The organism is Pseudomonas sp. GL-RE-26, from assembly GCF_019956275.1.
In the GTDB taxonomy this organism is placed as follows: domain Bacteria; phylum Pseudomonadota; class Gammaproteobacteria; order Pseudomonadales; family Pseudomonadaceae; genus Aquipseudomonas; species Aquipseudomonas grandcourensis.
Map to the genome: position 1 here is coordinate 57,672 of NZ_JAHBDI010000014.1, position 40,718 is coordinate 98,389.

General features: G+C 60.0%; 37 protein-coding genes and 2 pseudogenes (1 of these 39 only partly in view). 24 read left to right on the forward strand and 15 right to left on the reverse strand.

Annotated features, from left to right (window positions below; all coding sequences use genetic code 11):
* The 7 genes from KGB07_RS12030 to gap all read right to left on the reverse strand — a co-directional run.
* On the reverse strand, positions 1–25 hold the 5' end (the start) of the coding sequence (locus KGB07_RS12030) for a YbaN family protein (RefSeq protein WP_046042240.1). It extends 365 nt beyond the left edge of the window; only the first 25 of its 390 coding nucleotides appear in the window; it begins with the start codon at positions 23–25; the stop codon falls past the left edge of the window.
* A 161-nt stretch (positions 26–186) separates the two neighbouring features.
* On the reverse strand, positions 187–795 hold the full coding sequence (locus KGB07_RS12035) for a biliverdin-producing heme oxygenase (protein WP_046042241.1): 609 nt from the start codon (positions 793–795) through the stop codon (positions 187–189).
* 114 nt (positions 796–909) lie between these two features.
* Positions 910–3,477 (reverse strand): TonB-dependent receptor, encoded by a 2,568-nt coding sequence (locus KGB07_RS12040; protein ID WP_223465483.1) that lies wholly within the window; start codon positions 3,475–3,477, stop codon positions 910–912.
* Positions 3,478–3,599: 122 nt separating this feature from the next.
* Positions 3,600–4,565: a FecR family protein gene (locus KGB07_RS12045; RefSeq protein ID WP_223465484.1), complete on the reverse strand. Its 966-nt coding sequence runs from the start codon at positions 4,563–4,565 to the stop codon at positions 3,600–3,602.
* A 120-nt stretch (positions 4,566–4,685) separates the two neighbouring features.
* The gene (locus KGB07_RS12050; protein ID WP_223465485.1) at positions 4,686–5,204 is read right to left on the reverse strand and encodes an RNA polymerase sigma factor; all 519 of its coding nucleotides are present in this window, start codon (positions 5,202–5,204) and stop codon (positions 4,686–4,688) included.
* A 77-nt stretch (positions 5,205–5,281) separates the two neighbouring features.
* Positions 5,282–5,746 (reverse strand): methylglyoxal synthase, encoded by a 465-nt coding sequence (locus KGB07_RS12055; protein WP_046042245.1) that lies wholly within the window; start codon positions 5,744–5,746, stop codon positions 5,282–5,284.
* A gap of 17 nt (positions 5,747–5,763) precedes the next feature.
* On the reverse strand, positions 5,764–6,765 hold the full coding sequence (gene gap / locus KGB07_RS12060) for a type I glyceraldehyde-3-phosphate dehydrogenase (protein WP_046042246.1): 1,002 nt from the start codon (positions 6,763–6,765) through the stop codon (positions 5,764–5,766).
* Between the two features lie 220 nt (positions 6,766–6,985).
* Here gap and edd point away from each other — a divergent pair, with 220 nt between their 5' ends.
* From edd to KGB07_RS12115, 11 genes are all read left to right on the forward strand, one after another.
* Complete coding sequence (gene edd / locus KGB07_RS12065; protein WP_046042247.1) at positions 6,986–8,812, forward strand: phosphogluconate dehydratase; 1,827 nt, start codon at positions 6,986–6,988, stop codon at positions 8,810–8,812.
* The gene (locus KGB07_RS12070) at positions 8,809–9,768 is read left to right on the forward strand and encodes a glucokinase (RefSeq protein ID WP_223465486.1); all 960 of its coding nucleotides are present in this window, start codon (positions 8,809–8,811) and stop codon (positions 9,766–9,768) included. Before edd ends, KGB07_RS12070 begins: the two co-directional genes overlap by 4 nt.
* Before the next feature lie 177 nt (positions 9,769–9,945).
* Entirely contained in the window at positions 9,946–10,677 is a 732-nt protein-coding gene (locus KGB07_RS12075) for a response regulator (RefSeq protein WP_008050538.1), read from the forward strand.
* A gap of 31 nt (positions 10,678–10,708) precedes the next feature.
* Complete coding sequence (locus KGB07_RS12080) at positions 10,709–12,136, forward strand: ATP-binding protein (protein ID WP_221174494.1); 1,428 nt, start codon at positions 10,709–10,711, stop codon at positions 12,134–12,136.
* A 268-nt stretch (positions 12,137–12,404) separates the two neighbouring features.
* Positions 12,405–13,709 (forward strand): AGE family epimerase/isomerase, encoded by a 1,305-nt coding sequence (locus KGB07_RS12085; RefSeq protein WP_223465487.1) that lies wholly within the window; start codon positions 12,405–12,407, stop codon positions 13,707–13,709.
* A gap of 117 nt (positions 13,710–13,826) precedes the next feature.
* On the forward strand, positions 13,827–15,125 hold the full coding sequence (locus KGB07_RS12090; RefSeq protein WP_223465488.1) for an ABC transporter substrate-binding protein: 1,299 nt from the start codon (positions 13,827–13,829) through the stop codon (positions 15,123–15,125).
* Between the two features lie 104 nt (positions 15,126–15,229).
* Positions 15,230–16,138 (forward strand): carbohydrate ABC transporter permease, encoded by a 909-nt coding sequence (locus KGB07_RS12095; RefSeq protein WP_008032969.1) that lies wholly within the window; start codon positions 15,230–15,232, stop codon positions 16,136–16,138.
* A complete protein-coding gene (locus tag KGB07_RS12100) occupies positions 16,131–16,976 on the forward strand; it encodes a carbohydrate ABC transporter permease (RefSeq protein WP_007995997.1) in 846 nt (281 codons plus the stop codon). Before KGB07_RS12095 ends, KGB07_RS12100 begins: the two co-directional genes overlap by 8 nt.
* 4 nt (positions 16,977–16,980) lie before the next feature.
* Positions 16,981–18,141 carry an ABC transporter ATP-binding protein gene (locus KGB07_RS12105; protein ID WP_046042253.1) on the forward strand — a complete coding sequence of 387 codons (1,161 nt, stop codon included), beginning with the start codon at positions 16,981–16,983 and terminating at the stop codon, positions 18,139–18,141.
* Between the two features lie 264 nt (positions 18,142–18,405).
* Positions 18,406–19,752 carry a carbohydrate porin gene (locus tag KGB07_RS12110; RefSeq protein ID WP_046042254.1) on the forward strand — a complete coding sequence of 449 codons (1,347 nt, stop codon included), beginning with the start codon at positions 18,406–18,408 and terminating at the stop codon, positions 19,750–19,752.
* A gap of 113 nt (positions 19,753–19,865) precedes the next feature.
* Positions 19,866–20,720 (forward strand): D-hexose-6-phosphate mutarotase, encoded by an 855-nt coding sequence (locus KGB07_RS12115; protein WP_223465489.1) that lies wholly within the window; start codon positions 19,866–19,868, stop codon positions 20,718–20,720.
* 80 nt (positions 20,721–20,800) lie between these two features.
* Here the strand turns inward: KGB07_RS12115 and KGB07_RS12120 are convergent, their stop codons facing one another.
* A complete protein-coding gene (locus tag KGB07_RS12120) occupies positions 20,801–21,661 on the reverse strand; it encodes a MurR/RpiR family transcriptional regulator (protein ID WP_177408821.1) in 861 nt (286 codons plus the stop codon).
* 228 nt (positions 21,662–21,889) lie between these two features.
* Here KGB07_RS12120 and zwf point away from each other — a divergent pair, with 228 nt between their 5' ends.
* The 4 genes from zwf to KGB07_RS12140 all read left to right on the forward strand — a co-directional run bounded on the left by zwf (position 21,890) and on the right by KGB07_RS12140 (position 25,663).
* Positions 21,890–23,359 carry a glucose-6-phosphate dehydrogenase gene (gene zwf / locus KGB07_RS12125; protein ID WP_223465491.1) on the forward strand — a complete coding sequence of 490 codons (1,470 nt, stop codon included), beginning with the start codon at positions 21,890–21,892 and terminating at the stop codon, positions 23,357–23,359.
* On the forward strand, positions 23,346–24,059 hold the full coding sequence (pgl, locus tag KGB07_RS12130) for a 6-phosphogluconolactonase (RefSeq protein ID WP_046042258.1): 714 nt from the start codon (positions 23,346–23,348) through the stop codon (positions 24,057–24,059). The genes zwf and pgl overlap by 14 nt, the downstream gene beginning before the upstream one ends.
* A gap of 17 nt (positions 24,060–24,076) precedes the next feature.
* Positions 24,077–24,742, forward strand: coding sequence for a bifunctional 4-hydroxy-2-oxoglutarate aldolase/2-dehydro-3-deoxy-phosphogluconate aldolase (locus tag KGB07_RS12135; RefSeq protein WP_008050561.1), 666 nt, complete (start codon positions 24,077–24,079; stop codon positions 24,740–24,742).
* Between the two features lie 195 nt (positions 24,743–24,937).
* The gene (locus tag KGB07_RS12140; protein ID WP_046042260.1) at positions 24,938–25,663 is read left to right on the forward strand and encodes an intradiol ring-cleavage dioxygenase; all 726 of its coding nucleotides are present in this window, start codon (positions 24,938–24,940) and stop codon (positions 25,661–25,663) included.
* Between the two features lie 2 nt (positions 25,664–25,665).
* Here KGB07_RS12140 and KGB07_RS12145 read toward each other — a convergent pair whose 3' ends face one another.
* Together KGB07_RS12145 and KGB07_RS12150 are read right to left on the reverse strand one after the other, a co-directional pair.
* Positions 25,666–26,847 carry an aminotransferase class V-fold PLP-dependent enzyme gene (locus tag KGB07_RS12145; RefSeq protein ID WP_223465493.1) on the reverse strand — a complete coding sequence of 394 codons (1,182 nt, stop codon included), beginning with the start codon at positions 26,845–26,847 and terminating at the stop codon, positions 25,666–25,668.
* 19 nt (positions 26,848–26,866) lie between these two features.
* On the reverse strand, positions 26,867–27,103 hold the full coding sequence (locus KGB07_RS12150; RefSeq protein WP_003227425.1) for a DUF3820 family protein: 237 nt from the start codon (positions 27,101–27,103) through the stop codon (positions 26,867–26,869).
* 203 nt (positions 27,104–27,306) lie between these two features.
* Between KGB07_RS12150 and KGB07_RS12155 the strand changes: the two genes are divergently transcribed.
* Positions 27,307–27,774 (forward strand): ferritin-like domain-containing protein, encoded by a 468-nt coding sequence (locus tag KGB07_RS12155; protein WP_046042262.1) that lies wholly within the window; start codon positions 27,307–27,309, stop codon positions 27,772–27,774.
* 67 nt (positions 27,775–27,841) lie between these two features.
* On the opposite strand, the gene KGB07_RS12160 is transcribed toward KGB07_RS12155, so the two are convergent.
* Both KGB07_RS12160 and KGB07_RS12165 read right to left on the reverse strand, forming a co-directional pair.
* Positions 27,842–28,312, reverse strand: a complete 471-nt coding sequence (locus KGB07_RS12160; RefSeq protein WP_223465495.1) for a MaoC family dehydratase — start codon at positions 28,310–28,312, stop codon at positions 27,842–27,844.
* Positions 28,313–28,354: 42 nt separating this feature from the next.
* Positions 28,355–29,299: an alpha/beta hydrolase gene (locus KGB07_RS12165; protein ID WP_223465497.1), complete on the reverse strand. Its 945-nt coding sequence runs from the start codon at positions 29,297–29,299 to the stop codon at positions 28,355–28,357.
* 245 nt (positions 29,300–29,544) lie between these two features.
* On the opposite strand from KGB07_RS12165, the gene fadD2 reads away from it, so the two are divergent.
* Together fadD2 and fadD1 are read left to right on the forward strand one after the other, a co-directional pair.
* Complete coding sequence (gene fadD2, locus KGB07_RS12170) at positions 29,545–31,233, forward strand: long-chain-fatty-acid--CoA ligase FadD2 (protein WP_046042264.1); 1,689 nt, start codon at positions 29,545–29,547, stop codon at positions 31,231–31,233.
* 384 nt (positions 31,234–31,617) lie between these two features.
* Entirely contained in the window at positions 31,618–33,318 is a 1,701-nt protein-coding gene (gene fadD1 / locus KGB07_RS12175) for a long-chain-fatty-acid--CoA ligase FadD1 (RefSeq protein WP_046042265.1), read from the forward strand.
* A 133-nt stretch (positions 33,319–33,451) separates the two neighbouring features.
* Here the strand turns inward: fadD1 and KGB07_RS12180 are convergent, their stop codons facing one another.
* Positions 33,452–33,829 carry a hypothetical protein gene (locus KGB07_RS12180; RefSeq protein WP_046042266.1) on the reverse strand — a complete coding sequence of 126 codons (378 nt, stop codon included), beginning with the start codon at positions 33,827–33,829 and terminating at the stop codon, positions 33,452–33,454.
* Between the two features lie 353 nt (positions 33,830–34,182).
* On the opposite strand from KGB07_RS12180, the gene KGB07_RS12185 reads away from it, so the two are divergent.
* Positions 34,183–35,139, forward strand: coding sequence for a YihY/virulence factor BrkB family protein (locus KGB07_RS12185; RefSeq protein WP_046042267.1), 957 nt, complete (start codon positions 34,183–34,185; stop codon positions 35,137–35,139).
* 2 nt (positions 35,140–35,141) lie between these two features.
* Positions 35,142–35,681, forward strand: a complete 540-nt coding sequence (gene def / locus KGB07_RS12190; RefSeq protein WP_046042268.1) for a peptide deformylase — start codon at positions 35,142–35,144, stop codon at positions 35,679–35,681.
* 47 nt (positions 35,682–35,728) lie between these two features.
* Here def and KGB07_RS12195 read toward each other — a convergent pair whose 3' ends face one another.
* A complete protein-coding gene (locus KGB07_RS12195; RefSeq protein WP_223465499.1) occupies positions 35,729–36,145 on the reverse strand; it encodes a GNAT family N-acetyltransferase in 417 nt (138 codons plus the stop codon).
* A 236-nt stretch (positions 36,146–36,381) separates the two neighbouring features.
* On the opposite strand from KGB07_RS12195, the gene KGB07_RS12200 reads away from it, so the two are divergent.
* Positions 36,382–37,041, forward strand: coding sequence for a fatty acid desaturase (locus KGB07_RS12200; RefSeq protein ID WP_411741532.1), 660 nt, complete (start codon positions 36,382–36,384; stop codon positions 37,039–37,041).
* A gap of 129 nt (positions 37,042–37,170) precedes the next feature.
* Here KGB07_RS12200 and gstA read toward each other — a convergent pair whose 3' ends face one another.
* On the reverse strand, positions 37,171–37,773 hold the full coding sequence (gene gstA, locus KGB07_RS12205; RefSeq protein WP_046042270.1) for a glutathione transferase GstA: 603 nt from the start codon (positions 37,771–37,773) through the stop codon (positions 37,171–37,173).
* A gap of 99 nt (positions 37,774–37,872) precedes the next feature.
* Here gstA and KGB07_RS12210 point away from each other — a divergent pair, with 99 nt between their 5' ends.
* The 3 genes and pseudogenes from KGB07_RS12210 to KGB07_RS29685 form a co-directional block, all read left to right on the forward strand.
* Positions 37,873–38,763, forward strand: a complete 891-nt coding sequence (locus tag KGB07_RS12210; RefSeq protein ID WP_223465507.1) for a LysR family transcriptional regulator — start codon at positions 37,873–37,875, stop codon at positions 38,761–38,763.
* 501 nt (positions 38,764–39,264) lie between these two features.
* Positions 39,265–39,933 (forward strand): annotated as a pseudogene (locus tag KGB07_RS29680) (PAS domain-containing protein); the annotation flags it as partial.
* Positions 39,934–40,071: 138 nt separating this feature from the next.
* A pseudogene (locus tag KGB07_RS29685) lies at positions 40,072–40,479 on the forward strand (methyl-accepting chemotaxis protein); the annotation flags it as partial.
* Positions 40,480–40,718 lie beyond the last annotated feature (239 nt).

The following is a 40,718-nucleotide window of genomic DNA, read 5'->3' on the forward strand; positions in this document are numbered from 1 at the left end:
GGGAGAGTTTGGAAGAGGTGGGCATGGGCTCTGGGGTGGCGTGTGACGCTGAATGGAGATCTTACAGATTCACCCGGCCCTTTGTAGGAGTGAGCCTGCTCGCGATAGCGGAGTATCAGTCGACAATAATGCTGTCTGGAATACCGTCATCGCGAGCAGACTCGCTCCCACAGGGTCGGTGTTGTGTCAGGCGACTTCCGGTGTGCTGGCGTAAGCCTGCTCCAGCAACACGGTAAACCGGTTGAACGCGTCGATGGCGCCTTTTTCCACGTCGGCTTCTTCCTGGGCGCTGAATGCCAGGCCGTCCAGGGTCTTGACGAAGCTCTTCCAGCCTTCAGCGCGGCCACCGGCCGGTTCGCCGAGGTGGCGGGCGCCGAAGGTTTCGCTCAGGCCAAGGCCCACGGCACGCTTGATCAGGAACGCCGCGCCGAGCTTCGAGCCTTCCGAAACAAAGATCCAGCCCAGGGCTTCGGCCTTGGTCGGGTTCTTCAGTGCACCGGCGACAGGTACCGGCACGTCGGTGTCCAGGTCCGCGAGGTCGGCCTTGGCGGCATCGGCACGGCAGCGGGCCGGCAGGTCCGGGACGATGGCGGTCAGTTCGGTATCGTTGTACAGCGACATCAGCTCCGACTGGAACAGGTACTGCGCCACCACGAAGCGGGCGAAATTGGCCGGGGTTTCAAACGGAGCATGGGCCTTGACCAGGGCATCGAGCTTGCTGTGCGGCTCGTTGGTGATCTGGTTCAAACGCTGCGAACGCAGGTTGGAGCGTTGTTCGGTGGCCTGGGTAGTCATGGCAATTCCTTGGAGAAAGAGGAGGCGCTTGGTAACGAGACGAAGAGCAAGGCGCCTGACAGTAAAAAATCCTCACCGGACGGCTTGATGTAACCGCCCGACGAGATGAGCGGATCAGATATCCCAGATCAGGTTGACCGCAAAATTGCGACCCGGCTGGGTCAGGCGATCGAGGTTGGCCGGTTGGGTCACGGAGGCTTCGCCGACGCTGTCGTAGCCGCGCACGTCATCCCACAGCCAGTACTTCTTGTCGGTGAGGTTGTAGACGCCGCCGCTGACGGTCACGTCGTCGGTCACCTTGTAGAACGCGCTCAGGTCCAGAATGCCGAAACCGGGCGTCTTGAACTGGGTGCTGGTGCCGTCCGGGGTTTTGAAACTGGTGCTGTCGACGCGGTCCTTCTTCTTCACCAGGGTCCAGCTGAGCAAGCCACTGTAGGTGTCCTGGTCGTAGCCGAGGCCGAATACGCCGGTCAGCGGGTTGACGCTGTTGAGCGGCTCGCCGTTGTCGTCGTTGCGACCGTAGGCATAGGCCACCGAGCCCTGGGTGTAGAGACCTTGCGGCGCGCCGAAGGCATCGAGGTTCAGGCGGCCCTTGACCTCGGCACCCTTGATGGTGGCGTGCTTGATGTTGTTGCTCTTGAAAATGGTCTCGCTATAGCCGGGCGTGATGGCGTTCTCGTTGATGAAGTCGCGGTACTTGTTGTAGAACACCGCCACGTCAAGCGAGCCCTGCTCGAAGTTGCCGCGCAAACCCGTCTCGTAACTTTTGCTTTTTTCCGGTTCCAGGTCCGGATTAGGCGCGACCCGATAGCCGCCGGCGATGTTTTCGAAACGGCCATACAACGCCTTGGCGGTCGGGGTGCGGAAGCCTTCGGCGTATTGGCCGAACCAGGTGTAGTGGTCGTTGAAGCTGTAGGTGGTGCCGAACTTCGGCGACAGGCGATGCCAGGTCTTGGTCTCGTCGCTCACCACGCCGTTGCCGCTCTGGTCGGCGGTGGCCAGGAACTCTTCGGTGATGTGCGGCTTGAGTTCGGTGTAGTCGTAGCGTGCACCGGGCAGGAAGGTCCAGTTGCCCCAACTGATCTGATCCTGGGCGAACAGGCTGTAGCTATTGATGGTCGGGTCCGGGAAGTCACTGGCGGGTTTCAGCGTGTCGAGGGCGCTCGGGGCGCCAATGACACGGCAGGCACCGGCCACGGTCAGGCAAGTGCCGGTACCGGTACGCAGGCCGGTAACTTTGTCCTGCTTGATGGTGGTGCCATAGGTGACGAAGTGATCGGTATCGGCGATGGCAAACGACTTGTCAGCCTGGGCGTCGAATACCCATTGGCGATCCTTGAAGTTGGTATCACGGTTACGCAACACGGTCCGTGACGGCGGCGCGTAGATCTCTTCGGTGCTCTGGTCAGTCTTGGCGATCTGGTAGTTCAGCGTCCACTTGATGTTGTCAGCCAGTGCGCTGTCCAGACCGAAGCTGTGTTCCAGGCCAAAGCGTTCGCGAGTGATCGTGTCGTTACCGGTACGGGACTTGTAGAAGCCCATACCGCGTCCGGCATTGAACGGGCCGCCCACCGCGCTCAGTTGATTGGTGTCGCGGTCGTCCTTGTAATGCTCGTAGGTCAGGCCCAGGCGCGCGTCGTCAGCGTAATCCCAGCCCAGTTTAGCCAGCACGCTGGTGGTGCGCACGTCCTGGGGGTTGGCTTCAGTGCGGTTCAGGCCAGTGCCGCCGGTTTCGCCAAAGGACTCTGTTTCATGACCGTTGCGTTGACTGAGATGCAGCAGGCCGTCGAACTCGCCGGTACGGCCGGCGACGGTGCCGGACGTCAGCCAGCTGTCGTCGGCGGAGCTGTAGCCGGTTTTCAGACGTGCGCCGACATCCTTGCCCGGTTTGATGATGTCGTCCGGGTCCAGCGTGTAGTAACTGACCGCACCGCCAATGGCGCTGCTGCCATACAGCACCGACGCCGGGCCCCGGAGGATTTCCACACGTTTGACGATTTCCGGGTCGACATAGTTGCGGTTGGTCTGGGCATACGGGCCGTTGAAGAAACCGTCGGGTACCTGCACCCCGTCGACCTGGGTCAGTACACGGTCGCCATCGATACCGCGAATGTTGTAGCCCGTGATGCCGGCGCGTTGGCCTGAACCGCCTACCGATACACCGGGTTCGTAGCGCACCAGCTCCTTGATGGTATTGACGTTGTTGCGGTCCAGATCTTCGCGGGTGTAGACAGAGACCGTGCTCGGTACGCTGTTCACATCCTGCTCGTTACGGGTGGCGCTGATGGTGACCTGATCCAGATTGAGGGCACTGCTACCACTGCGCTTTTCCAGAACGATGCTGTTGTTGCCCAGCTTGCGATAGCCCAGGTTGGTCCCCACCAACAGGCGATCCAGGGCTTTCTCCGGCGACAGCGAACCACGGACTCCCGGCGAGGCCACACCCTGCGCCAGCTCCGACGACACGCCGACCTGCCAGCCCGTCACGGCGGTAAAGGCATTGAGTGCCGACACCAGTGATTGCTGGGGAATGGCGAACGCGTAGTCGCCCATTTTGCGGGTCGATTGCTCGGTGGCGGTGGCGGCCATGAGCGGTGCGGTACCGGCCATCAGGACGGCAGCGGTCAGCAGCGACAGCACGCGGGAAGGTGTAGGGGCTTGGCGGGTAAGGCGAGGGGACATCGATAGCGCTCCGTGTCGCACGAATCTTTATAGGTGCTGATTGGCATGGTGAGATGCGAATCAATTGCATTGGCTATAACGAGACGTACGGGGTTTGGCTATCGAGTAAAAATAATTCTCATTCAGTTCAAGATGACCAGCGCCGGGAATTCCTGGAGCCGGGCCGAGGTGATGTGGGCCAGGGAGCGAACCACGTCCAGCGGCTGATCGAGGCGGTAGTTACCCGTTACGGTGACATCGGCCAACTGTTCGTTGTTGTTGATGATCCAGCCCGGGTAGTAGCGGCGAAGTTCTGCCAGCACCTGGTTCAACGGGCAGTTTTCGAACACCAGCCGTCCCTGGACCCACGCCAGGTCGGTGGCGGCATCCAGCTTGGCCGGCTGGTCGAAGCCGTTGGGGCCGATGCGAATGCTTTCCCCTGCGGACAAGCGCACCCGCGCGTCATCCCGGGTGGCGCGCAAGTCGACATCCCCGCGTTGCACCCGCACCTGCGCCACGCCGTCTAGGTAACGCACGGCAAATGCGGTATCGCGAACGCTGGCGGTGACCGGGCCGGCGTCGATTTCCAGTGGTTGGCCGCGATTGGCCTGCACTTCGAAAAACGCTTCGCCCTGATACAGGCGGGCAACACGTTGCTGGTCGTTGATGGTGCTTGAGAACGCCGAATTGGTATTGAGCAAAACCCTGGAGCCGTCCTCCAGTTGCAGGCGCTGGCGCTCGCCGACCACGGTCAGGTGATCGGCCTGCAGGCGCATTGGCAAACTGCTGAAACTGAACAGCCCGAGCAGCAGCACGGCGGCGGTGGCCAGTGGTTTCCAGTGCGGACGCAGACGGGCGAGGACAGTGACTTCCGCCGGACGGGTGGCCAGGCTTTGCGCGCATTGCGCCACTTGCGGGCCTTCCCAGATCGCCTGGGCCTTGGCGAACGCCTGGGCATTCAGCGGATCGGCGTCGAGCCATGCATGGAATTGGCGGGCCTGCTCCTCGTCGGGACTGCCGAGCACGATCAGCCAGTCCAGGGCCTGGTCCATCGCGCTTGCGTGGTCCTGCGCCGATGAAGGCTCTGGGGAGCGGTGGTTGTCCGTCACGGTGTTTCCTCGGCAGTGTCTGTGCACGGCTGTTTTTTTAGTGAAGCGTAAAAGTGGGCCAAGGGTAGCAAAGCCCGATGATCAGCGCAGTCGGTCCAGGTGTGCGCAGGGCCTTGGTGCTCAGTTGGCGCTCAAGCGATCGGCAACCCCGATGCAGATCGACATGATCAACTTGAGTTCTTTCTGCACGGTGCTGAGGGACACGTTCAACTCCTCGGCGATTTCCTGGTAGCTGTGCCCGTGCAGGCGGCTGAGGATGAAAATCCGCTGTTGGCGGGCGCTGAGTTGACTGAGGCTCACGTTCAGGCGCTCCAGCAATTGTTCGGCGTGTGCGGCATCTTCGGCGCTGCTGGTGGGGGCGGCGATGCTGTGCATCACCTCCTGCGGCACGTCGTCGACCATGGTGCGCGAATGGATGCGCCGCGCGCGCAAATGGTCCAGCGCCAGGTTGCGCGCCGTCTGGAAGACGAAGGGCTCAAGATGATCGATGGCCCGTTCGCTCAATGCACGGGTCACCCGCAGGTAGGTTTCCTGCAGGAGGTCTTCAGCGGTGCTGTGATTGTTGACCATCCGTTCCAGCGTGCGCAGCAGGGAGGTGCGCTGGGTGAGGAAAACGTGGTTGAAGCGTGACTGACTCACGGGAGAACCTGATCCATTTCGAGTAGATGATAATGCTTATCATCTACTCGAGTGGTCAAGTACTGATTTGTGAAGCTTTACGCGCGACCCTGCAAATAGGTGGCGTAATCGGGAATCCGATGGAGGTGCGCCTGATCCATCAGCGGACTGCTGAGCAGGTAGTCGGCGCTGCATTCGTTGCACGCCACCGGGATGTTCCACACCGCCGCGACCCGCAGCAACGCCTTGATGTCCGGGTCGTGGGGCTGGGGTTCGAACGGGTCCCAGAAAAACACCAGCATGTCGACCCGCTGCTCGGCGATTTGCGCGCCGAGCTGTTGGTCGCCGCCCAGTGGCCCGCTGATCATGCTTTGCACCGGCAGGTCGAGGCGTTGTTGCAACAACAACCCCGTGGTGCCGGTGGCGACCAGATCATGCCGGGCCAGTCTGTCTTTTTGCCGTTCGGCCCAGTCCAGCAAGAACACCTTGCAGTGGTCATGGGCGACCAGGGCGATACGCTTGCGCGCCGCCATGGTCTTTTGCGTAAAGCTGATGCCGATCATCGATGGTTGCTCCGGGCTTATTCGGCGTTGCACAGCGCCAGGCAGTTATCGAGCATGCGGTTGGAGAAGCCCCATTCGTTGTCATACCACGCCAGCACCTTGAGCAGCTTTCCGCTGGACTTGGTGTGGTTGGCATCGAAAATCGACGACAGCGGGTTGTGGTTGAAGTCGCTGGAGACCAGAGGCAGGGTGTTGTAGCCAAGTATCTTCGAGTGCTGGCTGGCTTCTTTCATCAGCGCATTGACTTCCTCTGCGCTGGCTTCTTTTTTCAGATGCACCGTCAGGTCCACCAGCGACACGTTGATCACCGGTACGCGCACCGACATGCCGGTCAATTTGCCCGCCAGTTCCGGCAGCACCAGGCCGACGGCTTCGGCAGCACCGGTCTTGCTCGGGATCATGTTCTGGGTGGCCGAACGGGCGCGGTACGGATCGACGTGATAGACGTCGGTCAGGTGCTGATCGTTGGTGTAGGCGTGGATGGTGGTCATCAGGCCGCTTTCGATGCCCAGTTCGCGATGCAGCACCTGGGCCACCGGGGCCAAGCAGTTGGTGGTGCACGACGCATTGGAAATGATCTGATGCGACTGGCGCAGAATGTCGTGGTTCACCCCGTAAACGACGGTGGCGTCGGCGCCTTTGGCCGGAGCGGAGATAATCACTTTGCGCGCGCCCGCCGTAATATGCGCGGCGGCCTTGGCCCGGTCGGTGAACAGACCGGTGCATTCGAACACCACATCAATTTTTTCCGCGGCCCAGGGCAGGTCGGCCGGGTTGCGGATGGCGCTGACCGAAATGCGGTCGCCGTTGACCGTCAGGCTCTCCTGGTCGTGCTGGACATCGGCATCGAACGTGCCGTGAACGGTGTCGTACTTGAGCAGATGAGCATTGATCGCGCTGTCGCCAAGGTCGTTGATGGCGACGATCTGCAGATCCTGACGGTAGCCCTGGGTATAGAGTGCTCGCAGGACATTACGGCCGATGCGGCCAAAACCATTGATTGCGATTCGAAGAGTCATAGTGCGGCGCTACCGTCGTTTTGTTGTTGGAATTACAAGATTATTCGCAAAAAAATAGAAAACAAGCCTTTTTAATGGCAATATTTTGTTCAATCTACAACGAGTGACCTGAATCAACTGGTCCAACCGATCAAGAAAACCGTCTGTCATCCCATCGACACCGGCCTTTGATCAGCATAGACAATCAGGTCGCCACATCCGTTAGCCTGGAGTTCTACACATGCATCCCCGCGTCCTTGAGGTCACCGAACGGCTTATCGCCCGCAGCCGCGCCACGCGTGAGGCTTACCTTGCATTGATTCGCGGTGCAGCCAGCGACGGTCCGATGCGCGGCAAGCTGCAATGCGCCAACTTCGCCCATGGCGTGGCCGGTTGCGGCAGCGACGACAAGCACAGCCTGCGGATGATGAACTCCGCCAACATCGCGATAGTTTCGTCATATAACGACATGCTCTCGGCGCACCAGCCGTACGAAGTCTTTCCGGAGATGATCAAAAAGGCCCTGCGCGAGATCGGCTCCGTCGGCCAGTTCGCCGGTGGCACCCCGGCCATGTGCGATGGCGTGACCCAGGGCGAGCCGGGTATGGAGCTGAGCCTGCCGAGCCGCGAAGTGATCGCTTTGTCCACGGCCGTGGCGCTGTCCCACAACATGTTCGACGGCGCACTGATGCTCGGCATCTGCGACAAGATCGTGCCGGGCCTGATGATGGGCGCGCTGCGCTTCGGCCATTTGCCGATGATCTTCGTGCCGGGCGGGCCGATGGTGTCGGGCATTTCCAACAAGCAGAAAGCCGACGTACGCCAGAAGTACGCCGAAGGCAAGGCGACCCGCGAAGAGCTGCTGGAATCGGAAATGAAGTCCTACCACAGCCCTGGCACCTGCACCTTCTATGGCACCGCCAACACCAACCAGTTGCTGATGGAAGTCATGGGCCTGCACCTGCCGGGCGCGTCCTTTGTCAACCCGAACACGCCGTTGCGCGATGCCTTGACCCGCGAAGCCGCGCACCAGGTCACACGTTTGACCAAGCAGAACGGCAACTACATCCCGATCGGCGAAATCGTCGACGAGCGTTCGCTGGTCAACTCGATTGTCGCGCTGCACGCCACGGGCGGCTCGACCAACCACACTCTGCACATGCCGGCCATCGCCATGGCGGCGGGCATTCAATTGACCTGGCAGGACATGGCCGACCTCTCCGAAGTCGTGCCGACCCTGAGCCACGTCTACCCGAACGGCAAGGCCGACATCAACCATTTCCAGGCCGCGGGCGGTATGTCGTTCCTGATTCGTGAACTGCTGGAAGCCGGGTTGCTCCACGAAAACGTCAACACCGTGATGGGCCACGGCCTGAGCCGCTACACCCAGGAGCCGTTCCTCGACAATGGCCAGTTGGTCTGGCGCGAAGGCGTGACCGACAGCCTCGATGAAAGCATCCTGCGTCCGGTCGCCCGCGCGTTCTCGGCGGAAGGTGGCCTGCGGGTGATGGAAGGCAACCTCGGTCGTGGCGTGATGAAAGTCTCCGCCGTTGCCGTGGAAAACCAGATCGTCGAAGCGCCGGCCATGGTGTTCCAGGATCAGCAGGACCTGGCCGATGCGTTCAAGGCCGGTTTGCTGGAAAAGGATTTTGTCGCGGTGATGCGCTTCCAGGGCCCACGCTCCAACGGCATGCCGGAGTTGCACAAGATGACGCCGTTCCTGGGCGTGCTGCAGGATCGCGGCTTCAAGGTGGCATTGGTCACTGACGGACGCATGTCCGGCGCGTCGGGGAAAATCCCGGCGGCCATTCATGTCAGTCCCGAAGCATATGTCGGCGGCGCTTTGGCGCGGGTCCAAGAGGGCGATATCATCCGCGTCGATGGCGTCAAAGGCACCCTGGAGCTTAAGGTGGACGCCGAAGAATTCGCAGCGCGCACTCCGGCCAAAGGCCTGTTGGGCAACAACATCGGCACCGGTCGCGAGCTGTTCGGTTTCATGCGCATGGCCTTCAGCTCGGCGGAGCAGGGCGCCAGCGCCTTCACTTCTGCCCTGGAGACGCTTAATTGAAACTGGCTTTGGTCGGTGACATCGGTGGGACCAACGCACGTTTCGCGTTGTGGAAAAACCAGCAACTGGAATCGGTCCAGGTGCTGGCAACGGCAGATTTCCCCAGCCCTATCGATGCGATCAGCCTCTACTTGAGCGGCCTGGGGTTGGCGCCGGGGGCAATCGGTTCGGTGTGCCTGTCGGTGGCAGGCCCGGTGAGTGGTGATGAATTCAAGTTCACCAACAATCACTGGCGCCTGAGCCGCAAGGGCTTTTGCCAGACCTTGCAGGTGGATCAGCTGTTGCTGGTCAACGACTTCTCGGCCATGGCCCTGGGCATGACCCGTTTGCAGCCCGGCGAATTCCGCGTGGTTTGCGAGGGCACGCCGGAGGCGCTGCGCCCGGCCGTGGTGATTGGCCCGGGCACCGGCCTGGGCGTCGGCACCTTGCTCAATCTGGGCGAGGGCCGTTTCGCCGCGTTGCCGGGGGAGGGCGGTCACGTCGACCTGCCATTGAGCAGTCCGCGTGAAACCCAACTCTGGCAGCACATCTTCAACGAAATTGGTCATGTCAGTGCAGAAACAGCCCTGAGCGGCGGCGGTTTGCCCCGCGTCTATCGGGCGATCTGTGCGGTGGACGGGCACACGCCGGTGCTCGACACACCGGAAGCGATTACCGCTGCCGGGCTGGCGGGCGACCCGATTGCTGTGGAAGTGCTTGAGCAGTTCTGCTGCTGGCTCGGTCGCGTGGCCGGCAATAACGTGCTGACCACCGGTGGACGCGGTGGCGTGTACATCGTTGGTGGGGTGATTCCGCGGTTTGCCGATTTCTTCCTCGAAAGCGGTTTCGCCAGGTGTTTCGCCGACAAGGGCTGCATGAGCGATTACTTCAAAGGGATTCCGGTGTGGCTGGTGACGGCGCCGTATTCGGGATTGATGGGTGCGGGTGTGGCGCTGGAGCAATCAATCCCCGCTTGAAATGCAATCAAAATGTAGGAGTGAGCCTGCTCGCGATGACGGTGTGTCAGTCGACAGAAATGTTGAATGTGAAATCGTCATCGCGAGCAGGCTCACTCCTACAGTGGTTTTGTGGTGTTTGTAAAATCGGTGCATAAGGCATAATCCGCCCAATTCAAACAACAAGGACGCCGCCCCGTGAGCTCAGTCAACAAGTCGATTTTGTTGGTCGATGACGATCAAGAGATACGCGAGTTGCTGGATACCTACCTGACCCGCGCCGGTTTCCAGGTACGTACCACGCCCGACGGTGCCGGCTTTCGCCAGGCGCTGAACGAGGCGCCGAGCGATCTGGTGATCCTTGATGTGATGCTGCCCGACGAAGACGGCTTCAGCCTGTGCCGCTGGATTCGCCAGCATCCGCGCCAGGCGCAGGTGCCGATCATCATGCTCACAGCTAGTTCCGACGAAGCCGACCGCGTCATCGGCCTGGAACTGGGCGCCGACGATTACCTCGGCAAGCCCTTCAGCCCACGGGAATTGCAGGCGCGGATCAAGGCGTTGCTGCGCCGCGCGCAGTTTGGTCAGGAGCGAAGTGGCGGTGAGGTGCTGGCCTTCGATGACTGGCGGCTGGACATGGTCAGCCATCGGCTGTTTCACATCGATGGCGAAGAGGTGATTCTCTCGGGCGCCGACTTTGCGCTGCTGAAGCTGTTCCTCGATCACCCGCAGGAAATCCTCGACCGCGACACCATCGGCAACGCCACCCGCGGCCGTGAACTGATGCCCCTGGATCGCATCGTCGACATGGCGGTCAGCCGGTTGCGCCAGCGCCTGCGTGACACCGAAAAACCGCCTCGGCTGATCCGCACCGTGCGCGGCAGCGGCTACCAACTGGCAGCCAACGTGGTTGCCAGCAATGGTCACTGAGACTTTGCGCAAGCTCGCCGCCAAGGTGCCGATGCCGCGTTCGCTGCTCGGGCGGATGTTGTTGCTGACCTTGCTGGCGGTGTTGTTCGCCCAGACGTTGTCGAGCGTGATCTGGGTGTCGCAACTGCGCGCCACGCAGCTCGAGGGCCTGGTCACCAGCGCCCGCAGCCTGGCCCATTCAATGACCGCCAGCGTCAGCTATTTCCGTTCGTTGCCGGTGGCGTTTCGGCCCTTGGTGCTCGACCAGTTGCGCAGCATGGGCGGCACCCGGTTCGTGGTGACGTTAAACGACAAACCCCTGGGCATGGAAGTATTGCCCATCACCCCGCGCAAAGAGGCGGTGCTCAAGGCGGTGGACGAAGTGCTGCGCCAGTCCCTCGGCCAGGACACGGACATCTCGGTGACCTTCGTCAGCCCGGAAGACCTGCGCATCTTCAATGGCGGCCTGAAGCTTGATGAGTTGCCACGCTCCTGGGCGCACTACGCGCTGACCCTGGAGCCGGTGAATCCGCCGGTGCTGGTCACGCAGATCCAGATGGCGCCGGGCGAATGGCTGTACATCGCCTCGCTGTTGCCCGAGCCCTACACCAGTCTTGAGGAGCAGGGCCTGCCGGCGCAGCAGGTGTGGTTCATCGTCCTCACCAGCAGCTTTTTGCTGTTGTTCATCGGCCTGCTGGTGCACTGGCAGAGTCGTCCGCTCAAGCGCCTGGCGCGGGCGGCGCGGGATCTGTCGCTGGGGGCTGACGTGGAGCCGGTCGCCGAAGGCGGGGGCAGCGAAGTGGTCGAGGTCGGCCGCGCCTTCAACACCATGCGCGAGCGCATCAGCCGTTACCTGACCGAGCGCAGCCAGTTGTTCAGCGCCATTTCCCACGACCTGCGCACGCCGATCACCCGCCTGCGCCTGCGGGTTGAATTGCTCGAAGACGAAACACTGCAAGCCAAGTTCGGGCGCGATCTGGACGAGCTCGAATTGCTGGTCAAGGGCGCGCTGCAATGCGTCAAAGACACCGACATCCACGAGAACATCGAGCCAGTGGACCTCAACCATGTGCTCGACTGTCTGGTGGAACCCTATCTCGCGCCGAACGGCAACGGTCGCGTAACCCAGCAGGGGCGGGCGCTGGCGGCGTACCCGGGCAAACCGCTGGCGCTCAAGCGCTGCATCGGCAACCTTATCGACAATGCGCTGAAGTACGGGCAGAACGCGCACCTGCACATCGATGACGACGAAAGCGCGTTCATCCTGCATGTCGATGATGAAGGGCCGGGCGTGCCGGAGCAGCGTCTGGAGCAGGTGTTCGAACCGCACTTCCGCCTGGCCGGGCAACAGCAGGGCTATGGCTTGGGGCTGGGGATTGCCCGCAACATTGCCCATAGCCATGGTGGTGAGGTCAGCTTGCAGAATTTGCGTGAGGGCGGGTTGCGGGTGACCCTGCAGTTGCCCCGCTCAATGGATTGACACCGACCCTGTGGCGAGGGGGCTTGCCCCCGTTCGGCTGCGAAGCAGTCGTAAAATCAGCAACCTCATATTTACAGGTAATTCGAGGGAGGTCGTTTTGGGAGCGCTTCGCACTCCAGCGGGGGCAAGCCCCCTCGCCACAAGTATCTCACTCAATGTCTGTGTCCATTGTCACAAGTCAGTGACACAACCCACCCCCTTCGTTACATGCCTACCTTCCCCCGTTGTTTATGCTGCCCCACAGTCATAACAACAAAAAAGGTACGCCATGGACACCTTCCAACCGGCCTTCAGCAGTTGGCTGAACGCACCTGCCCATCAGCAATGGCTCGCCACCGAAGGCTTGCGCCTGCTGGCTTTTGCCAAGGCTTCGAAACTGCCTGAAGGCTTCGGCAACCTCGATGAAACAGGCCGCCTCGCATCTGATGCGCAAGCACACACCATGAACACCGCGCGCATGACCCACAGCTTCGCCATGGCCCACATTCAGGGCTTGCCGGGTTTTGCCGAACTGGTCGATCACGGCGTTGCCGCCCTGCGCGGGCCGTTGCGCGACGCGCTGCATGGCGGCTGGTTCGCGGCCGCCGAACATCGCGACGGCAATACCGGCAATACCGGCAATACCGGCAATACCGGCAATACCGGCAATACCGGCAAGAACGCCTATCTGCATGCCTTCGTTGCGCTGGCTGCGAGCTCCGCGGTGGTCGCGCAGCGCCCCGGTGCGCAAGCCTTGCTCGATGATGCCATCGATATCATCGACACTTACTTCTGGAGCGAAGAAGAAGGCGCGATGCGCGAGTCTTTCAATCGCGACTGGAGCGAAGAGGAGGCGTATCGGGGTGCCAACAGCAACATGCACGCCACCGAAGCCTTCCTCGCCCTGGCCGATGTCACCGATGACAATCGCTGGCTGAGCCGCGCGCAACGGATTGTCGAGCGCGTAATCCATGGTCACGCCGCCGCCAACGATTACCTGGTGATCGAGCATTTCGACCGCGCCTGGCAGCCGCTGCGCGAGTACAGCCGCGACAATCCAGCCGACGGCTTCCGCCCCTACGGCACCACTCCGGGCCATGGTTTCGAGTGGGCGCGGCTGTTGCTGCACCTCGAAGCTTCGCGGGTGAGAGCGGGGATGCTCACACCGGGCTGGCTGGTCACCGATGCGCAAAAACTGTTCGAGCACAATTGCCTCCACGGCTGGGACGTCGATGGGGCGCCGGGCATTGTCTACACCCTGGACTGGGACAACAAAGCGGTGGTCCGCCATCGCCTGCACTGGACCCATTGCGAAGCCAGCGCCGCCGCCAGTGCCTTGCTCAAGCGCACCGGGGAAGCACAATACGAACACTGGTACCGACTATTCTGGGAGTTCTGTGACAGTCATTTCATCGACCGTTGCGATGGTAGTTGGCATCACGAACTCGACCCGCAGAACCGCCCGAGTGCCGATATCTGGCCAGGCAAGCCTGACCTTTACCACGCCTGGCAAGCCGTGCTGATTCCGCGCCTGGCGCTGGCGCCGAGCATGGCCACGGCGCTGGCGCGGTTGTCCCAGAGCGGTTCTATGTAACCATGCGGTGACATTCGCGCATCCCTTCGTTACCTGCGAGGGGATATCCCCTGTTTAGAATCCTATGCAGCGCAAGCAACAGACTTGCATGCATAACAACAAGAAAGGTGCTCCTAGATGAATGCGATTTCTCGCCTCGCTACTGTCATTTCTCTCGCTTCCCTGTCTGCACTCCCTCTCAGTGTCCTGGCCGCCGAATCCAAAGGTTCCGTTGAAGTCGTTCACTGGTGGACTTCCGGTGGTGAAAAAGCAGCGGTCGATGTCCTGAAGGCTCAAGTCGAAAAAGACGGCTTCACCTGGAAGGACGGCGCAGTCGCCGGTGGTGGCGGTTCCACGGCCATGACCGTACTCAAAAGTCGCGCCGTAGCCGGCAACCCGCCAGGCGTTGCCCAGATCAAAGGCCCGGACATCCAGGAGTGGGGCAGCACCGGCCTGCTCAGCACCGACGCGTTGAAAGAAGTATCCAAGTCCGAAAACTGGGATGGCCTGCTGTCGAAGAAAGTCTCCGACACCGTGAAGTACGAAGGTGACTACGTCGCCGTGCCGGTGAACATCCACCGCGTCAACTGGCTGTGGATCAACCCGCAAGTGTTCAAGAAAGCCGGGATCGAAAAAGCCCCGACTACCCTCGAAGAATTCTATGCCGCCGGCGACAAGCTCAAGGCCGCCGGCTTCATCGCGCTCGCCCACGGCGGTCAGCCTTGGCAGGACAGCACCGTGTTCGAAGACGTAGTGCTCTCGGTCATGGGCGCTGACGGTTACAAGAAAGCCCTGGTCGACCTGGACCAGAAAACCCTGTCCGGCCCGGAGATGACCCAGTCGTTCGCCGAGCTGAAAAAGATCACCGGCTACATGGACCCGAACCGCGCCGGTCGTGACTGGAACATCGCCGCCGCCGACGTCATCAATGGCAAGGCCGGTATGCAGATGATGGGCGACTGGGCAAAAAGCGAGTGGACGGCGGCGAAGAAGGTCGCGGGCAAGGACTACCAGTGCGTAGCATTCCCAGGCACTGAAAAAGCCTTCACCTACAACATCGACTCCCTGGCGGTGTTCAAGCTCAAGGCCGATCGCAAGGGCGACATCGCTGCCCAACAAGACCTGGCCAAGGTCGCATTGGGTACCGACTTCCAGAAAGTCTTCAGCATGAACAAGGGTTCGATCCCGGTGCGTAACGACATGCTGAACGAAATGGACAAGCTCGGCTTCGACGAGTGCGCCCAGAAGTCGGCCAAGGACTTCATCGCGGACGACAAGACCGGCGGCCTGCAACCGAGCATGGCGCACAACATGGCCACTTCCCTGGCGGTGCAAGGCGCGATCTTCGACGTGGTCACCAACTTCATGAACGACAAGGATGCTGACCCGGCCAAGGCCAGCGCCCAACTGGCCTCGGCTGTCAAAGCGGCCCAGTAATCCCTTGGCATTTACCTGAGTGAGTTCCCCCTTGTAGTCGCGAGCAGGCTCGCTCCTACAAGGGATCGCACTCCGATCCTTACATCTAAACCTGGATTATCCCGATGAGCTCTGTGGCGGTTTTCAGCAAAGCCTCACCGTTCGATGCGCTGCAACGCTGGCTACCCAAGTTGGTACTCGCGCCGAGCATGCTGATCGTGTTGGTTGGTTTCTACGGTTACATCATCTGGACGTTCATTCTGTCCTTCACCAACTCCAGCTTCATGCCGAGCTACAAGTGGGTCGGCCTGCAGCAATACATGCGCCTGATGGACAACGACCGCTGGTGGGTCGCGAGCAAGAACCTCGCGCTGTTTGGCGGCATGTTCATTGGCATCAGCCTGGTGCTGGGCGTGTTCCTCGCCGTGCTGCTGGATCAGCGCATTCGCAAGGAAGGCTTCATCCGCACCGTCTACCTGTACCCGATGGCGCTGTCGATGATCGTCACCGGTACCGCGTGGAAGTGGTTGCTCAACCCAGGCCTGGGCCTGGACAAGATGCTGCGTGACTGGGGCTGGGAAGGCTTCCGTCTCGACTGGCTGGTAGATCAGGATCGCGTGGTGTACTGCCTGGTGATCGCCGCCGTGTGGCAAGCCTCAGGGTTTGTCATGGCAATGTTCCTCGCCGGTCTGCGCGGCGTCGATCAATCGATCATCCGTGCCGCGCAAGTCGACGGGGCGAGCCTGCCGACCATCTACCTGAAGATCGTCCTGCCAAGCCTGCGCCCGGTGTTCTTCAGTGCCTTCATGATCCTGGCGCACATCGCGATCAAGAGCTTCGACCTGGTCGCGGCGATGACCGCGGGCGGTCCGGGTTACTCCTCCGACCTGCCGGCGATGTTCATGTATTCCTTCACCTTCAGCCGTGGCCAGATGGGCATCGGTTCGGCCAGCGCCATGCTGATGCTCGGCGCCGTTCTGACCATCCTCGTGCCGTACCTGTACTCCGAGCTGCGAGGCAAACGCCATGACTAATCAACTCGGCAAACCAGCCTTGAGCTTCAGCCGCATCGCTATCTACGCAACTCTGTTGCTGGCGGCAGCGGTGTACCTGATCCCGCTGGTGGTGATGCTGCTGACCAGTTTCAAATCCCCGGAAGACATCCGTACCGGCAACCTGTTGAGCTGGCCGACCGTGATTGACGGCATTGGCTGGATCAAGGCCTGGGACGTGGTCGGCGGCTACTTCTGGAACTCGGTGAAAATCACCGTGCCGGCGGTGCTGATTTCCACGTTTATTGGTGCGATGAACGGCTACGTGCTGTCGATGTGGCGCTTCCGTGGTTCGCAACTGTTCTTCGGCCTGCTGCTGTTCGGCTGCTTCCTGCCGTTCCAGACCGTGCTGTTGCCTGCCTCGTTCACCCTCGGCAAGTTCGGCCTGGCCAACACCACCACCGGCCTGGTGCTGGTGCACGTGGTCTACGGCCTGGCGTTCACCACGCTGTTCTTCCGCAACTACTACGTGAGCATTCCGGATGCGCTGGTCAAGGCCGCAAGGCTTGATGGCGCGGGCTTCTTCACGATCTTCCTGAAGATCCTGCTGCCGATGTCGATCCCGATCGTGATGGTCTGCCTGATCTGGCAGTTCACCCAGATCTGGAACGACTTCCTGTTCGGCGTGGTGTTCGCCAGTGGCGACGCCCAGCCAATTACCGTGGCCCTGAATAACCTGGTCAACACCAGCACCGGGGCCAAGGAATACAACGTTGATATGGCCGCCGCGATGATCGCCGGGCTGCCGACACTGCTGGTCTACATATTCGCTGGCAAGTATTTCCTGCGTGGGCTGACGTCCGGCGCGGTCAAGGGGTAGAAACATGGCAACTCTCGAATTACGCAACGTCAACAAGACCTACGGCCCCGGCTTGCCGGACACCCTGAAAAACATCGAACTGAAGATCGATGACGGTGAGTTCCTGATCCTGGTCGGCCCGTCGGGCTGCGGCAAGTCGACCTTGATGAACTGCATCGCCGGCCTGGAAACCATCAGCGGCGGCGCGATCCTGGTGGACGACGCCGACATCAGCGGCATGAGCCCCAAGGATCGTGACATCGCCATGGTGTTCCAGTCCTACGCGCTGTACCCGACCATGAGCGTGCGCGACAACATCGCGTTCGGCCTTAAGATCCGCAAAATGCCGACCGCCGAAATCGACGAGGAAGTCGCTCGGGTGTCCAAACTGTTGCAGATCGAACACCTGCTCAGCCGCAAACCCGGCCAGCTCTCCGGTGGCCAGCAACAGCGCGTGGCGATGGGCCGTGCCTTGGCGCGGCGGCCGAAGATTTATCTGTTCGACGAACCGCTGTCCAACCTCGACGCCAAGCTGCGGGTCGAGATGCGCACCGAAATGAAACTGATGCACCAGCGCCTGAAAACCACCACGGTCTATGTAACCCACGACCAGATCGAAGCCATGACCCTGGGCGACAAAGTGGCGGTGATGAAGGACGGGATCATCCAGCAGTTCGGTACGCCGAAGGACATCTACAACAACCCGGCCAACCTGTTCGTGGCGAGCTTCATCGGTTCGCCGCCGATGAACTTCATCCCGCTGCGCCTGCAGCGCAAGGATGGTCGTTTGCTGGCGCTGCTCGACAGCGGCCAGGCCCGTTGCGAGTTGCCGTTGGGCATGCAGGACGCCGGTCTCGAAGATCGCGAAGTGATCCTCGGCATGCGCCCTGAGCAGATCATCCTGGCCAACGGCGAAGCGAACGGTTTGCCAACCATTCGTGCCGAAGTCCAGGTCACCGAACCGACCGGGCCCGACACCCTGGTCTTCGTCAACCTCAACGACACCAAGGTCTGCTGCCGCCTGGCACCGGACGTGGCGCCAGCGGTGGGCGAGACCCTGACCCTGCAATTCGACCCGGCGAAAGTACTGCTGTTCGATGCCAAGAGTGGGGAGCGTTTGGGCGTTGCTGGCGTGCCGAAAGCCGAGGCGCATGCTGACAACGTGGCCCAATTCAAAGGCCGCTGAAGAACAAATGTGGGCGCGAGCTTTTGTGACGAGGGGGCTTGCCCCGTTGGGGTGCGAAGCGCCCCTGAAACCTGTCACTGCGATTCCGAGTCGGAAAATGGTGATTGTTTTTTACGACTGCTTCGCAGTCGAACGGGGGCAAGCCCCCTCGCCACAAAAGCCACTCCCACAGGGGGATCAGTGATGCGCGGCCTGTCGCGTATCGCAACCGTTGTAACCGCGTTAAAGAAGAAAAGTTAATAACAATAAAACGAGGAAGTAGGGATGAAGATGAAGAACAAGGCCCGGTTGATCTGCCAGGTTTCAGCAGCGGCAGCACTGGTACTGGCCGGCAATGCGATGGCCGATGAAGCGTTCAGCTCCGATTCCAAGTGGATGACGGGCGATTGGGGTGGCGAGCGTACCAAGCTGATCGAGCAAGGCATCGACATCAAGATGGACTACGTCGGTGAAGTCGGCGGCAACCTGCATGGCGGTTTCAACGATGACAAGACCGCGCGCTACGCCGACCAGTTTGGCCTGGGCGCGGCGCTGGACCTGGAGAAACTGTTCGGCTGGGATAACACCCAGGCCAAGATCCAGCTCACCAACCGTAACGGTGAGAACATCTCCAACGACCGTATCGGCGACCCGCGTGCTGGCACCTTGAGTTCCTCCCAGGAAGTCTTCGGTCGTGGACACATGGTCCGTCTGACCCAGTTGTGGATTCAGCATCAGTTCCTCGACAACAAACTGGACGTCAAAGCCGGTTACTTCGGTGAAGGTGAAGACTTCAACACCTTCCCGTGCGAATTCCAGAACCTGGCGTTCTGCGGATCCCAGGTGGGTAACTGGGCCACCAACATCTGGTACAACTGGCCGGTCAGCCAGGCGGCGATCCGCGTGAAGTACAACATCAATGACGAGCTCTACGCTCAGATTGGCGCGTACAACCAGAACACGTCGCAACTGGAGCACGGTAACGGCTTCAAGCTCAGCGGCAGTGGCACCAATGGCACCGTCCTGCCAGTCGAGCTGGTCTGGTCGCCGAAGGTCAACAGCCTGCCGGGCGAATACCGTGTCGGTTACTACAAAAGTACCGCCCCTGCCGACGACGTTCTCGAGGACGACAACGGCCAGAACGCTGCGACCACCGGCAACCCTTATCGCGTCCACGATAGCAAGCACGGCTACTGGTTCGTCGCGCAGCAACAACTGACCAGCCACAATGGCGACGCTTCCCGTGGTCTGAACATCGCGGCCAACGCTACGTTCCACGACAAGGACACCAACTTCATCGACAACTACCAGTCGCTGATGTTTGTGTACAAGGGCCCGTTCGACGCGCGTCCGAAGGATGACGTGGGCATCGGTTTCGCCCGTATCCATGTCAACGATGACGTGAAGAAAAACGCCGAGCTGACCAACGCGGCCAATGGTGTTTCGGAATACGAAAATCCGCTGTTCTCGCCGATTCGTGAAACCGAATACAACTACGAGATCAACTACGGCTTCCACGTGACCAACTGGCTGACCGTACGCCCCAACCTGCAATACGTCACGCACCCGGGTGGTGTGGATGAAGTCGACAACGCGCTGGTGGCCGGCCTGAAAATTCAGTCGGTGTTCTAACGCGTCTGCGATAAGCTTCTCTCCATGTGCGCATATTTGCGGACAGCCATGGCTGTCCGCTTTTTTTTGCGGGCCGCGCACCCCGGTGACAGTTGATTTCAGGACCGTGGCACATGCTTGAGCATCCGCTACAACGCTTCTTCAAATCCTTGCGCGAGCGATCCGTGTTTGCGTGGGAGCGCTATCAGATGCGCGACGTGCTGGTGATCGACCATCCGCTGTGTCAGGCGGTGTTCAGTCGTCAGGGCGCGCAGTTGTTGCACTTCCAGCCCAAGGGCCAGAAACCCTGGCTGTGGTGCGCGGCGAAGTGGCCGCAGGTCGGCGCCATTCGTGGCGGCGTGCCGGTGTGTTGGCCCTGGTATGGCCGGCATCCGAGCGAAAACGCCTGGCCGTCCCATGGCTGGGCGCGGTTGCTCGACTGGAAGCTGCTCGACAGCAACAGTGACGACGATGGCGTGCGATTGCATTGGCAACTGAAGTTGTGCGACTGGCAGGTGGACCTGCATGCGCACCTGGGTGAACGCATGGAACTGCGCCTGAGCACCGAGCATCAGGACGACATGCCGTGCCAGTTGAGCCAGGCTTTGCATGCTTACTGGCGTATTGGCGATGTCAGTGAGGTAGCGCTGTCTGGGCTCGAGGGCGCGCAGGGTTACGACCAGTTGAGCCGGCAGGTTTGTCAGCAGGAAGGCGAATTGCGCGTGGACGGCGGATGCCAGCGTGTGTTCCAGCACGACGGCGAATTGCAGTTGAACGACCATGCCTGGGACCGGGCGTTGTGCATTGATACCGGGGATACGGCAGACACGGTGGTGTGGCATCCCGGTTCACGTCCGTTGCTCGGCGTGACCTGGAACGAGATATCCGAATTTGTCTGTGTGGAAGCGGCGAGCGGCGGTACCGACAGCCTGTGCCTGAAGCCTGGGGAGCGGGCGCATTTGAGTTTGCAGGCGCGGGTGGGGGCTTAGTTCAAGGGCGGCTGTGCCTGGACTGCCGCCATCGCGAGCAAGCTCGCGATGAGGCCAGGACGGTCAGCGCAAATGTTGGATCAGTTGAACTCATCCCCAACCGGATACCGGCTGGCATTCAAGCTCTCCTTGATCTTGCGCAAATGCGGCTGGAAATCCACGCCCCGGCGCAAGGTCATGCCGGTGGCGAGCACATCCAGCACGGTCAGCTGGATGATCCGCGACGTCATCGGCATGTAGATGTCGGTGTCTTCCGGCAGCGGAATGTTCAGGCTCAGGGTGCTGGCCTTGGCCAGTGGCGAGTTCTCGGCGGTCAGGCCAAGCACCGAGGCGCCGTTTTCCCGGGCGATGCGCGCCACTTCCACCAGTTCTCGGGTGCGACCGGTGTAGGAAATGATCACGAACAACTCGCCTGTATGGGCCACCGAGGCAATCATGCGCTGCATCAGCACATCCGCGTGGGCCGTGACGGCGAGGTTGAAACGGAAGAACTTGTGCTGCGCATCCAGTGCCACCGGGGCCGAGGCGCCGAGGCCGAAGAAGTGGATCTGCCGCGCCTGAATCAGCAGGTCGACGGCGCGGCTGATCAGGTTCGGGTCCAGTGCCTGGCAGGCGCTGTCCAGCGAGGCGATGGCGCTGCCGAAGATTTTCTGGGTGTAGGCCTCCGGATTGTCGTCGGCTTCCACCGCGCGGCTGACATAGGCGGCACCACTGGCCAGGCTCTGGGCCAGTTGCAGCTTGAGCTCGGGGTAGCCGCTGACGCCGAACGAACGGCAGAAACGGTTGACCGTCGGTTCGCTGACCGAGGCGGCCTGGGCGAGGGCGGCGATGCTGAAGCGGGTGGCCTGCTGCGGGTTGAGCAGGATCACCTCGGCGACTTTGCGTTCGGCCTTGTTCAGGTCTTCAAGGCGATTCTGGATTTGCTCCAGTAAATTTCGCACGCGGTCCATATAAGTTTCCTTGATTCACCGGCACCGATAAGCGCGCGGCTAATGCAAAAAGGGCCTTTGGTGAGGCCCGTAACGGTGGCCTATCCTACTGATGGCTCCGACCGACCACCACTCGGAATCTGTATTTTGCGAAAATGTTGTGGTTATTACTACATTTTCCCTTGAGTGATGCCTTGAAAAAAGGTATTTGTAGCTTAACTTGATAAAAGAACAAACATCATGCTCTCGATTACGGTTGAACCGTGCACCTTTGCCTTGTTCGGCGCCCTTGGCGACCTGGCCTTGCGCAAGCTGTTTCCTGCCCTTTATCAACTCGACGGCGCCGGCCTGTTGCACGAGGACACGCGGATCATCGCGCTGGCTCGTGAGCCGGGCAGCGAGCAGGAACACCTGGCGTTCATCACCTCCGAGCTGCGCCGCTATGTCGGTGCCAAAGAGCTGGACGAAGCCGTGGTCGAGCGCTTTCTGGCGCGCCTGAGCTACCTGCACGTCGACTTCCTCAACGCCGAAGATTATGTGGCCCTTGCCGAATCCGCCGGCAGTTCGCAGCGGGTCATCGCCTACTTTGCGACCCCGGCCGCCGTGTATGGCGCGATTTGCGAGAACCTGGCCAAGGTCGGCCTGGCACAAAACACCCGTGTGGTGCTGGAAAAGCCCATCGGTTCGGACCTGGAGTCCTCGCGCAAGGTCAACGACGCCGTGGCGCAGTTCTTCCCGGAGAACCGCACCTACCGCATCGACCACTATCTGGGCAAAGAGACCGTCCAGAACCTGATCGCCCTGCGTTTCGCCAACAGCCTGTTCGAAACCCAGTGGAACCAGAACTACATCTCCCACGTGGAAATCACCGTGGCCGAGAAGGTCGGTATCGAAGGCCGCTGGGGTTACTTCGACAAGGCCGGCCAGCTGCGGGACATGATCCAGAATCACCTGCTGCAACTGCTCTGCCTGATCGCCATGGACCCGCCGGCCGACTTGTCCGCCGACAGCATCCGCGACGAGAAGGTCAAAGTGCTCAAGGCCCTGGCGCCGATCAGCCCGGAAGGCCTGACCACTCAAGTGGTGCGCGGCCAGTACATCGCCGGCTACAGCGAAGGCAAAGCGGTACCGGGGTACCTGGAAGAACCCAATTCCAACACCCAGAGCGACACCGAAACCTTTGTCGCCCTGCGTGCCGACATCCGCAACTGGCGCTGGGCCGGCGTGCCGTTTTACCTGCGTACCGGCAAGCGCATGCCGCAGAAGCTGTCGCAGATCGTCATCCACTTCAAGGAACCGTCGCACTACATCTTCGCTCCCGAGCAGCGCCTGCAAATCAGCAACAAACTGATTATCCGCCTGCAGCCGGACGAAGGCATTTCCTTGCGTGTCATGACCAAAGATCAAGGCCTGGACAAGGGCATGCAGCTGCGTAGCGGTCCGTTGCAACTGAATTTTTCCGACACCTGGAGCAGCGCACGGATTCCCGATGCCTACGAGCGGTTGTTGCTGGAAGTGATGCGCGGCAATCAGAACCTGTTTGTCCGTAAAGATGAAATCGAAGCCGCGTGGAAGTGGTGTGACCAGTTAATCGCCGGGTGGAAAAAATCCGGTGATGCGCCCAAGCCGTACGCGGCTGGGTCCTGGGGGCCGATGAGCTCCATTGCACTGATCACGCGGGACGGGAGGTCGTGGTATGGCGATATCTGATTTGAAACTGCCGCAGGGCGTCAGCGCCCATGCATACAAGAGCCCGGTGCTGCTGGCTGAAAGCCTGGCACTGAACGTGGCGAAACAACTGAGCGACGCGATCGACGCCCAGGGCACTGCGACCCTGGTGGTTTCCGGTGGCCGCAGCCCGGTGGCATTTTTCCAGCACCTGGCCAAGCAGACGCTGGACTGGTCGAACGTGGTGATCAGCCTGGCCGACGAGCGCTGGGTGCCGGTCGAACACGCCGACAGCAACGCCGGCCTGATCAAGCGTTACCTGCTGCAAGGCCCGGCGGCCAAGGCGCAGTTCCTCAGCCTGTACAGCGCCAGTGCCAACCTGGAGCAGGCGGCCGAGCAGGCCGACCGTTTGCTGTCGGAGTTGCCGGTGATCGACATGCTGATCCTCGGCATGGGCGATGACGGCCACACCGCGTCGCTGTTCCCCAACAGCCCGAACCTTGCCGAGGCATTGCAGGCCGATGGCGTTCGTCGCTGCTGGCCGATGCTGGCGCCGACCGTGCCGCATCAGCGCCTGACCATGAGCCGCGCGCTGCTGGCCTCGGCCAAACACAAGGTTCTATCGATTTCCGGTCAGTCCAAGCTGACCACCCTGAGTACCGCACTGGCCGGCGACGATGTCGCCGCAATGCCGATTCGCGCGTTTCTGCAACCCACGTTAGAGATTTACTGGTGCCCATGAGCCAAGGAACAGCCGCTATGACAAACCCATCCCCGACCGTTTCCATGGCGGACAAAGTTGCCCTGATCGACAGCATCTGCGCGAAAGCGCGGATCCTGCCGGTGATCACCATCGCCCGCGAGCAAGACGTTTTGCCGCTGGCCGACGCCCTTGCAGCCGGTGGCCTGACAGCCCTGGAAGTGACCCTGCGTTCGCAATTCGGCCTCAAGGCCATCCAGATTCTGCGCGAGCAGCGTCCGGAACTGGTGACCGGCGCCGGCACCGTGCTGGATCGCCACATGTTGGCGGCGGCGGAAGCGGCGGGCTCGCAATTCATCGTCACCCCGGGTATCACCCGCGACCTGCTGGAAGCCAGCGTCGCCAGCCCGATTCCACTGTTGCCGGGCATCAGCAATGCCTCGGGCATCATGGAAGGCTACGGCCTGGGTTATCGCCGCTTCAAGCTGTTCCCGGCTGAAGTCAGCGGCGGCGTCGCGGCCATCAAGGCTTTGGGCGGTCCGTTCGGCGAAGTGAAATTCTGCCCGACCGGCGGCGTGGGACCTGCCAACATCAAGAGCTACATGGCGTTGAAAAACGTCATGTGCGTGGGCGGTAGCTGGATGCTTGATCCGGAGTGGATCAAGAACGGCGACTGGGCCCGCATTCAGGAATGCACCGCCGAGGCTTTGGCGCTGCTGGACTGATCGCTTCACCCTACACCTCGTTGTGTGTTCTACGGCTTTACGGTGCGCTTGGTCGGTGCACCGTTTTTTTTTGCCCGGAACAAACAGGTACGACTCGAAACCTGTGGGAGCGGGGACATCATGCGATACATAGTTACCACATGACGAAAATCGACCGGTGCTAGCCTGCGTTCATCTTATGGAAGAGAGAACGTCATGGACGCTACCACCTCAGTTGCACCCCCGGCACCGCTTTACCTGCTATCCCCCGAACAAATCGCCGGCCCGTATTTCCGCAACCCCAAACTGATCCGCAGAAACATCAGCGAAGGCGCTGAAGGCGTTCCGTTGGTGTTGCGGCTGACCATTGTCGATGCCATGACCGGTGAGCCGGTCCCCGATGCGCTGGTGGATATCTGGCACTGCAATGCCCGCGGTGCCTATTCGGGCTGGAGCAAGATCAACCCGGACGTCGAGGTCGATACCGGTGACATCGGCGCCGTCCCGCGCACCGATGACGATACCTACCTGCGCGGCGGGCAGTTCACCGACAAGTCGGGCACCGTGCGTTTCACCACGATCTATCCGGGTTTTTACGCCGGCCGCGCCTTGCACATTCACGTCGCGGTGCGCATCACGGCCGGCAACAACTATCTGCAAGAGCGGCATGTCGCCTGGGTCGGGCAGCTTTACCTGCCTGAAGTGGCCTCGCGCTCGGTACTCGGCAGCCGCGCGTACAGCGGCCGAACCGTGCCGGCCCTGACCAACGATCAGGACTTTTTCTATACAACCATGGGCGGTGAAGAATCGACCTTGAACGTGCACACCCTGGGGCGGGATTCGGCTGAAGACGGCTACTTCGGGCAGATGACCATCGGCATCGACACGTTCGCCGTGTCGACACAGATCAAGCCCGAGGACTTTGACAAGTACACCGTCTGAGGTCAGCCCAGTTCGGTCAGTGCCCTGGCCAGCACATCCATGTCGGCCGCCGTTGTGGTTAGCCCCGGTGTAATGCGGATGCACGGACCACACGCCGCGCCGCTGCGGGTCACGGTGAACAGGTTGTACTCATTGAGCAGGCGCTCGACCATGGCTTGCTGGTCGGCATGCCGGGTAAAGCGCAACGAGGTGATTCCGCAATACAGGCGCGGGTCATCCGGGGTCAGGACTTCTACGCCCGGCAACGGCCGCGCCGCACTGACCCAGCGGTTGCGCAGATAATTGAGCCGCGCGCCCTTGGCCGCAGCACCACCCATCGCCCAATGTTCTTCGAGCACCAGCGGCAGAGTCAGCAGCGCCGGGATGTTGGGGGTGCTGTACGGGGTGCGGGCGCGAATGTCAGTGGGTGGAAAATGCATTTCACCCATGTCCGGATCGATGTCGGCCAGGCGTTCGGGGGCGATGTAGATAAAGCCGAGGGTCAGCGGTGCACCGATCCACTTGTGCAGATTGAAGCCGGCGAAAGCGATACCGAGTTCGGTCAGGTCAAATTCGAGTTGGCCGAGGGCATGGGCGCCGTCGAGGATGACATCGATGCCATGTTCCTTCGCAGCCGCTGCAATCGCTTGCACCGGCATCACCAGGCCCGTGCGATGGGTGACGTGGGTCAGGGCCATCAGCTTCAGCCGCGGATACCGTGCGAAGGCTTCCCGATAGGTATTGAGCAGGCCGTCGAAGGTTGCCGGGTGTGCGTGTTCGATCTCGATCACTTCGACACCACGATTACGCGCCAGCCAGCGCATGGCGCCCTTGACCGTGTCGTATTCCAGATCGCAAATCAGTACCTGATCACCGGGCTGCAACCGGTTGTAGTTGCGGATCAGCGACTGCAAACCTTCCGAGGCGTTACGGGTCAGGGCGATGCTTTCAGCGGGTACGCCAATCAACCTGGCCAGTTGCGCGCGGATCTTCAGGCTGTCGCCCTGTTCGAAACGCTGGCGCACGTACACCGAATTGCTGCGGTTGATCAGTTCGATGTTGCGCTGGTATTCCTCGACCACCGTGCGCGACATGCGTCCGAAGTAACCGTTCTCCAGGTTGAGCGGGCCGGGTTCGACATCGTAGCGGTCGGCAAAGGTTTGCCAGAAGGCTTCATCACGGGCGCGGCGGGTGTTGTCGGGCATGGGGGACTCGTCAGGTGATTCAGTGGCGCGGGGCAGGTTTACCGTGTTTGGCGCGCAGCGGTTCGAGCAAGTCCGACAAACCGTTGTGGTCGATTTCCTGCATCAGGGCCAGCAGGCCACCCAACTCGCCATGGGGGAAACCCTCCCGGGCGAACCAGTTCAGGTAAGGGCCGGGCAGGTCGGCAATGATTCGACCCTTGTACTTGCCGAAGGGCATTTCGCGGGTGATCAACAGTTCGAGCTTTTCAGGGTTCATCAATCGGTCGTCTTGATTCAGTCTGTCTGGAAAATACAGGCATTCTGCATGCAGGCCAAATGACAGATCATGCAAATAAAACGGATACAGATTTTCTGATAATGGATAACGGTTTGAAAAATAAGGAATAAACAAACAGTTCCGGGCTGGCATGCAGGGTGCACTACTCATTGCATCTTTCATCAACCGAGAGGAACTGAAAAATGACCGACATGAAAAAAGAAGCGATTTCTGTACTCAACGACCTGATTGAAACCAGCAAGGACGGTCAGGCCGGGTTCAAGACTTGCGCTGAAGACATCAAGCACCCGGAACTCAAAACCCTGTTCATCAAGCGTTCGACCGATTGTGGGACGGCCGCTGCGGAGCTGCAGTCTGCCGTGCGTTCGATGGGGGGCGATCCGCAAACCTCCACCAGTGTCAGCGGCGACCTGCACCGTCGTTGGGTCGACGTGAAATCGATGTTCACCGGCAAGGGCGAGGAAGCGGTACTCAATGAAGCCGAGCGCGGTGAAGACCATGCGTTGAAGGCTTACCGGGACGCCATGGAGAAAATCAACAAGCACAACCTGGTGGGCATTCGCGACTTGGTTGAGCGTCAGTACCACGGCGCGCAGCGTAACCACGACCAGGTAAAAGCCCTGCGTAACCAGGCGCGTGCACGTTCGTAAGCCAAGCTGAAACAACTGTGGGAGCGAGCAAGCCCGCTCCCACAGTTGTTTGTTTTTGACCCGTCAATCAGCCGATGCTGATTGCCGGCAGCTCGGTCAACGTCACGCTCTGTTGCTTGCGTGGCGCGAGGATTTCCGCCTCACCGTCCACCACCAGTTCATCGCGCTGGTTGAACACGCGAGTGGCAATGCGCACGCGAAACTTCGGCAGTTTTTCCAGGATTTCCAGGCGCACGGTCAGGGTGTCGCCGATCTTCACCGGTTTCTGAAAGCTCATTTGCTGGCCGATGTAGATGGTCCCCGGGCCAGGCAATTTGCAGGCGACCGCTGCGCTGATCAACGCGCCGCTGAACATGCCGTGGGCGATGCGCTCCTTGAACATGGTGCTGGCGGCGTATTCGGCATCCAGGTGTACCGGGTTGTGGTCGCCGGACATCGCAGCGAACAACTGGATGTCGCGCTCTTCGACCGTCTTGCTGAAACTGGCGGTCTGGCCGACTTCGAGGGCTTCGTAAGGGGTGTTGGTAACCTGGGTCATCTGTCTCAATTCCTGTGACGAATTAAAAAATTCACAAAAAAACTATTCGGACCGGTGCGGCCGAGGAGCGCTCAAGGCCTGTGCGATCCAGTTCAGCACATCGGCGATGATTTCATCGCGGTTGCTCTCATTGAACAGTTCGTGCCGCGCCTGCGGGTAAACGGTCAGTTGCAGGTGCCGGCTGCCGGCCGCTCGCAGCGCGTCGGCCAGATCGTTGAGACGCTTGCCTTCGCTCACCGGATCACATTCGCCGCCAATCACCAGCAGCGGCAGGCCCGGGTCGATCTGGGCGAGATTGGACGCTTTGCTGATTTGCTGCAAGCCGCCGAGCAAATCGATCCACAGTTGATTGGTGCAACGAAAACCGCAGAGCGGGTCGTTGACGTACAGATCGACCTGCGCCGGATCACGGCTGAGCCAGTCGAACGGTGTGCGTGCCGGTTTGAATTTGTTGTTGAACGAGCCGAACGACAGCCATTCGATCAAAGCGCTGCGTCCTTTGCGGCCTTGGCGCAGGCGTTCGAAACGGGCGATTTGCCGTGCCGCGCGATAAAGCGCCACAGGCTGGAAGTTCGAGCCGCTGAGGATTGCCCCGTGCAGGCTGGCACTGTGGTGCAGCAGATAGGCCTGGGCGATGTAACTGCCCATGCTGTGACCGAGCAGTACGATCGGGATACCAGGGTGCTGCTGGCCGATGTGCTGGTTGAGGCTGGCCAGGTCGCTGACGACCTTGCACCAGCCATCGTCATCGGCGAAATGTCCGAGTGTCCCGTTTTCGGCAGTTTTGCCATGTCCACGCAGGTCCGGCGCGCATACGCCATAGCCCTGGTCACAGAGTTTTTCCGCCAGGGGGCCATAGCGGCCGCTGTGTTCGGCCATGCCGTGGGCCAGCAGAATCATTGCCTTGAGGCTGCCGTCGGGGAGCCACTGATTGACGAAGAGGCGGCTGTGGTCGCTCGTGGTCAGCCAGAAAGTGTCATGGATCATGGCGGTTCCTTTGCATGAGGCTGCCTGGTTGGAAACAGCTCGTTGCAGTTTATAGCGCATCCTTGGCTGGGCGTCTGATCAGCCTACGCCACGGCGAGTAGATTCATACGGTCAATGACGGCCGTGGGCATATTTGCCTGCTACGTCATAACTGCTAGTGTCCGTGAAGCTCCGCTTTTTGCATTTTTTTTGAAAAGTGACAGAAAAGTGGCCCCGGATAGATTCAGGTAAAGAGGACAACAACAATGCAACCTGATTTCTGGAATGACAAACGCCCGGCCGGCGTCCCCCTGGATATCGATCTGGGAGCCTACAAGTCGGTGATCGAGGTGTTCGAGCGTTCCTGCAAGAAGTTTGCTGACCGCCCTGCGTTCAGCAACATGGGCGTGACCCTGACCTACGCCGAACTGGAACGCCAGAGCGCTGCCTTCGCCGGCTACCTGCAAGCCCACACCGACCTGGTGCCGGGTGACCGCATTGCGGTGCAGATGCCCAACGTCCTGCATTACCCGATTGCCGTGTTCGGTGCCTTGCGCGCCGGATTGATTGTGGTCAACACCAACCCGTTGTACACCGCGCGGGAAATGCGCCACCAGTTCAAGGACTCCGGTGCCCGGGCGCTGGTGTACCTGAACATGTTCGGCCAGAAAGTCCAGGAAGTGCTGCCCGACACCGATATCCAGTACCTGATCGAAGCGAAGATGGGCGACCTGATGCCCACCGCCAAGGGGTGGCTGGTCAACACGGTGGTGAGCAAGGTCAAGAAAATGGTTCCGGACTACTCCTTGCCCCAGGCCGTTTCCTTCAAGAGTGCGCTGCGCATGGGCCGTGGCCTGGGTATCAAGCCGCTGAAGGTCGGCCTCGACGACATCGCCGTGCTGCAATACACCGGTGGCACCACCGGCCTGGCCAAGGGCGCGATGCTGACCCACGGCAACCTGGTGGCGAACATGCAACAGGCACGGGCCTGCCTCAGCCAGTCGGCCAGCGACGGTCAGCCGCTGCTGCGCGAAGGTCAGGAGGTGATGATCGCGCCGCTGCCGCTGTACCACATCTATGCTTTCACGGCGAACTGCATGTGCATGATGGTGACCGGCAACCACAACGTGCTGATCACCAACCCACGGGACATCGCCGGCTTCATCAAGGAACTGAAGAACTGGCGGTTCTCGGCGCTGCTGGGGCTGAACACGCTGTTCGTCGCGCTGATGGATCACCCGGACTTCAAGACCCTGGACTTCTCCAGCCTCAAGCTCACCAACTCCGGCGGCACCGCGCTGGTCAAGGCCACCGCCGAGCGTTGGGAACAACTGACCGGTTGCCGCATCACCGAAGGTTACGGCCTGACCGAAACTTCGCCGGTGGCCTGCACCAACCCCTACGGCGATCAATCGCGGATCGGTACGGTCGGCATGCCGGTACCGGGCACCACGCTGAAAGTCATCAGCGATGACGGCGTCGAACAACCTTTGGGTGAGCGCGGCGAGCTATGCATCAAGGGCCCGCAGATCATGAAGGGCTACTGGCAGAAACCTGATGCCACGGCCGAGGTGCTGGATGCCGAGGGCTGGTTCAAGTCCGGTGACATTGCGGTGATCGACCCGGACGGTTTCGTGCGCATCGTTGACCGCAAGAAGGACATGATCATTGTCTCGGGTTTCAACGTGTACCCGAACGAGATCGAAGACATCGTGATGGCTCACCCTAAAGTCGCCAACTGTGCGGTCATCGGTGTGCCAGATGAGCGGTCGGGAGAGGCGGTGAAGTTGTTCGTGGTGGCCCGAGAAGCGGGCGTCAGCCTTGAAGAGCTGAAGGCTTACTGCAAGGAGAACTTCACGGCGTACAAAGTACCGAAGCACATCGTACTGCGCGAATCATTGCCGATGACGCCGGTGGGCAAGATTTTGCGGCGGGAGTTGCGTGATATCGCCTGATCGGTGAATGGCCGCGCCTGGCGCGGATCGCGGGCAAGCCACGCTCCCACAGGTTCACTGTTGTGCACATACTATGTGTACGACGCGAATCTTGTGGGAGCGGGCTTGCCCGCGATGCTTTTCGGCGTACGCTAAAGCCCCGGTTTCTGCGGGCTACAGGTCTTTATAGGTTTTTTGCTCTAAAATGACTGCCTTAAGGTCTTGAGTCACAAATGTGACCGTAGAGGCCGCTTTTGGCTCTAGTCGACCCTTGGCAAAGCTGCTACTCTCGGCGCGCTTTGTGACTTCTCGGCCTTCTATCAGCCAGATTCACCAATGACCAAACACCAATAATAATCGCATCAAATGCGGTGCTGAATTCGCGTTGCTGAGGAGTGGGCTTCCATGATCGAAGACTTTTGGAAGGATAAGTACCCAGCTGGGATTGCTGCCGACATCAATCCAGACGAGTATCCGAATATTCAGGCAGTGTTGAAGCAATCCTGCCAACGCTTCGCCAACAAGCCGGCATTCAGCAACCTGGGCAAGACACTCACCTACGGTGAACTGTACGAATTGTCCGGTGCGTTTGCCGCTTACCTGCAACAGCATACCGATTTGCAGCCCGGCGATCGAATCGCCGTGCAACTGCCCAATGTGCTGCAGTACCCGGTTGCCGTCTTCGGCGCCATCCGCGCCGGGCTGATCGTGGTCAACACCAACCCGCTGTACACCGCACGGGAAATGGAACACCAATTCAACGACTCCGGTGCCAAGGCCCTGGTCTGCCTGGCCAACATGGCGCACCTGGCGGAAACCGTGGTGCCGAAAACCGGCGTCAAGCACGTGATTGTCACCGAAGTCGCCGACCTGCTGCCGCCGCTCAAGCGTCTGCTGATCAACAGCGTCATCAAGTACGTGAAGAAGATGGTGCCGGCCTACCACTTGCCCAAGGCCGTCAAGTTCAACGACGTGCTGAGCAAAGGCCTGGGCCAGCCAGTGGCCGAAGCCAACCCGGCCAGCGGTGATGTCGCGGTGCTGCAATACACCGGCGGCACCACGGGCGTGGCCAAGGGCGCGATGCTGACCCACCGCAACCTGGTGGCGAACATGCTGCAGTGCAAGGCGCTGATGGGTTCCAACCTCAATGAAGGTTGCGAGATCCTGATAACGCCGCTGCCGCTGTACCACATCTATGCGTTCACCTTTCATTGCATGGCGATGATGCTGGCGGGCAACCACAACATCCTGATCAGCAACCCGCGCGACCTGCCGGCGATGGTCAAGGAACTGTCGAAGTGGAAGTTCAGCGGCTTCGTCGGCCTGAACACGCTGTTCGTGGCCCTGTGCAACAACGAAGGCTTCCGCAAGCTGGATTTCTCCGCGCTGAAAGTCACCTTGTCGGGCGGCATGGCCCTGCAACTGGCCGCGGCCGAACGCTGGAAAGCGGTGACCGGTTGCGCCATCTGCGAAGGCTACGGCATGACCGAAACCAGCCCGGTGGCGACGGTGAACCCGATCCAGCACATCCAGATCGGCACCATCGGCATTCCGGTGCCGTCGACCCTGTGCAAAGTCATCAACGATGCCGGTGTCGAGCAGCCATTGGGCGAAATCGGCGAGTTGTGCGTGAAGGGTCCGCAAGTCATGAAGGGTTACTGGCAGCGCCAGGAAGCCACCGATGAAATTCTCGACAGCGAAGGCTGGTTGAAGACCGGTGACATCGCGCTGATCCAGCCCGATGGCTACATGCGCATTGTCGATCGCAAGAAAGACATGATCCTGGTGTCCGGTTTCAACGTGTACCCGAACGAGCTCGAAGACGTGCTGGCCACCCTGCCAGGCGTGCTGCAATGCGCGGCCATCGGAATACCGGACGAGAAGTCGGGCGAGGCGATCAAGATTTTCATCGTCGCCAAGCCGGGCGTGACCCTGACCAAGGAACAGGTGATGGAGCATATGCGCGCCAACGTCACTGGGTACAAGGTCCCGCGCTCCGTGGAGTTCCGCGATGCACTGCCGACCACCAACGTCGGCAAGATCCTGCGTCGTGAATTGCGCGATGAAGAGCTGAAGAAGATCAACGCGAAGAAAGCCACCGCGTAATCAACAAAAAGCCCCGCAGATGCGGGGCTTTTTGCATCTGTAGGAGCGAGCTTGCTCGCGATGGTCGTTAACGATAACGCGTGTTTACTGGTTAAACGCAGCGCTCTTGAATCCATCGCGAGCAAGCTCGCTCCTACAAGCGAAACGGCGCGAAGTTGACGTTGGTGCCCGCCGGGCGCATGTCCTGCAGGAAGGAGTCCTTGTCGGCGCTCAACTCCAGGCTCAATGCCGCCTTGCGCTTGCCTTCATTACGCACCACCAGGCCTTCGAGCTTCTCGCGCAGGAACACGGTCGGCACTTTCAGGTGCAGCAACTCATCGGTGTCCGGTGTGTGCATCAGCAGGTGAATCCACTCGTACTGACCGATTGCAAGGCGCGTCACCGGGAGGTCGAACCACCAGATGTTGCGGTTACGGTTCAGTTCGGCGAAGTGGCAGTTGTTGACGCCAAGCACAGCACCGCCGAGTTCCTGGTTTCTGCGGGCAATGGCCTGCTTTTTATCGAGTTTCATAACGTTCCTACGGGATTGGATCTTCAGCGCCAAGGCCTGAATGTGATGCGCATTCTCAAGGGTTGGCCCGCAAACATAAAGCGCAACCTGCACTGAACGATGAAATGTCGTGGTGAAACAAATGAAACTCCCTGCAAAAGCCCCTGGTCAACCTTGTGTAACGACTTTCCTGCATTGAAATGTCTTTAATGAAAAGAAGACGCGGCCATCTTCAGATGGCCGTTTTTGTGTCAGCCTGAACTTGCACGCTGAATTTGTTTCAAAGTCGCCAACTGGGCTACCTTGATGAAAGAAAACAGCCCCTGAGTCGTCACGACTTCAACCCAATCCGTATGCGGCGAATGGAGACGCGAATGATTTTCCCGGACATGAGAGGCTTGCCCCTGCACCGTGTGATGATGCGCACGGTCACCGAGTTCATCGCCGACGAGATGTCGACCTATGCCTCGGCGCTGGCCTATCAAATGCTCTTTTCGCTGTTTCCGTTCATTCTGTTTCTGATCGCACTGATCGGCTTCCTGCATCTGCCTGACTTCTTCTCCTGGCTGCGCCTGCAATCGGAACTCGTATTGCCGCCCCAGGCGCTGGAGCAGGTCAACCCGGTGATCGACCAGCTTCAGCAGTCCAAGGGGGGGCTGCTGTCAGTGGGTATCGTGATTGCGCTGTATACCGCCTCCGCCGGTGTGCGGCTGATGATGAGCGCGATGAACGCAGCCTACGACGTAGTTGAAGGGCGCCCGCTGTGGAAACGCTTTCCGTTGTCGATCATCTACACCGTCGGCATTGCCGGCATGCTGCTGATCGCCGCGGCACTGATGGTGCTCGGGCCGCAGGTGATGAGCTGGATCGCTGCGCAGGTCGGCCTTGAGTACTTCATCGTCACGCTCTGGACCATCGCACGCTGGCCGGTGATCGTGATTTTGCTGATGGTCGCGGTGGCGTTGATCTACTACGTCATGCCCGACGTCAAACAGGAATTCCGCTTCATCACCCCGGGCTCAGTGCTGGCGGTGGTGGTATGGATCATCGCGTCCCTGGGCTTCGGTTTGTACGTCAAGGAGTTCGCCAACTACAACGCCATGTATGGCAGTATCGGTGCGATCATCGTGTTGTTGCTGTACTTCTACATTTCCGCCGCGGTGCTGCTGCTGGGCGCGGAAATGAATGCCGTGATCGAGCACATGTCGCGAGAGGGCAAGGACCCTGGCGAAAAAGTGGCTGGCGAGCATGGTCCCGTCCATGAGGAAAAGCACCATGTGTCGGGGCTGGGCCGCGATCACTCACACAAACCGACCATTGATGAAACCTGATCATGATTCGTGAAATTCTGAAAATGGGCGATGAGCGCCTGCTGCGCATTGCCCCGCCAGTGCCGGTCGAGATGTTCGACAGCCCCGAACTGTGGCAACTGATCGATGACATGTTCCAGACCATGGAAAGTGTGGGGGGCGTTGGCCTGGCCGCTCCGCAGATCGGCGTCGACCTGCAACTGGTGATCTTCGGTTTCGAGCACAGCGAGCGTTATCCGGATGCCGAGGCCGTGCCGCAGACGATCCTGATCAACCCGTTGATCACACCGCTGAGCCCGACCCTGGAAGAGGGCTTCGAAGGCTGTCTGTCCGTGCCTGGCCTGCGTGGTGCGGTGCAGCGTTACCAGCAGATTCGCTACGAAGGCGTCGACCCCAAGGGTGAACCCATCGTGCGTTTTGCCTCGGGGTTTCATGCGCGGGTGGTGCAGCATGAGTGTGACCACCTGATCGGCCGCCTGTACCCGTCGCGCATTACCGACTTCAGCAAGTTTGGCTTCACCGAAGTGATGTTCCCGGACCTGGATCCCAACGCGGACGAATAGATCACCGCAAAACCCTGTGGGAGCGAGCTCCAACTGGCTTGAGTAAGTTAAACGGTTGGTTCCAACCCCATCGCAATCATCGGCTTGCTGCGCGCATAGCGGCTCAACCGTTCAACCATCGCGTAAGGCATCGGCGGATCGAACGTAAACCCGCGTCGCTCATAAAAGCCCCGCAAATCCGGATGGCAGAACAACCACACCGGCAGTTCGCACTCCTTCACCGCAGCCGCAATCAACCCGGCGGCAAGCCCTTGTTCGCGGCAGGCCGGATCGACAAACAAACCGGTCAGCCAATGCCCGCCGGACACCGGACGCAAACACAGCACGGCAACAATCTGCTCACGCCGGGCCACCCACAGCTGCGCATCGCGCACGGCTTTCATCGACGATTGGTGAGCGCGGTAGAACTTGTTCATCAATGGCCATAACGGCTCGTCGAGCAGGGTGAATTGGGTATCGGGCATGGTCTCGGACTGTCGGTGTGCAAAGCGGGCGATTATAAAAGAACGCGCGCGCCGGGATAGGTGTATACCTGATCTCACATCCCCATGAGTGGAGTACGCATCATGTCCAAAGGTATGGATTCAAAGAAAGCGGCGAAAAAGAAACCGGTGAAAACTGCCATTGAAAAGCGCGCGGACAAGAAAGCCAAGAAGGTCGGGGTGTTCGGTCACTGATTCAGCGTTGATTGATCGCTCCCATGCAACATGGGAGCGATCCTCCAGAAAATAATCTGCAAGATTTCCCAAGGCCAATGCACAGAAGGGGACTGGTCCCCGATCTGAGCAACGCCATGCCCCATTACTTTGATAGCGCCCACCGAGCAGAAATCGAAACCCTGTGCCGACACTTCACCGCGCGCACCGAATGGCCGACCTGGTTGCTGTTGATCGGTGTATACAGTGGCTGGTTTGGTATCGTGTTGAACAGCCATCGATTGGGTTTGTGGTGGAGCACGCTGTTGCTGATTCCTTTGCTGGTGCTGTGGTTATCCGTGCAACACGAACTGCTGCACGGCCATCCCACGCGCTGGCCAACCCTGAACAAAATCCTTGGCTACGCGCCGTTTGCCGTCTGGTATCCGTACACCTTGTACCGCGATAGCCATTTGCTGCATCACCGTGACGAGGATCTGGCCATCGGCGTATCGGCACTGTTCAAGGCGCAATACCCGGACCTGGTGACGTTCTTTGAAAAGGTCGATCTGCCGATCGATCTGTTGAACCAGACCCTGGGTCAGATGAGTGAAAAACGACAGAAACCCCGTGAGGTCGTCGAAGCGTTTTTGCGTGAGCAGCCGCAGGTGTGGAAGGGCTGGGTGCCGGGGGAGGTGGTTAGCAAGGTGAGTGCAAGCTTGTAGTTTTGTGCTGTCTGGAAGGTAGCCATCGCGAGCAGGCTCGCTCCCACATTAGGTCTGTATTGCCCACACATCCCGTGGTCAACCAAGATCCCCTGTAGGAGCGAGCCTGCTCGCGATTGATCTCAAGTCTTACGCCAATTCGGCGGCCAACGCCGCTTTCACCGCCGGCCGCTGATCCACCCTGGCTTGAAACCTTGCCAACGCCGGCCACTCATTCAATTCAATATCGAACAACCGAGCCCAACGCAGCACCGTAAACAAATACGCATCAGCAATGCTGAACCCGCCCGCCATCAAGTAATCCTGCCGCTCCAGCGTCTGGTTCAACACGGCAAAACGCTTGAACAATTTCTCCTTGATCAGCGCTTTCATCTCTTCGGGAAATCGAGCGTTGAACAGCCAACCGAGCCCGCCGTGAATCTCCGTCGAGATGAAGTTCAGGCATTCCTGTAACCGTACCCGCTCGAATGTCTCCTGCGCTGCGGCCAGTTTCGCTTGCGGCCGCAGATCAGCCAGGAATTGCAGAATTGCCGGCCCTTCGGTCAGCACTTCGCCGTTATCCAGTTGCAAGGCTGCGACGTAACCCTTGGGGTTGATGGCGAGAAAGTCGTCGCCGTCGGCCGTGGTTTTGCTGATGTTGTCGACGCGGATCAATTGGAAAGGCAGTTCCAATTCGCGCAACACAATGTGTGGCGCCAGCGAGCAGGCTTCGGGGGCGTAATACAGCTTCATGGGGCGGGCTCTGGTTGTGGATTTACGCCAGTGTCATAGTGCGCGGTGCCACCGATAAAATTAATCTTTCAGAAAACTGCCATAAGGAAAGCTACTGCCATGATGAACCTGATGCACTGGCGAATGGTGGTGGCTGTGGCGGATACCGGCAACATCACCCGGGCCGCCGACCGGGTCGGTATGACCCAGTCAGGTGCCAGCCAGGCCCTGGCCTTGATCGAGGAAAACCTCGGTGTTCAATTGTTCACCCGGGAAAACCGCCAAACCTTGCCGACAGCCATCGGCCTGGCGGTCATCGAGCAGGCGCGGACCATGCTCGGTGCGCTGCAAGCCATTCGGAGCACCGTCGAGGCCGCAAAAGGTGTTGAACGCGGGACGATTCGCCTGGCCAGTTTTCCCATGGTCCTGGCGACCTTTCTGCCGCCTTTGCTGCGTCAGTTCAATCGGCTTTACCCCGGCATTGAGGTGGTTGCCCTGGAAGTCAGCGATGACGAAGTGGAAACCCTGCTCGACGCGGGACTGGTGGATGTCGGCGTGGTCCTCAATCCGTCTGCCGAGCGCAAGGCCAGTCCTTTGGGACGCGATGCCTGGATGGCGGTATTGCCCGGCGGCCATCTGCTGGCGCGGCGTTCCCATGAAGAAGGCGTCTGCCTCGAAGAGTTGGTGACGCAACCTTTTGTACTGGCCACGGGCGGTTGTTCGACCAATGCGCGAAGCCTGGCTGCCGATGCGGGGCTGCAACTGCAGGATGTGCGCGTCGAGGTTCGCGAATGGAGCAGTGCGTTCACCCTGGTGCGGGAAAACATCGGCGTGAGCCTGGTGCCGGAGATGACGCTGCCGGGTAATCGGCAGGGTTTGCGCGTGGTGCCGGTGTTGCCGCGGATCGACCGTGAGTTTGCTTTGGTGGTCGCGACAAACAAACCACCGTCGGCGGCGGTGCAAGCCCTGCTAGGTATGCTCGACAGACGGCAACCCCCAACAAGCAGCTGAATCGTTTTTGTCCTCAATGGTGGCCGACTAGTGGCCTTGCAAGCCCAAGGTTGCTGTCTATGATCAGTTGTAACTAACCATGTCGGCCGTGATGGGGCGGTCGATGTCTTGGCGAAAGAGTGCGCAATCGAAGGCACCAACACGTGATGACAAGGAGCTGTCCGCTAAATGGAATTTGTTGTGAACCTGTTAGGGTTGGCCCGCATGCGGGCTATCAAGAGAAGGATGTCTTGATGAGCGTGTCGCTATAAGGACCCTCCGATTGATCATCAATTATCACCTGACTAGTCCTTCTTTTTGGAGGGATGCGTGTGCCTGTTCCATGGAACGTAGTGGTGGATGTGAAAGACCTGCAACTTTCATCAATCAAAAAACCGCGCTGAAGGTGATACAACAATGTTCAACCTACATCACAAGGCTGACCTGCTGGAAATCGAACGATTCAGCTGTGCGCTGACTGAGGCTAATGCCAAGTTGGCGGTGATCAGTCGTTCGATGGCGATGATTGAATTCACTCCGGACGGCATTGTCATCGATGCCAACGAAAACTTTTGCAATGCCATGGGCTACAGCGCCGACGAAGTGCGCGGCAAGCATCACCGGGTCTTTTGCGAAGAGCAGTATTACCGCAGCGATGAGTACACCAAGTTATGGCGCGACCTCGCGCGGGGCGAACCGCTGAGCGGGACCTTTTTGCGCTTGCACAAGAGTGGTCGGGAGATCTGGCTCGAAGCCAGCTACATGCCGGTGCTGGGCCCCGACCGGCAGGTGAAAAGCGTGATCAAGGTCGCCACCGACATCACCTCACGGGTCAACAAGGAACACGAAAACGAAAGCAGGCTCGCTGCGATAGGCCGTTCAATGGCCGTGATCGAGTTCACGCCCGAAGGCAAGGTCATCACCGCCAACGAGAACTTCCTGAAAACCATGCAGTACTCGCTCAACGAAGTGGTGGGGCAACATCACAGCCTGTTCTGCCACCGTGCCGAAGCCGAGTCCCAGGGTTACCGGAATTTCTGGGCTTCGCTCAACCGCGGCGAATATCACTCCCATCGTTTCGAGCGCAGGAACAAGCAGGGTCAGACAATATTCCTGGAAGCCTCCTACAACCCGTTGTTCGACGCCAAGGGGCGGTTGTACAAAGTGGTCAAGTTCGCCAGCGATATCACCCACCAGATGACCACCCTGCAAACCGCCGCTGAATCGGCCCACAGCACCTCGGTGCAAAACGACGTCTGTGCGCGCAAGGGTTCCGAGGTGGTGCAGCAGACGGTGCAGATCATCCAGGACATTTCCCGGGACTTGAACGAGGCGGCATTGAGCATCGACGCCGTGAGCAAACAGTCCGACATCATCGGCACCATCGTGCAGACCATTCGTGGCATTGCCGATCAGACCAACTTGCTTGCGCTAAACGCGGCGATCGAAGCGGCCCGCGCCGGTGAGCACGGGCGCGGGTTTGCGGTGGTGGCCGATGAAGTGCGCAGCCTTGCTGCGCGCACCAGTCAGGCGACGCTGGAGATTGTCGAGGTGGTGCGCAAGAACCACGATTTGTCGTTGAGTGCGGTGTCGAGCATGCAATCGAGTCTGAGTCGAACCGGGCTCGGCGTTGAATTGGCGAACGAGGCAGGGGAGGTGATTCTGGAAATCCAGCAGGGTTCGCGGCATGTGGTGGATGCGATCAGTCAGTTCAATTCGACGTTGCAATTGAACTAGCCGCGGCAAATGAAAAAGGGTCCCGGTAGAGGGTAATGCCGATCAGTTAAGCCTCATTGCTTGACCTTTGGCCGCAAGAAATCAAAATCCGATGCCTGAATAGGCATCGGATTTTTTTATGCGTCTGGCTCGGGCACTGGAACTGACCCACAACTTCGTCTCGACTCCCAATTCCCTCGAGGGATTGGACTCGTTGCTTGATCCATCGCTGGTCGAACAGGCCTTGGAACAAGCCGGTG

What these genes read in the sequence shown, in the direction of transcription:
- KGB07_RS12035 (WP_046042241.1), bottom strand. Translation starts at nt 795, where the DNA reads ATGACTACCCAGGCCACCGAACAACGCTCCAACCTGCGTTCGCAGCGT.
- KGB07_RS12040 (WP_223465483.1), bottom strand. Translation starts at nt 3,477, where the DNA reads ATGTCCCCTCGCCTTACCCGCCAAGCCCCTACACCTTCCCGCGTGCTG.
- KGB07_RS12055 (WP_046042245.1), bottom strand. Translation starts at nt 5,746, where the DNA reads ATGATCGGCATCAGCTTTACGCAAAAGACCATGGCGGCGCGCAAGCGT.
- gap (WP_046042246.1), bottom strand. Translation starts at nt 6,765, where the DNA reads ATGACTCTTCGAATCGCAATCAATGGTTTTGGCCGCATCGGCCGTAAT.
- edd (WP_046042247.1), top strand. Translation starts at nt 6,986, where the DNA reads ATGCATCCCCGCGTCCTTGAGGTCACCGAACGGCTTATCGCCCGCAGC.
- KGB07_RS12080 (WP_221174494.1), top strand. Translation starts at nt 10,709, where the DNA reads ATGCCGCGTTCGCTGCTCGGGCGGATGTTGTTGCTGACCTTGCTGGCG.
- KGB07_RS12085 (WP_223465487.1), top strand. Translation starts at nt 12,405, where the DNA reads ATGGACACCTTCCAACCGGCCTTCAGCAGTTGGCTGAACGCACCTGCC.
- KGB07_RS12090 (WP_223465488.1), top strand. Translation starts at nt 13,827, where the DNA reads ATGAATGCGATTTCTCGCCTCGCTACTGTCATTTCTCTCGCTTCCCTG.
- KGB07_RS12095 (WP_008032969.1), top strand. Translation starts at nt 15,230, where the DNA reads ATGAGCTCTGTGGCGGTTTTCAGCAAAGCCTCACCGTTCGATGCGCTG.
- KGB07_RS12100 (WP_007995997.1), top strand. Translation starts at nt 16,131, where the DNA reads ATGACTAATCAACTCGGCAAACCAGCCTTGAGCTTCAGCCGCATCGCT.
- KGB07_RS12105 (WP_046042253.1), top strand. Translation starts at nt 16,981, where the DNA reads ATGGCAACTCTCGAATTACGCAACGTCAACAAGACCTACGGCCCCGGC.
- KGB07_RS12110 (WP_046042254.1), top strand. Translation starts at nt 18,406, where the DNA reads ATGAAGATGAAGAACAAGGCCCGGTTGATCTGCCAGGTTTCAGCAGCG.
- KGB07_RS12115 (WP_223465489.1), top strand. Translation starts at nt 19,866, where the DNA reads ATGCTTGAGCATCCGCTACAACGCTTCTTCAAATCCTTGCGCGAGCGA.
- zwf (WP_223465491.1), top strand. Translation starts at nt 21,890, where the DNA reads ATGCTCTCGATTACGGTTGAACCGTGCACCTTTGCCTTGTTCGGCGCC.
- pgl (WP_046042258.1), top strand. Translation starts at nt 23,346, where the DNA reads ATGGCGATATCTGATTTGAAACTGCCGCAGGGCGTCAGCGCCCATGCA.
- KGB07_RS12135 (WP_008050561.1), top strand. Translation starts at nt 24,077, where the DNA reads ATGACAAACCCATCCCCGACCGTTTCCATGGCGGACAAAGTTGCCCTG.
- KGB07_RS12140 (WP_046042260.1), top strand. Translation starts at nt 24,938, where the DNA reads ATGGACGCTACCACCTCAGTTGCACCCCCGGCACCGCTTTACCTGCTA.
- KGB07_RS12145 (WP_223465493.1), bottom strand. Translation starts at nt 26,847, where the DNA reads ATGCCCGACAACACCCGCCGCGCCCGTGATGAAGCCTTCTGGCAAACC.
- KGB07_RS12150 (WP_003227425.1), bottom strand. Translation starts at nt 27,103, where the DNA reads ATGAACCCTGAAAAGCTCGAACTGTTGATCACCCGCGAAATGCCCTTC.
- KGB07_RS12155 (WP_046042262.1), top strand. Translation starts at nt 27,307, where the DNA reads ATGACCGACATGAAAAAAGAAGCGATTTCTGTACTCAACGACCTGATT.
- KGB07_RS12160 (WP_223465495.1), bottom strand. Translation starts at nt 28,312, where the DNA reads ATGACCCAGGTTACCAACACCCCTTACGAAGCCCTCGAAGTCGGCCAG.
- KGB07_RS12165 (WP_223465497.1), bottom strand. Translation starts at nt 29,299, where the DNA reads ATGATCCATGACACTTTCTGGCTGACCACGAGCGACCACAGCCGCCTC.
- fadD2 (WP_046042264.1), top strand. Translation starts at nt 29,545, where the DNA reads ATGCAACCTGATTTCTGGAATGACAAACGCCCGGCCGGCGTCCCCCTG.
- fadD1 (WP_046042265.1), top strand. Translation starts at nt 31,618, where the DNA reads ATGATCGAAGACTTTTGGAAGGATAAGTACCCAGCTGGGATTGCTGCC.
- KGB07_RS12180 (WP_046042266.1), bottom strand. Translation starts at nt 33,829, where the DNA reads ATGAAACTCGATAAAAAGCAGGCCATTGCCCGCAGAAACCAGGAACTC.
- KGB07_RS12185 (WP_046042267.1), top strand. Translation starts at nt 34,183, where the DNA reads ATGATTTTCCCGGACATGAGAGGCTTGCCCCTGCACCGTGTGATGATG.
- def (WP_046042268.1), top strand. Translation starts at nt 35,142, where the DNA reads ATGATTCGTGAAATTCTGAAAATGGGCGATGAGCGCCTGCTGCGCATT.
- KGB07_RS12195 (WP_223465499.1), bottom strand. Translation starts at nt 36,145, where the DNA reads ATGCCCGATACCCAATTCACCCTGCTCGACGAGCCGTTATGGCCATTG.
- KGB07_RS12200 (WP_411741532.1), top strand. Translation starts at nt 36,382, where the DNA reads ATGCAACATGGGAGCGATCCTCCAGAAAATAATCTGCAAGATTTCCCA.
- gstA (WP_046042270.1), bottom strand. Translation starts at nt 37,773, where the DNA reads ATGAAGCTGTATTACGCCCCCGAAGCCTGCTCGCTGGCGCCACACATT.
- KGB07_RS12210 (WP_223465507.1), top strand. Translation starts at nt 37,873, where the DNA reads ATGATGAACCTGATGCACTGGCGAATGGTGGTGGCTGTGGCGGATACC.